This window comes from Prescottella sp. GW823-FHT02E09, assembly GCF_058797375.1.
In genome coordinates this window covers 403,700-459,879 of the sequence record NZ_JBXAJP010000004.1, presented here as the reverse complement: position 1 = coordinate 459,879, position 56,180 = coordinate 403,700, and the positions used below count along the sequence as shown (strand labels likewise).

The 56,180-nt window shown below is 68.2% G+C and carries 56 protein-coding genes and 1 pseudogene (2 of these 57 running past the window's edge); 26 read left to right on the top strand and 31 right to left on the bottom strand.

From position 1 onward, the window contains the following. From AC1RIF_RS12780 to AC1RIF_RS12760, 5 genes are all read right to left on the bottom strand, one after another. Positions 1-685: the 5' end (the start) of an alkaline phosphatase D family protein gene (locus tag AC1RIF_RS12780; protein WP_492601724.1), read on the bottom strand. Its footprint begins 1,025 nt before the window's first position; 685 of the gene's 1,710 nt are visible here — the first part of the coding sequence; its start codon is at positions 683-685; its stop codon lies beyond the left edge, outside the window. An 89-nt stretch (positions 686-774) separates the two neighbouring features. Next, a complete protein-coding gene (locus tag AC1RIF_RS12775; RefSeq protein WP_492601723.1) occupies positions 775-1,536 on the bottom strand; it encodes an ABC transporter permease in 762 nt (253 codons plus the stop codon). A gap of 28 nt (positions 1,537-1,564) precedes the next feature. Then, complete coding sequence (locus AC1RIF_RS12770; RefSeq protein ID WP_492601722.1) at positions 1,565-2,866, bottom strand: MFS transporter; 1,302 nt, start codon at positions 2,864-2,866, stop codon at positions 1,565-1,567. Between the two features lie 27 nt (positions 2,867-2,893). Further along, positions 2,894-3,922: an iron-siderophore ABC transporter substrate-binding protein gene (locus AC1RIF_RS12765; RefSeq protein ID WP_492601721.1), complete on the bottom strand. Its 1,029-nt coding sequence runs from the start codon at positions 3,920-3,922 to the stop codon at positions 2,894-2,896. A gap of 91 nt (positions 3,923-4,013) precedes the next feature. Beyond that, complete coding sequence (locus tag AC1RIF_RS12760) at positions 4,014-4,475, bottom strand: hypothetical protein (protein WP_492601720.1); 462 nt, start codon at positions 4,473-4,475, stop codon at positions 4,014-4,016. Between the two features lie 189 nt (positions 4,476-4,664). Here AC1RIF_RS12760 and AC1RIF_RS12755 point away from each other — a divergent pair, with 189 nt between their 5' ends. Both AC1RIF_RS12755 and AC1RIF_RS12750 read left to right on the top strand, forming a co-directional pair. Beyond that, positions 4,665-5,087, top strand: a complete 423-nt coding sequence (locus AC1RIF_RS12755; RefSeq protein ID WP_492601719.1) for a hypothetical protein — start codon at positions 4,665-4,667, stop codon at positions 5,085-5,087. A 96-nt stretch (positions 5,088-5,183) separates the two neighbouring features. Further along, the gene (locus AC1RIF_RS12750; protein WP_492601718.1) at positions 5,184-5,591 is read left to right on the top strand and encodes a DNA-binding protein; all 408 of its coding nucleotides are present in this window, start codon (positions 5,184-5,186) and stop codon (positions 5,589-5,591) included. Positions 5,592-5,672: 81 nt separating this feature from the next. Here AC1RIF_RS12750 and AC1RIF_RS12745 read toward each other — a convergent pair whose 3' ends face one another. Then, on the bottom strand, positions 5,673-5,804 hold the full coding sequence (locus AC1RIF_RS12745; RefSeq protein WP_492601717.1) for a hypothetical protein: 132 nt from the start codon (positions 5,802-5,804) through the stop codon (positions 5,673-5,675). A gap of 164 nt (positions 5,805-5,968) precedes the next feature. After that, positions 5,969-8,467, bottom strand: a complete 2,499-nt coding sequence (gene pepN, locus AC1RIF_RS12740; protein ID WP_492601716.1) for an aminopeptidase N — start codon at positions 8,465-8,467, stop codon at positions 5,969-5,971. A gap of 70 nt (positions 8,468-8,537) precedes the next feature. Here pepN and AC1RIF_RS12735 point away from each other — a divergent pair, with 70 nt between their 5' ends. The 3 genes from AC1RIF_RS12735 to mihF all read left to right on the top strand — a co-directional run bounded on the left by AC1RIF_RS12735 (position 8,538) and on the right by mihF (position 10,275). Continuing rightward, positions 8,538-8,978 (top strand): SRPBCC family protein, encoded by a 441-nt coding sequence (locus AC1RIF_RS12735; protein WP_492601715.1) that lies wholly within the window; start codon positions 8,538-8,540, stop codon positions 8,976-8,978. Positions 8,979-9,099: 121 nt separating this feature from the next. After that, on the top strand, positions 9,100-9,855 hold the full coding sequence (locus AC1RIF_RS12730; protein ID WP_492601890.1) for an enoyl-CoA hydratase: 756 nt from the start codon (positions 9,100-9,102) through the stop codon (positions 9,853-9,855). A 108-nt stretch (positions 9,856-9,963) separates the two neighbouring features. Then, complete coding sequence (gene mihF, locus AC1RIF_RS12725; RefSeq protein ID WP_114724527.1) at positions 9,964-10,275, top strand: integration host factor, actinobacterial type; 312 nt, start codon at positions 9,964-9,966, stop codon at positions 10,273-10,275. Positions 10,276-10,351: 76 nt separating this feature from the next. Here the strand turns inward: mihF and AC1RIF_RS12720 are convergent, their stop codons facing one another. Continuing rightward, positions 10,352-11,236: an aminoglycoside phosphotransferase family protein gene (locus tag AC1RIF_RS12720; protein ID WP_492601714.1), complete on the bottom strand. Its 885-nt coding sequence runs from the start codon at positions 11,234-11,236 to the stop codon at positions 10,352-10,354. 47 nt (positions 11,237-11,283) lie between these two features. After that, positions 11,284-11,631, bottom strand: a complete 348-nt coding sequence (locus tag AC1RIF_RS12715; protein WP_492601713.1) for a UBP-type zinc finger domain-containing protein — start codon at positions 11,629-11,631, stop codon at positions 11,284-11,286. Between the two features lie 170 nt (positions 11,632-11,801). Here AC1RIF_RS12715 and AC1RIF_RS12710 point away from each other — a divergent pair, with 170 nt between their 5' ends. Beyond that, positions 11,802-13,322: a flavin-containing monooxygenase gene (locus AC1RIF_RS12710; RefSeq protein ID WP_492601712.1), complete on the top strand. Its 1,521-nt coding sequence runs from the start codon at positions 11,802-11,804 to the stop codon at positions 13,320-13,322. 9 nt (positions 13,323-13,331) lie between these two features. Here AC1RIF_RS12710 and AC1RIF_RS12705 read toward each other — a convergent pair whose 3' ends face one another. Then, a complete protein-coding gene (locus tag AC1RIF_RS12705) occupies positions 13,332-14,027 on the bottom strand; it encodes a TIGR00266 family protein (RefSeq protein ID WP_492601711.1) in 696 nt (231 codons plus the stop codon). Positions 14,028-14,792: 765 nt separating this feature from the next. Between AC1RIF_RS12705 and AC1RIF_RS12700 the strand changes: the two genes are divergently transcribed. The 8 genes from AC1RIF_RS12700 to AC1RIF_RS12665 all read left to right on the top strand — a co-directional run bounded on the left by AC1RIF_RS12700 (position 14,793) and on the right by AC1RIF_RS12665 (position 22,916). Further along, on the top strand, positions 14,793-15,617 hold the full coding sequence (locus AC1RIF_RS12700) for an SDR family NAD(P)-dependent oxidoreductase (protein WP_492601710.1): 825 nt from the start codon (positions 14,793-14,795) through the stop codon (positions 15,615-15,617). After that, on the top strand, positions 15,614-16,651 hold the full coding sequence (locus AC1RIF_RS12695; protein WP_492601709.1) for a GAF domain-containing protein: 1,038 nt from the start codon (positions 15,614-15,616) through the stop codon (positions 16,649-16,651). Before AC1RIF_RS12700 ends, AC1RIF_RS12695 begins: the two co-directional genes overlap by 4 nt. A 114-nt stretch (positions 16,652-16,765) precedes the next feature. Further along, positions 16,766-18,211, top strand: a complete 1,446-nt coding sequence (locus AC1RIF_RS12690) for an aldehyde dehydrogenase family protein (RefSeq protein ID WP_492601889.1) — start codon at positions 16,766-16,768, stop codon at positions 18,209-18,211. Positions 18,212-18,236: 25 nt separating this feature from the next. After that, the gene (locus AC1RIF_RS12685) at positions 18,237-19,346 is read left to right on the top strand and encodes an NAD(P)-dependent alcohol dehydrogenase (RefSeq protein WP_492601708.1); all 1,110 of its coding nucleotides are present in this window, start codon (positions 18,237-18,239) and stop codon (positions 19,344-19,346) included. Between the two features lie 102 nt (positions 19,347-19,448). Further along, positions 19,449-20,105: a SanA/YdcF family protein gene (locus AC1RIF_RS12680; protein WP_492601707.1), complete on the top strand. Its 657-nt coding sequence runs from the start codon at positions 19,449-19,451 to the stop codon at positions 20,103-20,105. Positions 20,106-20,192: 87 nt separating this feature from the next. Next, a complete protein-coding gene (trpB, locus tag AC1RIF_RS12675) occupies positions 20,193-21,386 on the top strand; it encodes a tryptophan synthase subunit beta (RefSeq protein WP_492601706.1) in 1,194 nt (397 codons plus the stop codon). Then, on the top strand, positions 21,373-22,152 hold the full coding sequence (trpA, locus tag AC1RIF_RS12670; protein ID WP_492601705.1) for a tryptophan synthase subunit alpha: 780 nt from the start codon (positions 21,373-21,375) through the stop codon (positions 22,150-22,152). Before trpB ends, trpA begins: the two co-directional genes overlap by 14 nt. After that, the gene (locus AC1RIF_RS12665) at positions 22,149-22,916 is read left to right on the top strand and encodes a GntR family transcriptional regulator (RefSeq protein WP_492601704.1); all 768 of its coding nucleotides are present in this window, start codon (positions 22,149-22,151) and stop codon (positions 22,914-22,916) included. Before trpA ends, AC1RIF_RS12665 begins: the two co-directional genes overlap by 4 nt. A 17-nt stretch (positions 22,917-22,933) precedes the next feature. Here the strand turns inward: AC1RIF_RS12665 and AC1RIF_RS12660 are convergent, their stop codons facing one another. After that, positions 22,934-24,619 (bottom strand): cutinase family protein, encoded by a 1,686-nt coding sequence (locus tag AC1RIF_RS12660; protein ID WP_492601703.1) that lies wholly within the window; start codon positions 24,617-24,619, stop codon positions 22,934-22,936. A gap of 231 nt (positions 24,620-24,850) precedes the next feature. Between AC1RIF_RS12660 and AC1RIF_RS12655 the strand changes: the two genes are divergently transcribed. Next, positions 24,851-26,152 carry a glycosyltransferase 87 family protein gene (locus AC1RIF_RS12655; RefSeq protein ID WP_492601702.1) on the top strand — a complete coding sequence of 434 codons (1,302 nt, stop codon included), beginning with the start codon at positions 24,851-24,853 and terminating at the stop codon, positions 26,150-26,152. 18 nt (positions 26,153-26,170) lie between these two features. On the opposite strand, the gene AC1RIF_RS12650 is transcribed toward AC1RIF_RS12655, so the two are convergent. The 10 genes from AC1RIF_RS12650 to AC1RIF_RS12605 form a co-directional block, all read right to left on the bottom strand. Next, entirely contained in the window at positions 26,171-27,466 is a 1,296-nt protein-coding gene (locus AC1RIF_RS12650) for an RNA polymerase sigma factor (protein WP_492601701.1), read from the bottom strand. Positions 27,467-27,470: 4 nt separating this feature from the next. After that, positions 27,471-27,893: a YciI family protein gene (locus tag AC1RIF_RS12645; RefSeq protein ID WP_031936810.1), complete on the bottom strand. Its 423-nt coding sequence runs from the start codon at positions 27,891-27,893 to the stop codon at positions 27,471-27,473. Positions 27,894-27,980: 87 nt separating this feature from the next. After that, entirely contained in the window at positions 27,981-28,286 is a 306-nt protein-coding gene (locus AC1RIF_RS12640) for a hypothetical protein (RefSeq protein WP_492601700.1), read from the bottom strand. Between the two features lie 50 nt (positions 28,287-28,336). Then, positions 28,337-28,765, bottom strand: a complete 429-nt coding sequence (locus AC1RIF_RS12635; RefSeq protein ID WP_492601699.1) for a hypothetical protein — start codon at positions 28,763-28,765, stop codon at positions 28,337-28,339. Positions 28,766-28,845: 80 nt separating this feature from the next. Then, a complete protein-coding gene (locus tag AC1RIF_RS12630; protein WP_492601888.1) occupies positions 28,846-29,481 on the bottom strand; it encodes a formylglycine-generating enzyme family protein in 636 nt (211 codons plus the stop codon). Between the two features lie 67 nt (positions 29,482-29,548). Next, positions 29,549-29,911: a hypothetical protein gene (locus AC1RIF_RS12625; protein WP_492601698.1), complete on the bottom strand. Its 363-nt coding sequence runs from the start codon at positions 29,909-29,911 to the stop codon at positions 29,549-29,551. Between the two features lie 411 nt (positions 29,912-30,322). Beyond that, a complete protein-coding gene (locus tag AC1RIF_RS12620; protein ID WP_492601697.1) occupies positions 30,323-32,713 on the bottom strand; it encodes an ATP-binding cassette domain-containing protein in 2,391 nt (796 codons plus the stop codon). Positions 32,714-32,784: 71 nt separating this feature from the next. After that, positions 32,785-33,414, bottom strand: coding sequence for a VOC family protein (locus AC1RIF_RS12615; RefSeq protein ID WP_492601696.1), 630 nt, complete (start codon positions 33,412-33,414; stop codon positions 32,785-32,787). Between the two features lies 1 nt (position 33,415). Continuing rightward, positions 33,416-33,826, bottom strand: coding sequence for a VOC family protein (locus tag AC1RIF_RS12610; protein ID WP_492601695.1), 411 nt, complete (start codon positions 33,824-33,826; stop codon positions 33,416-33,418). Positions 33,827-33,971: 145 nt separating this feature from the next. Next, a complete protein-coding gene (locus tag AC1RIF_RS12605; RefSeq protein ID WP_492601694.1) occupies positions 33,972-35,141 on the bottom strand; it encodes a winged helix DNA-binding domain-containing protein in 1,170 nt (389 codons plus the stop codon). A 137-nt stretch (positions 35,142-35,278) separates the two neighbouring features. Between AC1RIF_RS12605 and AC1RIF_RS12600 the strand changes: the two genes are divergently transcribed. Both AC1RIF_RS12600 and AC1RIF_RS12595 read left to right on the top strand, forming a co-directional pair. Further along, positions 35,279-35,851: a carboxymuconolactone decarboxylase family protein gene (locus AC1RIF_RS12600; protein ID WP_492601693.1), complete on the top strand. Its 573-nt coding sequence runs from the start codon at positions 35,279-35,281 to the stop codon at positions 35,849-35,851. Then, the gene (locus AC1RIF_RS12595; protein WP_492601692.1) at positions 35,848-36,711 is read left to right on the top strand and encodes an RNA polymerase sigma-70 factor; all 864 of its coding nucleotides are present in this window, start codon (positions 35,848-35,850) and stop codon (positions 36,709-36,711) included. Before AC1RIF_RS12600 ends, AC1RIF_RS12595 begins: the two co-directional genes overlap by 4 nt. A gap of 88 nt (positions 36,712-36,799) precedes the next feature. Here the strand turns inward: AC1RIF_RS12595 and AC1RIF_RS12590 are convergent, their stop codons facing one another. Continuing rightward, positions 36,800-37,507, bottom strand: coding sequence for a hypothetical protein (locus AC1RIF_RS12590; RefSeq protein ID WP_492601691.1), 708 nt, complete (start codon positions 37,505-37,507; stop codon positions 36,800-36,802). Positions 37,508-37,815: 308 nt separating this feature from the next. On the opposite strand from AC1RIF_RS12590, the pseudogene AC1RIF_RS12585 reads away from it, so the two are divergent. Beyond that, a pseudogene (locus tag AC1RIF_RS12585) lies at positions 37,816-38,433 on the top strand (alpha/beta hydrolase fold domain-containing protein); the annotation flags it as partial. Positions 38,434-38,435: 2 nt separating this feature from the next. On the opposite strand, the gene AC1RIF_RS12580 reads toward AC1RIF_RS12585, so the two are convergent. Then, entirely contained in the window at positions 38,436-38,903 is a 468-nt protein-coding gene (locus AC1RIF_RS12580; protein ID WP_492601690.1) for a hypothetical protein, read from the bottom strand. Positions 38,904-39,125: 222 nt separating this feature from the next. Here AC1RIF_RS12580 and AC1RIF_RS12575 point away from each other — a divergent pair, with 222 nt between their 5' ends. Beyond that, positions 39,126-40,784 carry an NAD(P)/FAD-dependent oxidoreductase gene (locus tag AC1RIF_RS12575; protein WP_492601689.1) on the top strand — a complete coding sequence of 553 codons (1,659 nt, stop codon included), beginning with the start codon at positions 39,126-39,128 and terminating at the stop codon, positions 40,782-40,784. Further along, entirely contained in the window at positions 40,781-42,214 is a 1,434-nt protein-coding gene (locus tag AC1RIF_RS12570) for an ATP-binding protein (RefSeq protein WP_492601688.1), read from the top strand. The genes AC1RIF_RS12575 and AC1RIF_RS12570 overlap by 4 nt, the downstream gene beginning before the upstream one ends. Before the next feature lie 18 nt (positions 42,215-42,232). Here the strand turns inward: AC1RIF_RS12570 and AC1RIF_RS12565 are convergent, their stop codons facing one another. Continuing rightward, positions 42,233-42,562 (bottom strand): UBP-type zinc finger domain-containing protein, encoded by a 330-nt coding sequence (locus AC1RIF_RS12565; RefSeq protein WP_492601687.1) that lies wholly within the window; start codon positions 42,560-42,562, stop codon positions 42,233-42,235. Between the two features lie 65 nt (positions 42,563-42,627). Between AC1RIF_RS12565 and AC1RIF_RS12560 the strand changes: the two genes are divergently transcribed. Then, entirely contained in the window at positions 42,628-44,226 is a 1,599-nt protein-coding gene (locus AC1RIF_RS12560; protein ID WP_492601686.1) for a Na+/H+ antiporter, read from the top strand. Between the two features lie 19 nt (positions 44,227-44,245). On the opposite strand, the gene AC1RIF_RS12555 is transcribed toward AC1RIF_RS12560, so the two are convergent. From AC1RIF_RS12555 to AC1RIF_RS12545, 3 genes are all read right to left on the bottom strand, one after another. Next, positions 44,246-44,872 carry a class I SAM-dependent methyltransferase gene (locus tag AC1RIF_RS12555; protein ID WP_492601887.1) on the bottom strand — a complete coding sequence of 209 codons (627 nt, stop codon included), beginning with the start codon at positions 44,870-44,872 and terminating at the stop codon, positions 44,246-44,248. Between the two features lie 49 nt (positions 44,873-44,921). After that, the gene (locus AC1RIF_RS12550; protein WP_492601685.1) at positions 44,922-45,914 is read right to left on the bottom strand and encodes an NYN domain-containing protein; all 993 of its coding nucleotides are present in this window, start codon (positions 45,912-45,914) and stop codon (positions 44,922-44,924) included. A gap of 636 nt (positions 45,915-46,550) precedes the next feature. Continuing rightward, positions 46,551-47,054, bottom strand: a complete 504-nt coding sequence (locus AC1RIF_RS12545) for a hypothetical protein (protein ID WP_492601684.1) — start codon at positions 47,052-47,054, stop codon at positions 46,551-46,553. A 179-nt stretch (positions 47,055-47,233) separates the two neighbouring features. Between AC1RIF_RS12545 and AC1RIF_RS12540 the strand changes: the two genes are divergently transcribed. Further along, positions 47,234-47,701 (top strand): hypothetical protein, encoded by a 468-nt coding sequence (locus tag AC1RIF_RS12540; protein ID WP_492601683.1) that lies wholly within the window; start codon positions 47,234-47,236, stop codon positions 47,699-47,701. Between the two features lie 60 nt (positions 47,702-47,761). On the opposite strand, the gene AC1RIF_RS12535 is transcribed toward AC1RIF_RS12540, so the two are convergent. Next, positions 47,762-48,442 carry a TetR/AcrR family transcriptional regulator gene (locus AC1RIF_RS12535; protein ID WP_492601682.1) on the bottom strand — a complete coding sequence of 227 codons (681 nt, stop codon included), beginning with the start codon at positions 48,440-48,442 and terminating at the stop codon, positions 47,762-47,764. A 198-nt stretch (positions 48,443-48,640) separates the two neighbouring features. Between AC1RIF_RS12535 and AC1RIF_RS12530 the strand changes: the two genes are divergently transcribed. From AC1RIF_RS12530 to AC1RIF_RS12515, 4 genes are read left to right on the top strand one after another with little or no spacing between them, the layout of a single operon-like run. Then, on the top strand, positions 48,641-49,432 hold the full coding sequence (locus AC1RIF_RS12530; protein WP_492601681.1) for a cyclase family protein: 792 nt from the start codon (positions 48,641-48,643) through the stop codon (positions 49,430-49,432). A 45-nt stretch (positions 49,433-49,477) separates the two neighbouring features. Beyond that, positions 49,478-50,410, top strand: a complete 933-nt coding sequence (locus AC1RIF_RS12525; RefSeq protein WP_492601680.1) for a fumarylacetoacetate hydrolase family protein — start codon at positions 49,478-49,480, stop codon at positions 50,408-50,410. Then, entirely contained in the window at positions 50,407-51,648 is a 1,242-nt protein-coding gene (locus AC1RIF_RS12520) for a thiolase family protein (RefSeq protein ID WP_492601679.1), read from the top strand. The genes AC1RIF_RS12525 and AC1RIF_RS12520 overlap by 4 nt, the downstream gene beginning before the upstream one ends. Then, entirely contained in the window at positions 51,645-53,186 is a 1,542-nt protein-coding gene (locus AC1RIF_RS12515) for an AMP-binding protein (protein ID WP_492601678.1), read from the top strand. Before AC1RIF_RS12520 ends, AC1RIF_RS12515 begins: the two co-directional genes overlap by 4 nt. Before the next feature lie 94 nt (positions 53,187-53,280). Here AC1RIF_RS12515 and AC1RIF_RS12510 read toward each other — a convergent pair whose 3' ends face one another. The 3 genes in view from AC1RIF_RS12510 to AC1RIF_RS12500 are tightly spaced (at most 7 nt apart) and all read right to left on the bottom strand, a layout consistent with a single transcriptional unit that may run on beyond the window. Further along, positions 53,281-54,093: an SDR family NAD(P)-dependent oxidoreductase gene (locus tag AC1RIF_RS12510; RefSeq protein ID WP_492601886.1), complete on the bottom strand. Its 813-nt coding sequence runs from the start codon at positions 54,091-54,093 to the stop codon at positions 53,281-53,283. Positions 54,094-54,100: 7 nt separating this feature from the next. Next, the gene (locus tag AC1RIF_RS12505; protein WP_492601677.1) at positions 54,101-55,654 is read right to left on the bottom strand and encodes a class I adenylate-forming enzyme family protein; all 1,554 of its coding nucleotides are present in this window, start codon (positions 55,652-55,654) and stop codon (positions 54,101-54,103) included. Further along, positions 55,651-56,180, bottom strand: the end of a protein-coding gene (locus tag AC1RIF_RS12500) for a thiolase family protein (RefSeq protein WP_492601676.1). Its footprint extends 718 nt past the window's final position; only the last 530 of its 1,248 coding nucleotides appear in the window; its start codon lies beyond the right edge, outside the window — the gene reads right to left on this strand; the stop codon is at positions 55,651-55,653. The genes AC1RIF_RS12505 and AC1RIF_RS12500 overlap by 4 nt, the downstream gene beginning before the upstream one ends.

The following is a 56,180-nucleotide window of genomic DNA, read 5'->3' as shown; positions in this document are numbered from 1 at the left end:
GGGAGACGATCTCGTGCTCCGGGTCGTGCAGGCGGACCGAACCGTTGCGGGCGCCGTACTCGCCGCGGCCGTACTCGTAGATGTAGTCGCCGAGGTGCAGGATCGCGTCGAGATCGTCACGCTCGGCGAGCAGGCGATACGACGCGAAGTACCCGGCCTCCCAGTTGGAGCACGACACCACACCGAAACGCAGGCGATCGAGGTCGGCGTCGGTGGCCGGCGCGGTACGGGTCCGTCCCACGGGCGAGAACTGCCCCACCGCGGCAAAGCGATAGTAGTACGTGGCGCCGGGCCGCAGCCCGGCGACGTCGACCTTCACCGTGTGGTCGCTCTCGGGGCCGGCGGTGACGGTCCCGCTGCGCACCACGGCGCCGAAGCCCGCATCGGCCGCGACCTCCCAGGTCACCGAAACCCTCTCGCCCACACCCGAACCGGGCTGTGCAGCCTCTGACGGTGTGACTCGGGTCCAGATGACGACACCGTCGGGCAGCGGATCACCGGACGCCACGCCGTGGACGAATCCCGCGGATCCTGCCGACACCGGCACGCCGGCGACGGCGCGTCCCGCCGCCGCGACGGTCAGGCCGGCACCCGCCAGCACCGCCGAGCCGCGCAGCAGACCACGCCGGCTCACGCCGCTCCGAATGTCGCTCTTGTCGCCCTCCGGCACCCGATTCTCGAACACGACAGGATCACAACGAAATTCGGACGGATGTTCAACTCGGATCGACCGAATCTCCGAGTGTTCACCCAGTGTTCGCCGGGCTCGCCCCGTCAGAACACCTGCCGGGCTCCGGGCCGGTGGACCACGCCGCGGGCAACCAACTCGATCGCGACCGCCACAGCACAGGTCTGTGCGAGGAGCAGCCCGACGAGAACGAGGATCTGCACGGCGCCGGCCTGGACCGCGGATCCGCTCGCCAGCAGCACGCCGACGAAAGCGCCCGGCAGTGTCACCAGGCCGACCGTGCGGGTCTGGTCGAGCCCCGGCAGCAGGGCATCGGACGCCGCCGGACCGACCACCTCCATGCGCGCGTCCCGCACGCTCAATCCCAGGCTCAATCCGGCTTCGACCTCACCCCACCGCTGGTCGATCGCGTCCAGGCCCCGTTTGGCGGCTAGGGCGGTAGCGGTCATCGCGTTCCCGAGCACGATGCCCCCGATCGGCACCAATGCGACGCCCTCGAGCGGCACCACTCCGCTGATCAGCATCAGCGGAATCACCACACCGACCCCCGAGGCGAGCGCCACCGACAGCCATGCCGCCGACCGCCCCGCCCTCGAACGGCGGGCCGCCGTCACCGCGGCCGCCACGAACATCACGACGAGGACGAGCAACGACGACCACAGATGTGCCAGTGCCGCGGCCAGGATCAGGGAGACGGCGGCGAGTTGCAGCGCGCCGCGGACTGCGGCCCGGGGAGCCGTCAGGGGATCGCCCAGACCCGCGAATCGGTACACCACCGCGGCGCCCGCAACCATGACCGCGCACAGCACGACGAGCGCGAGGCCGGGGTTCGCCAGCGCGGTACTCACGGTTGTCACCTTCCCACCAAGACCGTGCTCAGCGGAACGCCGGACGCGCGATCCGGGTCCGAGCGCTCCACGACCACAGCCCCGCCGCCGCGACCGCGACGGCGACCGCGAGCACCCACCACGGGGCCGCAAGGGCGATATCGCCGACGTCGACGACGTCGAACAGCTGCCCGACTCCGATGGAACCGACCAGGGTCAGCAACCCACCGAGGGTGTTCAGCATCCCGAAGTGGGCGCCGAGGAAACGCTCGCCGGCGAGGATGCCGATGGTGTCCCGCATGGGCGGGACCATCAGCATCTGACCGATATGCAGCAGTGCGACCCACACCACGAGGCCGGTCAACTGCGCCGCCGCGGAGTCCGGCGCAACCATCGAGACGATCGCGGGCGCGAGGAACGACGCCGCCATGACCGTCATCCCGCCGACGATCGACGCACGGTGCCCGATCCGGTTCGCCACCGCGACGACGGGCGACTGCCCGAAGATGACGAGCACCGCGGCACCGGTGAAGAACCAGCCGAGGGCGGCCTGCGATCCGAGGCTGCGCTCGAGCTGCTCGGGCAGCATCAGATACAGCTGGTTGTAGGCGGCCAGCTGCGCGCCGCACAGCCCCGCGAACACCAGGAACCCGCGGTTGGTCAGGACAGCCCGCCACACGCTGCGCAGGCCGGGCGAGGCGGCCGCCGGCCCGGTGTCCTGCGACGTGGTGACGTCGGCGGGCAGCCACACGGCGAACGCGATCAGCAGCCCGGTGAAGAGCACCGCCGCCGACGTCGCGGTCCACAGGAACGGCACGACCAGCAGCAACGCGCCGAGCGCGGGGCCGACGACGGTGCCGAGGCGACTGCACATCTGCTCGAGCGCGAAGAGCTCGGTCCGACGGATCACGCCGTCGCGCTCGAGCCGGTGCCCGTAAGCGGCGTTCGCGGCCTCGACGGCCGGTGCGAACAGCGCCGCCGCGAACCCGACCAGCAGCACACCGACGATCATCTGGACCAGGTTCGATGCCAATCCCAGTGCCAGGAAGCCGATCACTCGCAATGCGATGCCGAGGAGCACCAGCGGCCGGACACCGAAACGATCGGCGAGGCTGCCGCCGAGGAAGAACAGGCCCTGCTGGCTGAACGTGCGCAGCCCCAGGACCAGTCCGATCGCCCAGCCCGCCAGACCCAGGTCGTCGGACATGTGGACCGCGAGGAACGGAACCACAAGGTAGAAGCCCACATTGAAGAGGACCATCGACACGAGGATCAGACGCACCGGCGCCGGTACGACACGCGCGACCCGGATCGAACGAGCGAACGAGTTCAGGGGGCGGGCACGCAACACAGGCACGACCCTAGAGGGCCGCTGCCGCTACCGCGCCGCCTGCTTCTCGTTGATCGTCGCGACGAACTCGTCGAGCACGAACGGGATCGTGAGCGGGTTCGGCATCGAGACGGCATCGCTGACGATCGGATCCAGGGCGATCAGGCCACCGGACTTGACGACGTTCAGATTGGTGAACGCCGGAGTCGACTCCAGGTCCGCACGGAACTTCTCGTAGTTGTCGAACAGCATCAGATCCGCATCGAGCAGGTTGTAGTTCTCGGCGGAAACCTCGAAGTTGAGCTTGCCGTCGAATCGCTCCTCGAGCGCCGGCGGCGCCTCGAAGCCCAGCTGGGTCAGCAGCTGTGCCCGGGCCGAGTCCGGTGCGAACGCGCGCAGCTTGCCGTCGTTGCGGGCCACCACGAGCACCGCCGTCTTCCCGCGGAACTGGGGATTCTCGTCGCGGGTGCGGGCGATGAGGTCCTGGACGTCGCGCACTTCCTGCTGCGCCTGCGCCGGGAGGCCCACGGCCGCACCGATCCGGGTGGTGACCTCTTCCCACGGCAGCACCCAGTCGGTCTGGTCCGCGGCATGCAGGACGGTGGGCGCGATCGCGCTGAGCTGCTTGTACGTGTCCTCGTCGATCGCGTTGTTCACGGCGATGATGAGGTCGGGGGCGGCCGTCACGATGGTTTCGATGTCGAACTCGGTGGTGGCGTTGGCCAGGGCCTTCGGATCGTCGCCGTGGACGCTGGGCTCGGCCCACACCCCGATGCCGTCGTCGGTGGAGCCGGTCCACACCGGCACCAGCACGGGAGTCAGTCCCAGTGCGAGCAGCACGTCGGCGTCGCCGATACCGACCGCAGCGATGCGGCGCGGAGCCTGCGTGATGGTGGTCGACCCGTACTTGTGGTCGATCGTCACCGGGAAGGCGCCCGGCTCGGCGTGGTCCGCCCCGCCGCCGGAGGCGTCACCCTGCGAGGAGTCGTCGCTGCTGCTGCAACCCGCCACGGCCAGCCCCGCGATCGTCGCGAAGGTCATCGACAGCACGGCGCGTCGGCTCAGCACAGGGTTCATGTCAGGGGACCTTTCAGGCTTTGGTTACCCTTACCATAGGTGACGGTCCACACGCCCGCGACGGAGGCCCGGAACAGGAGCCGCCCGGAGGTCACGGGACCTCCGTGGCCCCGGACAGATCCTCGATGCCTGCCGGCTCCGTCCCGACGAAGCGCACGCCGATGCCGAACTCCTCGCCCATTTCGAGGCCGCACTCGGCGAAACGAATCATCCACGATCCGTCTGACCAGACAATCGCCTCGGGCAGGCCGAACGGCGCCTCCGGCCCGTCGAGCCGGGCACGGTCTACCGCGTCGAGTTCCCACACCGGATCGGTGAGCTCGGCGACGAGATAGCGCGACGCCGCGGCGGTGAAGGCGTCGAACCCGGCGATGGCCTGCGCCGCCGAGTCGACGGCGGCGTCCGATGGAGGCCCCGCCGGTTCGATGAGAATGCTGATCGTGCGCGGTTCGTCGCCGGGCAGATCGGCTGCCCAGCAGACGAACTCCTCCGCTAGGCCGATGCGGTCCAGGACCGTGCCCCGCACCTCGATCTTCTCGGGAAGGTCGTTCATGCGCCCAGTCAACCAAACCCCGCTCCGCCCCTCTGGGACGAGGATGGTCGGCGCTGGGCGTGGTGCGTGGGTCCGGTGGGGCCAGGATCCCCTGGACGCTCGACGCGCGGAAGCAGATCCCCTGCGGCGACTGCGCTCCGGGTGGAGGATGGGCAGCACGCCCGTCCCGGACTGCAGGAGGTCACCGAAATGAATCTCGTTCGCCGACTCGCCTTCTCCGCAGCCGTCGCCGCCGGTTCGGTTCTGGCCCCGGTCGCCGTGGCCTCGGCAGCGGTGACCGTTCCGTTCCAGATCGACCCCGCGCCGTACGGGAACCCGAACGGCAGCTTCGACGTGCCCCCGATCCGCTGTGCGGCCGTGGTCGGCGAACAGCCCGGCACGGTGACGATCACCGGCGGCAAGGAGGACCGGTGGGGTTGCCTGCTCTCGTCCGAGGTGCACTGGCTGAATCTGTCGACCGGGACATTCGGCTCCGCCCGGCTGTCGGACGGCCTCCACGGAATCCCGGCCGGAGCAACCCTGCAGACCGGCACGGGGCAGGTCGCTGTCACCGTCGTATCCGCAGTGGGCGGGTTGACCACGCCGGGCCTCGCAACCTTCCACGTCCCGTAGGTGACTACCCCGCCGCACGTCCAGCGAAACCAGATGTGAACAATCTGTTGTCAATATTTCGTTGGCAGCAGATCGGATCGAGGGGACGCTCGAAGCATGACCTCCGACGCCTTCACCCCACCCAACCCCAGCCGCGAGCGGGCCCACCGCGAGTACGCCGCCCTGTTCCGCATCGCCGAACGGCACGGTTCCACACCCGAGCAGCGGGCGCGGCAGTCGCACCCCGAGATGCTCGAACCCCTCGGCGCCATCCGTGTGGTCGCGGCACTGGCCGGCGGCGTCCACACTCCCGAGCCGGGGGAGCCCGACATCGACGACGCCGACATCACCGCCGCACTCGGCCTGTTCCCCAAGGCCCGCGCGGAGATGGACCAGCTCGAGGCCCTGTTCCTCGGCATCGCGCGGCAGCGCGGAATGACCTGGCAGGAAATCGCTTTCGGCCTCGGCCTGGGAAGCACACAGGCCGCGCGCCAACGCTACGACCGGTTGGTGAAGCGCACCTGACCCCGGACACGCCTCGGGCCCGGAGCCGACGAACGGCTCCGGGCCCGAACCGGAATGGTTGCTGGACGACGACCTTGCGGACTACACCAGCAGTGCGGCGAAGGCGCCCACCGCCGCGATGAGAGCGGCGAATGCGCCGAACGCCTCCGCACCCGCGACCACCTGATCGAAATCGACCGAGCCGATGAGCGTACCGATCTCCTCAGAACCCATTTCTTTCCCCTTTGTTCCTGTGAAGCGGGTGCTTCGCCTTGCCGCCGTTCTCGGCGCCACTGCATGTGTAGCCGACCGGACGAGCCGATTCCAAGCCGCGAAAGCCTTGAATCGCAATCTATTACAGAATGGAAACGCCCACGCACCCAGGCGTAAAAATCACGTCACGTGGCGTTAACACCGAGCGCCCGCACCCGCAGATCGCGGGCCAGGTGATCGCGCTGTTCGATCACCAGTCGGCGCAGCGCACCCGGCGCATCCGCGTTGACGCCCAGCCACGTGTCGACGGGGCCGAGCGAGTCGGACGCCGGAAAGAGGCCGAGCACGAGGCGACGGGCGATCTCGATGCTCCGCTCGCCCCACACGTCCCGGATCGCGGCGAAGTACGCGTCGTCGTACCGCTCGACCAGGTCACGGCGCTCACCGGCCCGGAAGCCGCCGATGACGGCATCGAGGTGGTCGTTGGTCAGGGTCGTGTCCTCGAGCGCCGACGCCCATGCCCGCGCCTTCACTGCGGCGTCGGGTCGGGCCGCCAGGGCGCGTAGGTGGGCGGTGCGCCCCGACGCGGTGTCGTCGCGCCCCAGTTCGCCGTCCAGATCGCCCTGGTTCGCGTGTCCGGTCGCACTCAGCGCGGTCCACAGGGACCACCGCAGATCGGGGTCCAGCGCCAGACCGTCGGGTGTCGGGCGCTCACCGCCCAGCATCTCCCGGATGTCCGCCGACCGCCGGTCGTCGACGACGGCAGCCGATGCGACGGCGCGGGCCCACGCCAGCTGGGCGCCGGATCCCGGTTGCGCGTCGTGCATTGCAGCCCAGCACGCCTCGAGCCAGCGCTCACGCCACCCGTCACGGTCCGCATCGGGCAGATAGTGTCCGATCGCGAACGCGGCGTTCGCGAGGACCGCGGTGAGCAGCGCCATGTTGGTCTCGGCCGGCGCGAACGCGCGCGCCATCGCCAGATAGCGCCGGGGATCGAGCTCCCCGTCGCGGGTCGCGTTCCACAGCGCCGACCAGATCAGCCCGCGCGCCAACGGATCCGTGACACGGTCCAGTGAACGCTCCACCGTCTCGAGAGAACCGGCGTCCAGGCGCGCCTTCGCGTACGTGAGGTCGCCGTCGTTGAGCAACCGGAGCGGCGCGGACGACAGGTCGAGCGGCGTCCGCTCGGCGACCACGTCCAGCTCCACGCGGCCGCGCCGCACCAGGTCGCCGGCACCGTCGAAGTCGTAGAGTCCGACGGCCAGGCGGTGCGGGCGCGGATCGCTCTGCACGATCTCGTACCCACCGTCGCCGCCCTCCAGGGTCAAGGTGGAGACGCCGGTGGTCTGCAGCCACGCCCGCGCCCACTCCGCGAGGTCCCGGCCCGAGGACGCCGACAACTCCGCCAACAGGTCGGCCAGCGTGGTGTTGCCGAAGGCATGCTCGCGGAAGTACCGCCGGGAGCCCTCGAAGAACGCGTCCCGGCCCACGTAGGCCACCAACTGCTTGAGGACGCTGGCACCCTTCGCGTACGTGATGCCGTCGAAGTTCAACTTCGCCGCCTCCAGATCGACGATGTCGGCGACGATGGGATGCGTGGTGGGCAGCTGGTCCTGCGAGTACGCCCACGCCTTCCGCCGGTTCGCGAACGCGACCCAGGCGTCGGTCCACTCGGTGGCCTCCACGCTCGCGAGGGCACCCATGAAGTCGGCGAACGATTCCTTGAGCCACAGATCGTCCCACCACATCATCGTCACCAGGTCGCCGAACCACATGTGCGCCATCTCGTGCAGGATCGTGTTGGCGCGGCCCTCGTACTGTGCGGCCGTGGCCGCGCCGCGGAAGACGTACGCCTCCGTGAACGTCACGCAGCCGGGATTCTCCATCGCCCCCAGGTTGTACTCGGGCACGAACACCTGGTCGTACTTGCCCCACGGGTACGGGTAGTCGAAGTGTTCGGCGAAGAAGTCCATGCCCTGCTTCGTCACCTCGACGATCGTGTCGGCGTCGAGGTACTGCGCAAGCGACGCGCGGCACAGCACACCGAGCGGCACCGTGAGATCGTTTCGGCTCCAGACGGATTCGACCCGATGATACGGTCCGGCGGCAATCGCTGTGATGTACGTGGAGATGGGCAGCGTGGGGGAGAACTCGACGACCTGACGGGTGTCGTCGACGTGGTGGAGCGCCACCGGACGGTTCGACACCACCTCCCAGCCGGCGGGCGCCGTGACGACGAACGTGAACGGCGCCTTCATGTCCGGCTGCTCGAAGCACGCGAACACACGGCGCGCATCCGACGGCTCGTACTGTGTGTAGAGATACGTCGCACCGTCGACGGGGTCGTGGAATCGGTGCAGCCCCTCCCCGGAACGGCTGTAGGCGCCGACCGCGCGGATCACCACGGTGTTCGACCCGCGCAATCCACGCAGAGCGACACGGGCACCGTCGAACTCGACGTCGGCGGCTTCGCCGTTGACGGTCACCGAACGGACCTCCGGACCGAGGAAGTCGAGCCACGTCTCGGGCGTCTCGGCGTCGAACTCGACGGTCGTCGACGTCGCGAAGCCCGGCTCGGAACTGTCCGGCGCACCGGATATGTCGAGTTCGACGCGATAGGAACGGACGGTCACGGCTGCCGATCGTGCGGCGGTCTCGGCACGGGTCAAGTTCGCAGTACTCACCCCCCGATCCTGCCAGCCACGAGTAGAGTCCGATGCATCTCCGGGTAACCGCACCGAACGGGGTTCCGACATGTCAGGGCGTTTCGAAGCCACAACCGTGATCGACCGTCCCATCGACGAGGTGTTCCAGTTCCTCGCAGCCGGCGTCAATGATCCGATGTTCAGCCCGCGGGTCCAGAGCATCGTCCAGAAGACCGACGGTCCACCGGGCCTCGGAACGGTCTTCGCCAGCACGGTCAAGGATGCGGGGATGACCACCGAGCGCGAGTTCGAGCTGACCGAGTTCGAACCGCCGCGACGGCTGCGCTGGGCGGAACGGTCGACGAATTCCGTCACCGCGGTGGAGGGCGGATACGACCTGGAGCCGGACGGGACCGGGACGAAGCTGACGGTCTTCAACGTGCTGGAGGGCCACGGGATCGGGAAGATCATCGCCCCCCTCGCACTGCGGATGGCACGAAAGGACGCTCCCGACTTCGCCTTACGGATCAAGTCCGCGATCGAAGGCTGAGTCGCGGACCCGCACCGGCACCGGGCCTCGGGGCCTGCCTCGTCCGGCCGTTCCGGGTAGCATCGGGCACTGCTACCGGATGTGACGGAGAGGCGCGATGAACGACGTCGTCAGAATCGAGATGGACCCGGAAACCGGCATCGGCACCATTGTGCTGAATCAGCCGGGCCAACGGAATCCACTGTCCACCAATATGATGCGCCAGGTCACCGCGGCGCTGCGGGAGATGGCCGACGACGAGGCCGTACGGGCGGTCGTGCTGAGCGCGGCCGGCCCGGCCTTCTCGGCCGGACACGACCTGTCCGAGATGATCGACCGCACCCTCGAGGACGAGCGGGAGGTCTTCGAGGTGTGTACCGCGATGATGGACACCGTGCAGGGGATTCCGCAGCCGGTGATCGCCGCGGTGCAGGGCCCGGCGATCGCCGCCGGCTGCCAGCTGGCCGCGTCGTGCGACCTGGTGGTGGCGTCGTCGAACGCGGTGTTCGGAACCCCGGGTGTGCGCATCGGGCTGTTCTGCTCCACCCCCATGGTCGCCCTGAGCCGATCGGTGGGCCGCAAGCGGGCGATGCAGATGCTGCTCACCGGAGAGACGATCGACGCCGACACCGCCGCCGACTGGGGCCTGGTCAACCTCGTGGTCGCGCCCGACGAACTGCGGCCACGGGTACGGGATCTGGCGTCGAAGATCGCCGAATCCAGCCCGTTGACCCTGGCCATCGGCAAGCAGGCGTTCTACCGGCAGATCGACCTGCCGCAGGACGAGGCATACGAACTGATGGCCGAGACGATGGCCACCAACGCGGTCACCTGCGACGCGCAGGAAGGAATGAGCGCGTTTCTCGAGAAGCGAAAGCCGTTGTGGAAGGGCAAATGAGACGAATAGCCACGGCTTTTCGACACGCGGGGCCCAGTTGACGCGCGCGATGGCGATTCCCGTTCTAGCCTGAAGCCCATCCGGGTTCCGTGAGAGAGAGGCACATCAATGGCATTGCCCACCTTGACCCCCGAACAGCGCGCTGCGGCACTGGAGAAGGCCGCAGCGTCCCGCAAGGCGCGGTCCGAACTGAGAGAAGATCTCAAGTCGGGCAAGCTCACCCTGGTGGAAGTTCTCGACAAGGCGGATACCGACGAACTGGTCGGTAAGACGAAGGTGCTCTACCTGCTCGAATCCCTGCCCAAGGTGGGGAAGATCAAGGCCCGCGACATCGCGGAGTCCGTCGGCATCGCCGAGACCCGGCGCGTCTCCGGCCTGGGCGCCCGCCAGCGCGCCGACCTGATCGCCAAGCTCAGCTGACACAGCTCCTCACGTCGGCCCGTCACCTTCCGGTGCGGGCCGACGCAGCTGCGACAGGACTGAGCACGGACAGCGCTCAGCGCGCCAACAGCATTCGCGCAATCGCGACCTGTTCGTCCGCCAATCGGCTTTCGCCGTCCTCGATGCCCCACAGTCCGTTCTGCAGAATCCGGCCGAGCGTCCACGCCCGCGAACGCTCCCGATCGAGGTCGAGCACGTCGGTCATCAAATCGAACCGCCACCCCGTCTCCGCTGGGTCGTAGCGGTTGGTGAGCGCGGGCAGCAGCTCGAAACCGGGATCACCGGCGAGCGGTTTCGGGTCGATCGCAATCCACGGTTCACGCTCCGCCGCAAGAACATTGTCGTAGTGCAGATCCCAGTGCAACAGCCGGCGCCCGGGCTCGTCGACGACGTCACGCAGTGCCGCAGCGCAGTCGGTCAGCAGCGTGCGGTCGCCGGCGTCCGCGAGCCGGGTCACCGCCTCGGGCGCCGCCTCGAGCATCGCGACTGCGATGTCTCCCAGAGCGCGCATGCCGTCGGGGGCCGGCCGAGACGTCAGTCGGGCCAGCAGATCCGCAATGATCCGCACCGCTTCCCTCGAGTCCGCCAGACCCGACAGGTGCCGCGACGTATCCAGCCGCTCCAGGAGCATCGCGCCGGTACCGGGATCGTCCGCCAGCAGGCGCACTGCACCGTCGCCGTCCCACGCGCGCAACGCATCGGGTTCGCCGACACTCTCGTCGTCCACAGCCTGCAGCTTGAGCACCGCCTCGCCGCCGTCCCGATCCCGCACGGGCAGCACCAGCGCGGTCCATCCATGCATTGCCGGACCACTGAGCCGCAGATCCCAACGCTCCAGAACCTCGTCCGCCAGCCGCGGCAGCGCCGCCACGAACGCCCGCCCGGCCGCGCCGCCGTGCTTGTACTGCGCCGCGACCAGCGCGTCGGGAATCTCGATCACCCCGCCGATTCTACGAACGTCGCGAACCGGATGGACTCGGCCCGAGCTCAGTGCAGGCGATCCGCCCAGTCCTGCGGGACGCGCTCGCGTGGGCCCGGAACCGTTTGATCGATCGGATGGCTCTGCGGCGGAGCCAGTTCCGGCCCCTCGGCGAACCCCTGGGTCCGATAGTCCCAGAACCAGTCCTCGCCGGGCTCGAAGCTCCGAATGATCGGGTGCCCGGATGCCGTCGCATGCGCGCTCGCGTGCTGTGCGGGTGAGGAATCGCAGCACCCGATGTGACCACAGGCGGCGCACCGGCGCAGGTGGAACCACCACCCGCCCGACGCGTCGCACTCGGCGCAGCCCGTCCCGCCGGGGGTGGCAGCGGGGTCGATCTCCGGTGTCTCGCTCATCTGTCGTGCCTCCTCGGCAGGGCGTCGGTGTGGTCGACGTGGGCACCATTGTTCGCCGCACCGGGCATCGCGTCGAGTGGACCGGCCCAGAATTGCTCGCACACAGCGCGACGATCGGGCTACGGTGCATTACAGACGTGGTTTCGTCAGCGCCGGCATCCGGAGGACCCATGACGCCCGAACACCCCACCGAGCCCGAGCACGTCGACGTCCTCATAATCGGTGCCGGGCTGTCGGGAATCGGTGTCGCCAGCCGACTCCGTCGGACACATCCGGGTCGCACCTTCACGCTCCTCGAGGCCCGCGCCGTCTCCGGCGGCACGTGGGACCTGTTCCGGTACCCGGGCATCCGCTCCGACTCCGACGTCCAGACATACGGATACGATTTCAAGCCGTGGCGGGGACGCAAGACGCTCGCGCCCGCCGCGGACATCCTCGCCTACATCCGCGACACCGCCCGCGAGCACGACGTGGAGCGGCGTATTCGCTATCACCACAAGGTGATCCGCGCCGACTGGTCCTCCACGGACGCCCGCTGGACGGTCACGGCGCGGCGCGGCGACACCGGCGAGACGGTGACGATCACAGCCGACTGGTTGTTCTGCGCCAGTGGCTACTACAACTACGACAAGGGCTACACACCGGAGTTTCCCGGTGCCGAGCGCTTCGGCGGCCGGATCGTGCATCCCCAGGCCTGGCCCGAGGACCTCGACTACACCGGCAAACGGGTGGTGGTGATCGGCTCCGGCGCCACCGCGGTGACGCTGATCCCGGCAATGGCCGATGCCACCGCGCACGTCACGATGCTGCAGCGTTCGCCGTCCTATGTCATCCCGCTGCCCGCCGAGGACGCGCTGTCCGGCGTGTTCCGCCGGGTGCTGGGAGCCGAACGGGGCTACCGCCTCACCCGCAAGAAGAACATCATGCAGAACGTCTGGATCTACCGGCTGTCCCGACGCTTCCCCACACAGGTGCGCGCCGTCATCCGGTGGCTCGACACCCGGCTGCTACCGACCGGTTTCGATGTCGATACCCACTTCAATCCGCGATACGACCCGTGGGATCAGCGCCTGTGCGTCGTCCCGGGCGGAGACCTGTTCAAGACGATCTCCAGGGGCAAGGCTTCGGTGGTCACCGACACCATCGAGTCGTTCACCGAGACCGGCATCGCGCTGGCGTCCGGGAGGCATCTCGATGCCGACATCATCATCACCGCGACCGGCCTCGACCTGCTCGCGCTCGGTGGCGTCGAGCTCCGCCTCGACGGCGCACCCGTCGACATCACCGAACGCCTCGCGTTCAAGGGCACCATGCTGTCCGACATTCCGAACTTCTCGTTCGCCGTCGGCTACGTGAACGCCCCGTGGACTCTCAAGGTCGACCTCGTCGCCGACTACCTGTGCCGGGTGCTGGACGAGATGGATCGCCGCGGCTGCGACATCGTCGTCCCGGAGAACCACCAGCAGGGCATGGAGACACGGCCCCTACTCGATTTCGCGGCCGGCTACATCCAGCGATCGATGGATCTGTGGCCGCAGGCAGGGACGAAGGACCCGTGGAACCTGCCGATGGACTACTACAAGGACGTCGTGGTCCTGCGGGAGACGCCCGTCGACGACGGCACCCTGACGTTCACGAGGGCCGAGTCGACGACGACGCGATCGGACGGCGACTTCGTCAGCCCCGACTGACCGTGGCGCTCAGTCGCTGCTACTGCTGCTACTGCTGGTACTCGACGGCATCCTCGCCCGAAGCCAATCCACCAGGTCCGCTGCATTTCGGGTCTGCATCCACACCCGACCGGGCCCGGTGAACTCCGTGACGATGCCCTCGCCACCGAGAATCATCGACTTCCACCCGCCCGCCTTGCGGATGCGGTACTGGACCGTCTCGTCGAACGCGACGACGTGACCGGAATCGAGCGTCATCGTCTCACCGTCCGCGAGCGTCATCGACCGGATCGCGCCGTAGCTGGACAGCAGGATCTCGCCGCTTCCACTGCACCGCAACAGAACGAGCCCTGCACCGCTGAAGAATCCTTTGCCGCCGCCCCATTTGGAGTCGACCTCGACGGTCGCGTCGGATGCCAGCCAGCACCCGGACTGGACGAGCAGCGCCGTCCCCTCGTCGACGGTGGTTTCGACCAGATCGCCCGGAAGCGCGCCGGCGACGCCCACGACGCCACCGTGATCGCTGCTGAAGTCGTTGACGAAGAAGCTCGAGCCGCCGAGGGAACGGCGGAGCCCCTTCAGGAAGCCGCCGCGGGTCGAGGTGGTGATCGAGATGTCGCCCCGCATCATCGCCATCGCACCGGCCTCGACGCGGACCGATCCACCAGCGGGAACACTGATCTCGGCGAACGCGAACGCGGGCCCGCAACTGATCTCGGTCTTCATCGCTTCCCTCCCCCGAAGAGTCGAACATTCGAGCATCGGACAGAACCGTCACAGTACCGGGGTTCGGCGGCCGGAGCCCGCTTGCGGCCACCCGCCGAACTCGCGTCCCCCGACGCAGGCCGGGACGGCTCCGGGGCAGCCCCCGTGGGGGACCCACCCACCACGGGGCAAATCCCCCTACACCGTCGAACGGACCGGCACTAGCGTTCGAGTTGTCGCCCGGCTGGCCCGGGCGGCGACCGTGGTCCCCCGGACCCCCGACCTGGCGGACCACGGCCGGACGGTGGCGTCGGATCCATCCCGATGCCACCGTCCGGGCCCGGAATCCGGGTCTCCGACACGCCAGCTCGAGGTTGCATCCCCGTCACCGACTGGCTTACAGTGCACCTGCGCGCCCCTCACGAGGCTTCCTGCGACTCTGTCGATTTCGGGTCTGCTTGTAGCGCTGTCACATTGACGCATGCTCATGTGGCGATCGTTGCTCCCGTTCGGGACTCGACGACGCCCGGTCCCGACGGCACGAGCCGGCGTCTTTCCACGAACTCGACTCGGCCGATCTCCGTCCGCTTGACGGCGGGTACGCCGCGTCGCAGCGACCACCGGGTTGGCGGTCCGAACCCCGACTCGGGCCGGCCCGCCCGGTGGTCGCATATCTCGTGCAACCCCACGCGTTACCGAGCGCAGCCGGACCGCCTCGAGATGCCGGCTACGCGCCGTTCTGGTAGAGAACTGGGAGCGCCGGTTCAGCAGACAGAGGGGAATTCGTTGGGGTACTTCGAACGTCGCGTCGTGGCCGTGACGGGGGCAGGTTCGGGCATCGGTCGCGAACTGTCGACAAGGTTGGCCGGATCGGGTGCAGTGCTGGCCCTGTCCGGGGACGCCGAAGGTCCGCTGAAGGAGACGGCGGACCTGTGCGAACGGGCCGGGGCCCAGGTATCCGCCACGGTTGTCGACGTCACCGACCGTCCCGCGGTCCATGCCTTCGCCGCCGAGACCGCGAGCCGCTTCGGGGGTGTCGACATCGTGATCAACAATGCCGGAATCCTCTACACCGGTGCTGTTCTGGACTCCGGCTACGCCGACATCGAACGCGTGATGGATGTCGACTTCTGGGGTGTCGTGAACGGCACCAAGGAATTTCTCCCGTACGTGGTGAAGTCGGACCGCGGTCACGTGGTGAATCTGTCCTCCGCGTTCGGGTTGATGGCGGCACCCGGCTACTCCGCGTACAACGCCGCGAAGTTCGCAGTCCGCGGATTCACGGAATCGCTGCGTCAGGAAATGGAACTCGGCGGCCACTCGGTGAAGGTGACGTGCGTGTATCCGGGTGGCGTCCGGACCGGCATCGCCCGGACCGCGAGCGCCGCCGCCGGGGTGGACGCCGACGAGGTCGCCGACTCGTTCGATCAGCGCATCGCTCGTACCGACCCCGCCGAGGCCGCCCGCGCGATCCTGCGGGGTGTCGAGCAGGGTCGAGCGCGGGTGCTCGTCGGTCCGGACGCGAAGGTGGTGGACGCGGTGACCCGGCTCCTGGGTCCGGCGTACCAGCGGTTACTGCCGGCCGCGAAGCGTCGGGGGCTGCGAAAATGACCACGGAATGGCTGCTGATCAGCACGTTCGGCGGCCAGGAGCCGTCGCTGATCGGAGTGGGGTCGTCCCCGAAACCCTTTGTACCGCTGAACCGACATTTCAAGGGCCGGCGAGGGCAATCGAACAGAGTCCTCGACGAGGTCCAGAACGCACTGCTCGAGATCATGGCCGACCCCGGACATCGACGGATCGACCGGCTGTCGGAGGACGGCCGCAAACGCATCCTCGCGGAGCCGCTGCTCAATTCCGAGGACCGCCTCCACGGCGTGTACTTCTGGCGCGGAAACGCCGACGAGGCGCCGCCTCCGCGCGATCCGGCGGGCGCGTGGCACTTCAACCTGACGGCAGGCAAGGCGAGCGGCAGCGACGACCTCTTCGACCTGTACGGCGTCGCCCCCGAGGACCGTCGCAGCGAGGCGGCGATGGCGGGCGCGTTCACCCGGCTGGTGACCAACCGCGACGAAGGTGAGGCGCTGGCCAAGATCGTGCAGTCGGAGCCGGGCACGGAGCACCAGGCGGTGTGGAAGGTACGCCGTGACGACGGCGAGGAACGTGCGGCGCACTTCTCGTGCCGGATGCTCGAGGAGAAGCCGGATCCGGCCGGGGACCGGCGCGAGGTCATCCTCCGGGGAATCACCCACGACATCGGCCCCGCCGGCGAGGTTCCGGCCGCGCCGCCACCGGTGATCCTCGAGCATCGGGTGCTCGACGCCGTGATGGCGCCCGGCGAATACCTCGCCTACGTCGACCTGAAACGCCTCGCGCTCATCAAGTGGCGCAGCGAACCGATGCCCGGGGTGGCCTGGGAGCACGCGGTCGGCGAGCCGGCGCCCGCGATGCATCCCTCCGATGTGCCGCTCGCACGGAAGATGGCGAAGGATCTCGCCTTCCGGAAGGTCGAAGGCGTCCTGCGGTTCCGCGGGCTCGACGGCGACTGGAAACCCCTCCACCTGGCGGTCGCGCTGATGGCATTCGACGAGTCCACACACGGTGGACTGGTCACCGTCACCGAGGCGGCCACCACCCGGGACTGAAAAATGTCTTTCACTGAGTGAAAGACCATCTGTGGTCGGCGACGCGGCCCGGCACCGTGGAAAAGGATCCATGTGCTGCGACTGCGAGGAGCGACCGTGACGAGTCTGTTGAACATGCCAGTGTGGGAATCCCGAATCTTCACCGGTGAATGGGTGGCCGGCGGTGGCGAGGACCGTGTCGTGGTCGAACCCGCGACCGGCAAGCAACTCACCACCGTCGGAACGGCCACCCCCGACGACGTCGCGGCGGCCGCCGCCGGCGCCACCGCTGCGCAGAAGGCGTGGGCCGCGCAGCCGTACACCGAGCGCGCTGCGGTGCTCCGCCGAGCCGGGCAGTTGTTCGAGCAGTACGCCGACGAGATCGGCGAGTGGATCGTCCGCGAGGCCGGCAGCATCCGGGCCAAGGCCGGAACCGAGACGCACACCGCCGCCGAGGAGTGCTACAACGCGGCCGCCCTGGCCGCGCATCCCGTCGGCGAGGTGCTGCGCTCCGAGCAGCCGCGACTGAGCTTCTCGCGCCGCGTCCCGGTGGGCACGGTCGGCGTCATCGCCCCGTTCAACTTCCCGCTCATCCTGTCGATCCGCGCCGTCGCGCCGGCGCTCGCGCTGGGCAACGCCGTGATCGTCAAACCGGACCCGCGTACCGCGATCTGCGGTGGCGTCGTCCTGGCCCGAATCTTCGAGGAGGCCGGGCTCCCGGCCGGCGTCCTCAGTGTGCTGCCCGGAGGCGCCGACGCCGGCGAGGCCGTGGTGGTCCACCCGAGCGTGCGCGTCATCGCGTTCACCGGCTCGACGCGGGCCGGACGCGCGGTCGGCGAACTCGCGGGTCGCCACCTCAAGCGTGCCCACCTGGAACTCGGCGGCAACAACGCCCTCATCGTCATGGACGACGTCGACCTGGAGAAGGCCGTCTCGGTGGGCGCGTTCGGCTCGTACATGCACCAGGGACAGATCTGCATGGCGACGGGCCGTCAGCTGGTGCACGAGAGCATCGTCGGCGACTACACCGCGCTGCTCGCCGAGCACGCCGAGCGGCTGCCCGTCGGAGATCCGTTCACCGCCGAGGTGGCGATGGGACCGATCATCGATGCGCGGCAACGGGATCAGATCCACACGCTCGTGTCGGACAGCGTCGCCGCCGGGGCCCGTCTGGCCGCCGGCGGCACCTACGAGGACCTCTTCTACCGCCCGACGGTCCTCGCCGACACCCCGCTGACGGCGCCCGCCTTCGTCAACGAGGTCTTCGGCCCCGTCGCCCCCGTCACCTCCTTCGCGACCGTCGACGAAGCCGTGCAGATCGCGAACGACTCGGAATACGCACTGTCCCTGGGAATCCTGACCGGTGATGCGATGCGGGGCCTCGAGATCGCCCAGCAGATCCCCACCGGCCTGGTCCACATCAACGACCAGACGGTCGGCGACGAGGCCGTCGTCCCGTTCGGCGGACTCGCAGCCTCCGGCAACGGCGGCCGTGTCGGCGGCATCGGCGCCAACCTCGACGCGTTCACCGAGACGCAGTGGGTGACGGCGCAGAGCGCACTACCGATCTACCCCTTCTGATCACGGAAATCCCCAGGAGCACACCATGGTCAACACAGCTCGCGCCGCCGTCGTCGATGGCATCGGTGAACCCTTCACGATCGGTGAGGTCACCCTCGACGCACCCCGGGCCGACGAGGTCCTGGTCCGGATCGTCGCCGCCGGGGTCTGCGGCACCGACCTGGGCGTCCAGGCCGGACACATCCCCTTCCCGCTCCCCGGAGTGCTGGGGCACGAAGGCGCCGGGATCGTCGAGGAGGTGGGCAGCGCGGTCACCAGCGTCGAGCCGGGCGACAAGGTGCTGCTGTCGTTCACCAGCTGCGGCGAATGCCGCAACTGCCGCACCGCACACCCCGCGTACTGCCAGGAGTTCCTGCCCCGCAACCTCGTCGGCGGACGGCGCACGGACAGCAGCACCACGGTCCGACGCGGCGACCAGGAGATCAACGGGCACTTTTTCGCCCAATCCTCCTTCTCCACCTACGCGTTGGCCGACGAGCGCGGTGTCACCAAGGTGTCCGCCTCGGCGGACCTGGGTCTGCTGGCACCGCTGGGCTGCGGGATCCAGACCGGCGCCGGTGCCGTACTCAACATCCTCACACCCGAACCCGGCTCCACCCTGGCCGTCTTCGGGGTGGGCGCGGTGGGAATGGCCGCCGTCATGGCTGCGGCCCTCACCGGCGCCGAGCGGATCGTCGCCGTCGACATCGTGCCGTCACGACTCGAGCTGGCCCGGGAACTGGGTGCGACGGACGTGATCAACTCGAAGGAGGTGGATCCGGCCGCCGAACTCGACCGGATCAGCGGGGGACTGGGCATCGACTACGCGATCGACGCCACCGGCAACGTGCGGGTGCTCGAGACCGCGATCAACTGCCTCGCACCCCTGGGCACGGTAGCGGCCATCGGCGCCCCCGCGGCCGGCGCGACAGTCCCCGTCGACGTCAACTACCTGCTCAACGGCCGGCGTTTCATCGGTGTCACCGAAGGCGATTCGGTGCCGCAGGTGTTCCTCCCCGCCCTGGTGAAGTTGATCGAGCAGGGGCGCTTCCCACTGGAGAGGCTCGTCCAGCACTACCGGTTCGAGGACATCAACGACGCCGCGCAGGGGATCAGGGACGGAAGCGTGCTCAAGCCGGTGCTCCTGTTCGACTGAGCGTCGCGCGGGCGTGTCTGCCCGGGAAGGTGCTGCCTCCTCGAGAGGATCGTCGGGGGGCCGACGGCAGTGTGCCGCGGCCGGGGACTCGGAGGATGCAGCATGCGGCGGATCGTCGGACGAATCATCGGTTGGTCGGCGGTGCCGGTCGCGATGGCAGTCGCGATCGTGCTGGGGTCCGCGGGATGGGTCGCAGCCACCGCTGCCGGGCACCTGTACGACGTCGGTGACGCACCGGACGCGCCCGTCGTGATCGTGCTCGGCTCACAGGTCCGCGACGGGAAGCCGATGAAGTTCCTGGCCGGAAGACTGGATGCCGCAGTGCAACTGGTGGAGGACGGTCGGGCCCGGGCCGTGCTGGTGTCCGGTGACGCGAACGGCCGCTCCGGCAACGAGATCGCTGCCATGACCGAATACCTCGTGGCCGCCGGTGTCGACCCCGGACGGATCGTGGGCGACGGCTACGGCCTCGACACCTACGACACCTGCGCGCGGGCCGCCCAGACGTACGGCGTGACGAAGGCACTCATCGTCAGCCAGGGCCTGCACGTCTCCCGCGCGGTGGCGCTGTGCCGCGACGCCGGAATCGACGTCGACGGGGTGGAGGCCGAGTGCGAATGCAACCGACTCGCCGTCGTGCGGAACTACGCACGCGAATGGCTGGCGCGCCCCAAGGCGGTGCTCGATCTGCTGTCGGGCCGGGACCCCGCCGTCGTGTCGCCGCCGGACGGTTCCCTCGCCACCGTCGTGGATCGGTGACCGCCCACGGTGTCCGGTCGCTTCGGGAGTCGACGGTCCACTCCGTGCTAAATTGTTCTAGAACACTAGAACGATATGGAATCGGAGGTGGGTACGACGGCTACGACACTGATGGGGGACCCCGGACCGTCCGGACGATTCGGGCGCTTCGGTGGGCGCTACGTCCCCGAGGCGCTCGTGCCTGCGTGCCGAGCAGTCGAAGCAGGCTTCCGGGACGCGTGGGCCGACCCGGAGTTCCGGGCGGAGCTCGGCTCCCTGCTGGCCGAGTACTGCGGACGGCCGACGCCGGTCACGCGGGCACGCCGACTGTCCGAGGAGCTCGGCGTCCGCGTCCTGCTCAAGCGCGAGGATCTCAATCACACCGGCAGCCACAAGCTGAACAATGCGCTGGGCCAGGCACTGCTCGCCCGTCGGATGGGCCGTCGAGAACTCGTGGCGGAGACCGGAGCCGGTCAGCACGGAGTCGCGACCGCCACGGCGGCAGCACTGTTCGGCATGAAGTGCACCGTGTACATGGGCGAGGTCGACATGACCCGACAGGAGCTCAACGTCTACCGGATGGAAACGTTGGGCGCGCACGTGATTCCGGTTCGATCCGGTGCCAGGACATTGAAAGATGCCACCAGCGAAGCCTTTCGGCACTGGGTGACTCAGGCGGACGAGAGCCACTACTGCCTGGGCTCGGTACTGGGACCGCACCCCTACCCGTGGATCGTCCGCGAGTTCCAGTCCGTGATCGGGATCGAGGCCGCGGCGCAGTGCGCGCAGTTGCTCGACGGTGGGACCCCCGACGTCGTCGTGGCCTGCGTCGGTGGCGGATCCAACGCCGCGGGCACCTTCGCCGGCTTCACGTCGTCGGACGCGCGACTGGTCGGCGTCGAAGGTGCGGGCGGTGCCGGCGCCACCGACGGCACCTTGGGCGTGCTGCACGGCTCGATGTCGCTGTATCTGCAGGACGATGCCGGCCAGGTACTCGAAGCGCATTCCGTCGCGGCGGGTCTCGACTACCCGGGGCTCGGGCCCGAACACGCCCACCTCGCCGAACTCGGTCGCGCGGACTACGTGACGGTCACCGACAAGCAGGTCCTCGACGCCGCCGGGCAGCTCGCGCGGCTCGAAGGGATCTTCCCCGCACTGGAATCCGCGCACGCGCTCGCCTGGGTGGCACAGGCCGCCCGCGACCGACAGCTCGCCCCGGACACCACCGTGCTGGTCACCGTCTCCGGTCGTGGCGACAAGGATGCCGAACAAGTCAGGAGACTCGACCGTGAGCGTGCTTGAGACGACCCTCCGCCAGGTCCGCGACAGGGGCTCGAAGTGCCTCATCGGCTATGTCATGGGCGGGATCCGGACGGACTGGGCCGATCTCGTGCGGGCCATGATCGACGGGGGAGCCGACGCCGTCGAGATCGGGCTGCCGTTCTCGGACCCGATGCTGGACGGTTCGGTGATCCAGCGCGCATCCGTGGCCGCACTGGAGCAGGGCGCCCGGGTGGAGCGCATTCTCGACGACCTTCCCGACGTGGCCGCACCGCTGATCACGATGACCTACAGCAACCACCTGGTGTCCCGCGGACTCACACAGTACGTGGGCACGATCGCGGCGGCCGGCGTCAGTGGATCCATCGTCGCCGATCTGCCGTTCGAGGAATCGGCGGACTATCTCGCGGCGGCCGAGGCGGCCGGCGTCTCCCCGGTGCTCATGTCGGCTCCGTCCACGCCGACGGAAACGGCACACCGAATCGCCGGAGCCGGTGGTGGATTCGTCTATGCGATGGGCGCAATGGCGCCGACAGGAGCGCATCGGACCGCAGGCGAGGACGGGTGGGCTTTCGCGCAACGCCTCCGCTCGGCCGACGGCCTCCCGGTCGTGATCGGGTTCGGCATCGACTCGCCGGCACGGGCCGCCCGGGCGGCTCGGCAGTCCGACGGGGTGGTGGTCGCCTCGGCACTGATGGACCCGGTTCTCGCGGGCGCGAGCGCGGCGTCGATCATGGGAACCGTCCAAGCGTTCCGCCAACGACTCGACGAGGCAGCAATTCCGTGACCAGGCACTCCCGACTGCCCAAGTATCTGGCCATCTACGACGACCTGCGCGCCAGGATCGACACCGGGGAATGGGAGGCGGACGACGCGCTGCCCCCGCAACGCGAGCTCGCGGCCTCCTACGGGGTGACGATCATGACCCTGCGACAGGCGCTGCAACTGTTGGAGAACGACGGGCTGATCGAATCGCGTCCCGGGGCGGGTACCTTCCCGGCGAGCAGGCGGTACACCTACAACCTGCTCCACCTGTCGGGATTCGCCGACGATCTCCGGTCGCAGGGCGCCAAGGTCGAGACGCACATCCTCGGGTCGTCGCGGGAGATTCCACCATCCGATGTCGCGAGGTCCCTGCACCTCGGGCCGACCGAGCAGGTTCTCGTCGTCACGCGTCACCGCGTGATCGACACGCACCCCTCCGTGCTGCAGCGGTCCTACATCCCGTGGGGCATGGGGATCTCCCCGGACGAACTGGTCGACGCGTCGCTCTATCAGGTTCTCGCACAACACGGTTATCCGGTCTCGTCGGCCGACGAGTCGATCACCGTCACCACGCTCGGTGCCGCAGAAGCCGAACTTCTGGCCCGCCCGGTGCAGAGCCCGGCCATGCTCAGTCACCGGACGAACGTCACCGATGACGGCACCCCGGTCCTGCACGACACCGCGCTGATCCCGTCCGATATCGCCGAACTCCACATCGACCGCGGTCCCCAACAGGTCCGGGTGACGTACCGGATCAACGATCGGGGCGGCCGCACCGCTCGGTGAGCGGTGCGGATCGCGCCCTACCCGGCGGGGTTGGGTGCCGGGGTGGTGGTCGTCGGCTTGACCGTCGTCGTGGTGGTGGACACGGTCGGCGTCGTCCCGGCTGCCGTCTCCGTCGCGGCAGTCGAAGGCGACGTCGGCGTCGTCACCACCGTGGTCGGGGAGGCCTCGGCCGGCGTCGTTGCGGGGGCCGAGGTCTGCGGGGTGGCCGGCACGGCGGACTCGGCGGGAACCGCGGACTCCGACGGGGAAGCGCCCGGAGTCTGCGGCGCCGCCGAACCCGTCGGCTCGGCCGACGGCTGGGTGGTGGTGGCCACCAACTCGGTCAGGGCCTCGGACAGTTCGGCCTGGGTCGGCTTCGCCGCCGGGTCGACGGGCTTGCCGGCCTGCGCCTGCTTGGCCAGGTACGTCAGCCAGGCGGCGGCGTACTCGGCGGACGTCAACGGCTTACCGTTCGCGGCGTCGGCGTCGCGCCAGTAGTCGAAGTGGTGACCGATGTCCGGGGCCAGGGTCATCTGGTACGGATCGCTGAGGATCACGGGGATGGTGTTCTGGTTCGTCACGATCAGCCCGACGATCTCCTTGAACACCTTCTGCGGCAGGTACGCCAGCGGCGACATCTCGTCGGTGGAGATCGAGCTCACATCCTTCGGATCCGTTGCCGGCGGCTCACCCGGCACGTAGTCGGGATCCGAGACCTTCAACAGCACGTCCAGGAACGTCTCGTCGCTCCGCATCCAGTCGGGCTGCGACTGGATGTCGAGGAAGGCCTCGTATCCGATGCGTCCCAGGACGACTGCGATGTCCTGACCGGTGGCCGGAGTGAGACCCTCACCTTCGAGCCGGTCGACATTGATCTGCCTGCCCACGTTGACGACCAGCTGCAGCAGCGAGATGTTCTGGGGTGCAGCGCAAGTGAAATCACCGTCGGAACAGAAGGACGCGACCTTGCCGCCCAGCGCGCCGAAGTCGTCGTCGCCGGTGTTCGGGAGGATGCCCTGACCCGGCACCGGGTTCTTTCCGTTCTGGTACTTCGTATCGAAGTTGTCCGGGTTACCGAACGGGTTCGTCGCACCGGGGAACGGGCCCTGCGCCGCCCCACGGCCGGCATCGGCGAAGATGACGACGCCGACGACGTTGTCCGGGTCGACGATCCCGTAGCCCTGCTCGGCCTCGGGATCCTGGTGCCCGATGTTCATCGCGACACGGCGAGCGACATCCGCGCCCTCGCTGTATCCGACGATGGAGAACTTGGTGTCGGGGCACGACACGCGGATGGCCTTCATCACCGATTCGGTGTTCGCCACACCGGCGGCGACGGCGTCGTCGTAGCTGGCCATGTTCGCGGGGTAGGCGATGTACAGCGCGGCGTACGCATCGGGGTCCACGACACCGTTCGGTGCGTTGATGACCTGGTCGATGCGCTCGCTGGTGTAGTCGTCCGACAGGGCCGCGGGCAGCGCATTGCCGTTCTCGTCGACGAGCATCTTCGTGGTGCCCGCCACCGGGGTGTCGCTGCGGCCGGCGATCGCGAGGGTCACCATTTCACGGCACTCCGTCGTCGACGCCGTGAGCTGGGTGTCCACCGTGCCGGGCGGGGACGACAACGCCCATCCGAGGGCGACTACCACCGCCACACCCAACGCCGCCGGCGTCGTCACCCGCGCAGCCAATCGATGTCGCGCGAAGAATCCGCGAATTGTCATGTCAACTCCCCAATCCCGACCGTACGAAGACACATGCAGGCCGCCCCCCGAACCGCACGTCACGTCATGACAAACGTCGGCATCCGGACCGGGGGCGTTACATCGCGCGCCGGTCGACACGCGGATCATCCGGTCAGCGGGAGTGGATTTACTGCAATTAGGTCGGTTGACTACCTTTGTCTCGATCGTCTCTGCAATGAGCCGAGGCGCGTCCGGGGGAGGGACACAGCCATGGAAGACGCAGCCGAGGAACCGAGCACCGATCGAGTGTTCCCGGGAGGGCGCCCGACGACGGTCGTCCTCGCACTTCTCGCCGCCGCGGCGGCGGTGCTGCTGTTCACCCTGGTCGACCCGCGGTGGCCGCGTGTCGGCATGTTGGTCGGCGGCGCCGATCTGGACGTCTACCGCGACGGTGCCCGGCACGTGATGGAGGATCTGCCGCTCTACACCGAACCGGTGATCCACGGCCTGCTCTACACGTACACCCCGTTCTCGACGCTGATGTTCATCCCGTTCGGACTGCTCCCGGGCGGCATCGACAAGTACCTGTGGATGGGGTTCAACGTCCTGCTGCTGGTCGCGATCGTCGCGCTGTGCTGGCGGATGCTCGGCTACCGGATCACGCCCCACCTGGTGGGCGTCTCGGCGCTGACGGCGGTGGCGTGCACGTTCCTCGAACCGGTCCGCACCACCCTGTTCTACGGCCAGATCAACCTGGTCCTCATGGCGCTGGTGCTGTGGGACGTCTCGCGGGACGACCGCAGCAAGCTCAAGGGTGTCGGTGTCGGGATCGCGGCCGGGATCAAGCTGACACCGGCGTACTTCGTCCTCTACTACCTGGTGTTGCGCCGGTGGCGCGCCGCAGCCGCCGCGACCGCCACCTTCGTCGCGACGGTCGTCGGTAGCTGGGCCCTGCTCCCGCACGATTCGTGGCGGTACTGGACGCAGACGTTCTTCGACTCCACCCGCATCGCGGACGACTCGCACCCCGCGAACCAGTCACTGCGCGGCGCGCTCACCCGCCTGGCCGGGGAACCCGTGCCGACGTGGATGTGGCTGCTGGTCGCCGCGGCCGTCGTCACGCTCAGCATGTGGGTGGTGGTCCGGCTCCATCGCGGCGGCGAGCGTCTCCTCGCGGTCACCGTCGCCGGACTCACCGCCGCGGTGGTCTCCCCGTTCACCTGGAGCCATCACTGGGTGTGGTTGGTGCCGCTGACGGTCTACCTCGTGCACCGGGCGCTGACGAACGCGTGGTGGTGGGCGGGCGTGATCGCGCTGTTCTGCATCGCCGGATCCTGGGCCTACCGATTCCCCGACGACACCGTGGTCGTCGGGCTGTACCTGTTCCCGCCCCACTGGGTCGCGTGGGACATCGTCGTGAACATGTACGTGCTGCTGTACGCGGCCGTCCTGATCGGTGCCGCGATCGGCACGTTCCGCAGCAGGACCCCGAACCAGCCGGGTCGCACGCTCCGCGAGACGGTGGCACCGGACATCGAGGCGAACCCCGTGGATCCCGATCGGGTCTCGTAGGCTCCCGGCCACCGCCCCTCAACCGTCGGGAAGCGCGGCAGCCCTGTCCAGCAGCACCTTCCGCTCGCGCTCGTTGCCGGTCAGCTCGGCGGCCGCCTCGAACTCGATGCGCGCCTCCCGGTTCCGGCCCAGCCGGGCGAGGAGTTCACCGCGCGTCGCGGGCAGCAGCCGATAGCCGGCGAGCCGACCACCGTCGACGAGGTCGTCGATGATCCGCAGTGCGGCATCGGGTCCCGATGCCATCGCGACCGCCGCCGCCCGGTTGAGGTCCACCACCGGCGACGGGGCCAGCCGGCCCAGCGCCTCGTAGAGGAGCACGATCCGGTCCCAGTCGGTGTCGTCGACGGACGGTGCGACCGCATGACACTCCGCGATCGCCGCCTGCAACGCGTAGGCGCCGCGGCCGCGGCCGAGGGCGTCGGCTCTGGCGAGCGCGGCACGTCCCCGGGTGATGGCGCCACGGTCCCACCGGAGACGATCCTGGTCGGCGAGCAGCACCGGGTCGCCGTTCGTGTCGAGCCGCGCCGGGAACCGTGCGGCCGTCAGCTCCATGAGCGCCACCAGCCCGTGCACGTCCGGTTCTTCCGGCAGGAGCTCGGCGAGAACACGTCCGAGCCGGACGGCCTCGCGGCTGAGCTCCGGACGCATCCACTCGTCTCCCGCGCTGGACGCGTGCCCCTCGTTGAACACGAGATACAGCACCCCGAGGACCGCACCCAGGCGGGCTCCGAACTCGGACCGCGGCGGCACCTCGAACGGCACCTTCGCGGCGGCGAGGGTCTTCTTCGCGCGCACGATCCGCTGCTGCACGGCGGCGGTCGACGCGAGGAACGCGCGCGCGATCTCCTCGCTCGACAGTCCGCCGACAACCTTGAGGGTCAACGCGACCTGGGCCTCGCGCGACAGCACCGGATGGCACGACACGAACACCAGCCGGAGCACGTCGTCGTCGATCCGGTCCGGATCCCAGGGCAGCTCGTCCGACGCGGCGGCCGCCTCCGCGGACTCGAGGTCGCGCGCGATGGCGGCCACCCGCTCGTCGTAGCGCTCCTGCCGACGCCAACCGTCGATGGCCTTGCGTTTCGCGACGGCGGTGAGCCACGCCCCCGGATTCGCCGGGACACCGCTCTGCGGCCACTGCGCGAGCGCGTCGACGAGGGCCTCCTGGGCGAGATCCTCCGCCAGGCCGAAATCGCCCACCGTTCGGATGAGCGTGGCGACGATGCGGGCCGACTCGATGCGCCACACGGCCGCGACGGAGCGCCGCGCGGACTCGATCGGGTCCGGTCGGTGCTCCGTCGGCGTGCCGGGCATGCGGCTACGCGTTGCGGTTCTCGAGCTCCTCGCGCCAGCCCTCTTCCTTCTGGATCCACTCGTTGTCCTGCGGGAAGTCCTCGGGTCCGGTCACCCGGCGCACCTCGATCTTCGCCCCCGGGCCCAGCGGCACCCGCTTGGCCCACTCCGCCGCCTCCTCCTTGGACGCGACCTCGAGGATCCAGAACCCGTTGAACAGCTCCTTGGTCTCCCCGTAAGGCCCGTCCGTGACGAGCGGGGTGTCGCCGGAGAAGTCGACGACGAACCCCTCCTCCGCGTCGGACAGCCCCTCGCCGGCCAGCAGCACGCCCGCCTTCATCAGGGCCTCGTTGAACTTGCCCATCTGCTCGATGACCTGCTCGAACGGGACGTCCTTGTAAGCCTCGACGGCCTCGTCGGTGGCGCGCATGATCAGCATGTACTTCATCTGTTCGCTCCTTCGTCGTGGGTCGCGATTCGACCCTCTCATCCAGGACGTCGAACGGGAAGACGCCGGATCGACACGGTCCGAGAATTAATTTTCGGGGGCCGGTCCGGCCAGCGTCACGTACATCAGTTCGGTACGCGCGACCGCACGGTCACGTTCGTCGGCGAGGGCGAGGCGACGTGGATCCGCCAGGTACCCGTCCATCGCCTCCTGCGACGCGAAGCCGAACATCTGGATCTCGAGCGGCCGATCGTCGGCGCCGTCGGTACGAGCGCGCTGGAGCACCCGGCCGTCGTGCTCGGCGACCAGTGCCAGCACCTTGTCCTCGTACGCGATCAACGCTTCCTCCCGACCCGGACGGGCCCACAGCAGGACGCAGAGGGAGATAGCCATGCCGGGCAGGGTAACTCGACATCGCCGACGATGCGACGGAGCGGACGGGGTCAGGTCGGCGCGAACCCACCCACGTCGATCGAAATCCAGATCATCGCCAGGATTCCACCAGCTCCCGCGAAGGACACGGCCAGCGACACCGCGAACGGCCTGGCGAGCCGCCACACGCACAGGCCCACCGTGCACGCGAACACCAGGAACGGCGGCACGAGCCACGTCACCCAGTACATCGCGGTCGGCCCGGGCACCCCCGGACCTCGTTCGTCCATCGGTACCGGCGACAGTTCCGGGACGTCGAAAGCGTGCTGGAGCGCGACGACCGCAGGCCCCAGGCAGAAGAAGCCCAGACCCGCCCCGGCCAGCAGACCCAGTGGGACACCGATCCCGAACGCAAGATCCCAGGGGGTGCCCGGCCCGGCATGCTCGCCGTCAGCGCCGGCGTCGGGGCCGGCACCGGGTTGCTCACGCCCATCGGACATACCGGGAAGTGTTCCACTTCCGATCGGGGTTCGTTACCGATTCGAACGATACCGCGCCCTGTAGGGCGCCTGTCGATTTCCTAGCCGCGCGCGACACGGAATCCGACGTCGTCGATGCGGTACGTGGGGTGGCTGCGCCGACGCACCGACGCCCGGCAACTCCAATGCTCATCCGCCCATCCGCCACCGCGCAGCACCCGGTAGCTGCCGTACACCGCGGGGTCGTAGACGTCCCAGCACCATTCCCAGACGTTGCCGATCATGTCGTACAGGCCCCACTCGTTCGGCTGCAGTCCGCGGCCGTCGTGCGGCCGGCCGCCGGAATTGGCTCGGTGCCAGGCAATCTCGTCCAGCACCCCGTAGCGCGGCCCGCTCGTTCCGGCCCGGCAGGCGCGCTCCCATTCGGCCTCGGTCGGCAGCCGGTAACCGTCGGACGCGGGGTCCCACGCGACGTCGTCACCGGCGACGTCGTAGGCGGCGGTGCGGCCGGCGCGCGCGGAGAGCTTGTTGCAGAACAGGATCGCGTCGAACCACGACACGCCCTCCACGGGACGCCGGGCATTGCGCGACGCACCCGGCCACTCGCCGGTGATGTCGGCGTACTCGGCCTGCGTCACGGCACCGACCCCGATCGCGAAGCCGCCCACCTCGACACACCAGCTGCTGCGCGTCCGCCGATCCGACAACGTCACCTGGCCCGCCGGGATGGCGGCCAGCTCGGGAAAAGCTAACGGCTCCATGGTTGATACACACTACCGACCGCTGTACGCCGATCCATGTGGATCACGTCGGTGGCAGGCTGACGACGAAGTCGTGGGCTTCGCGCGCGGCGTGACGCCACATGGTCAGAGTGCCGTCGAGGTCGTCGTCATCGACCGGGAAGGCCACCCATTCCGTCAAGGTTCGATTACCCATCGTGACTTCCTGAGCGGCCGCCGCGCGGAGGACCTCCTCGACGCGGGAGCGCGGGAGCTTGACGATCAGGCGATGGTCGCGGCCGAGGAACGCGAAGATCTTGCCGTCAACTCGCAGGCCCGGGCTGCGGAACATCGTGCCGAACTCGACGGCAGGCTCGCGGAGGAAGTCGGCAGCAAGCTCGTCGAGCAGTGCGCGTGCCGGATCGCCCTGATCGTTCTCTCCACGCATGCCGCTCTCCTACAAGGTAATTCGGAAACAGATCGGTTGCCGGCGACGGCGGACCGGTCCGCCCGATGTGGATCTGTCTCAGCTGCCGCTGCCGAAGCCCCCGGGAGGCGGATCGACCGGGTAGGCCGCGACCTCCATGATCACCGAGCCCTCGCACGGACCACTCTCGATATGGGTGCGCCACGAACCGCGCAGGGTGCCGTCCGAGCAGCTCGTCTCGAACGTGTGGGTATCGGCGAAATCGGGTTCCCACTGCCCGCCGCACCTGCAGACGAGGCGACTGCAGGTGCGGCCCCGGCGACCAGCCAGGCGGCGATGAACGCGACGGCCGGTAGTGCTTTTCGCATGGGCGAATTGAAGCACGCCGACCGGCCGGGCCGTCGACGATCACCGAATCGTCCGGTACCGCGGTCAGGCGCCGATGTACTCCGCGAGGTGCTTGCCGGTGAGGGTGGACCGGTCGGCGACGAGGTCGGCCGGGGTGCCCTCGAAGACGATGCGACCACCGTCGTGCCCGGCGCCGGGGCCGAGGTCGATGATCCAGTCGGCGTGCGCCATCACCGCCTGGTGGTGCTCGATCACGATGACGGACTTGCCGGAGTCGACGAGGCGATCGAGCAGACCGAGCAGGTTCTCGACGTCGGCGAGGTGCAGACCGGTAGTCGGCTCGTCGAGGATGTAGACGTCCCCCTTCTCGCCCATGTGGGTGGCGAGCTTGAGGCGCTGCCGTTCACCGCCGGAAAGCGTGGTGAGGGGCTGCCCGATCTTGATGTACCCGAGGCCGACGTCAACCAGACGCGCCAGGATCTTGTGTGCAGCAGGCAGTTTCGCGTCACCCGCGGAGAAGAACTCCTCGGCCTGGGCCACCGACATCCCGAGCACCTCGCTGATGTCCTTGCCGCCGAACGTGTAGTCGAGCACCTCGGCCTGGAACCGCTTGCCCTCACATACCTCGCAGGGCGTCGCGACGCCGGCCATCATCGCGAGGTCGGAGTAGACCACGCCGGCACCGTTGCAGTTGGGGCACGCGCCCTCGGAGTTCGCGCTGAACAGGCCGGGCTTGACTCCGTTGGCCTTCGCGAACGCCTTGCGGATCGGCTCGAGCAGACCGGTGTAGGTGGCGGGGTTGCTGCGCCGGGAACCCTTGATCGCGCCCTGGTCGATCGCGACGACGCCGTCCCGCTTCGACACAGACCCGTGGATCAGCGAGCTCTTACCGGAGCCGGCGACGCCGGTCACCACCACGAGCACACCGAGCGGAATGTCCACGTCGACATCGAGCAGGTTGTGGGTCGAGGCGCCGCGCACCTCGAGCACCCCCGAGGACGTCCGCACCGACGGCTTCACCGACGCACGGTCGTCGAGGTGCTTGCCGGTGAGCGTGCCGCTCGCACGCAGTTCGTCCACGGTGCCCTCGAACACGATCTCGCCGCCCTCGGTGCCGGCGCGCGGGCCGAGATCGACGACATGGTCGGCGATCGCGATCGCCTCCGGCTTGTGCTCGACGACCAGCACGGTGTTGCCCTTGTCGCGCAACTGCAACAGCAGCTCGTTCATCCGCGCGATGTCGTGGGGGTGCAGGCCGATGGTGGGCTCGTCGAACACGTACGTGACGTCGGTGAGCGACGAACCGAGATGACGGATCAGCTTGGTGCGCTGCGCTTCTCCACCCGACAGCGTGCCCGCCGGACGGTCGAGGCCGAGGTAGCCCAACCCGATCTCGACGAACGAGTCGAGCGTCTCGCCCAACGACTTCAGCAGCGGCGCCACAGACGGCTCGTCCAACCCGCGCACCCATTCGGCGAGATCGCTGATCTGCATCGCGCAGGCGTCGGCGATGCTGACCCCGTCGATCTTCGACGATCGCGCCTCGGCGCTGAGCCGTGTGCCCTCGCAGTCGGGGCACGTCTGGAACGTGATCGCCCGGTCGACGAACGCCCGGATGTGTGGCTGCATCGCCTCCCGGTCCTTCGACAGGAACGACTTCTGGATCTTCGGGATCAGGCCCTCGTACGTGACGTTGACGCCCTCGACCTTGACCTTGGTCGGCTCCTTGTAGAGCAGATCGTCGAGCTGCTTCTTGGTGAACTTGGCGATCGGCTTGTCGGGGTCGAAGAATCCGCAGCCGCGGAAGATGCGGCCGTACCAACCGTCCATGCTGTAGCCGGGGATCGTCAGCGCGCCGTCGTTGAGCGACTTGTCGGCGTCGTACAGCGCGGTCAGGTCGAAATCGGAGACGTTGCCCCGGCCCTCACAGCGCATGCACATGCCGCCGGTGACGCTGAACGCGCGGCGCTCCTTGACCGTCCGCCCGCCCTTCTCCACCGTGACCGCCCCGGCGCCGCTGATGGAGGCGACGTTGAACGAGAACGCCTGCTGCGAACCGATGTGCGGCTTCCCGAGCCGACTGAACAGGATTCGCAGCATCGCGTTCGCGTCGGTCGCGGTCCCGACCGTGGAACGTGGGTTGGCGCCCATCCGCTCCTGGTCGACGATGATCGCCGTCGTCAGGCCGTCGAGCACGTCGACGTCCGGCCGCGCCAGCGTCGGCATGAAGCCCTGCACGAAGGCGCTGTAGGTCTCGTTGATCATCCGCTGCGACTCGGCGGCGATCGTGGAGAACACCAGCGAACTCTTGCCGGAGCCGGAGACGCCGGTGAACACCGTGAGCCGCCGCTTCGGCAACTCGACGCTGACGTCCTTGAGGTTGTTCTCGCGCGCGCCGTGCACGCGGATCAGATCGTGGCTGTCGGCGGCGTGCAACTCAGGCGACTGCTGGTCCGTCGTCGTGGCCGTGCTCATCGTCTCTCCCTCTGTGTCGGGCCGCCGTCGCGGCTCCCGGGCCTGCGTCTGACCGATCGCGGCATCGAGCATCAAGCGGACGCGGCCTCCCACACGAACCCGTCCGGGTCGGTGAAGGGTGCGGCATCGCTACCGACGACGATACGGTGCGATCCGGTCCCGTCCGGGGCGACGCCGGCGTCCTTCGCGAGCGCCCGGCGCCCGTAGAGCGCCAGCTTGACCGGCGAGTCCGGTGCCGCGAACTCGACGTACTTGCGGCCGAAGCTCTTCGCCACCTCCAGCCCGTGGTCGACGTAGAACTGTCTGCTCGCCTTGACGTCCTCGACACCGAGCAGCAGCACGATGTCGTCGATCCGGCGGGTGGCCGGGCCGGTGTCCTTCTTCGACGACGTCGCCATCTTCCAGATCGCGCCGTCCGGGGCCTGCACGACGCCGCCGTACCCCCACAAGCTCTTCTTGGCCGGCTTCAGCGTGGTGGCGCCGCCGTCGAGGGCGGCCCCGACGAAGGCGTCGACGATGCTCGGCTGCGACACGACGAGCGAGAGGGTGTACCCGCGGAAGCCGGTCGTCGGCGTCTCGGTGGCGCGCACCGCCACGTGATCGCCGACGCCGAACGCGGCGTAGAAGGCGGCCGCGGCCGTCGGGTCGGATACCTCGAGGGTGACGGACTCGATGGTGGTCGGTGAGGTGGAGGTGGTCATGTCAGCGCACCTCGTTGATCCGGAGCAGATTGCCCGCGGGATCACGGACGGCACAGTCGCGGATGCCGTACGGCTGGTCCACCGGCTCCTGGACGATGTCCGCGCCGGCGGCCTCGAGCTTGCCGAAGGTCGCGTCGAGGTCGGGGGTGGCCAGCGTGAGGATCGCGAACGTGCCCTTGGCCATCATCTCGGTGACGGTGCGGCGCTCGTCCTCGGTGATGCCGGGGTCGGCCGCAGGCGGATGCAGCACCAGGGAAACGTCGGGCTGATCCGGGTGGCCGACGGTGATCCAGTACATCCCGTTGTAGCCGACCTCCTTGCGGACCTCGAAACCGAGGAGGTCGCGGTAGAAGGCCAGAGAGGCCTCGTGGTCGGTGTGGGGCAGGAAGGCGGAGTGCAGGGTGATGTCCATGGCGATCACGCTAAGTGCGGTGCGCGGGTCGGCGCTTCTCGATTTCTGATCGGTCCGGTCACCTGTGCGACCGCCCCGCGTCGAATCCGAGGTGTCCCGCGCTGCGACCGTTCCACCGCGCTCCATGGTCCGTTTCGACGACGTCTCAGGTCGCGGCGGCAGCCTTCATGGCCGGCGATTTGTATCCCGTGGCCACGAGTTCCCCGGCGAGCCAGCCCGTGAGGCGCTCCGCCTCGTCGTCGAGGGCCTGCCGCTCGGATCGGGACACCTGCTCGAGCAGGTGCACCCGCACGGCACCGACCTGGTCCTGCACCCAGCAGCCGACGATGCGCCCGTCGACCCATGCCGTCGTTCCCGCATTGCCGCGCCCGTCGAACAGCCGGTCGCCGTACCCACCGAGGTAGAAGTCGCGGCCCTGCCAACCCATGACGGTGGGATCGAGGACGGGCAGCAGCGCCACCCACGGACCGGGGTCCGGAATCTCGTCGAGATCCTCGGGCAGGAGCCACCCGGTGCCGCCACCGTCGAGCGATACGGAGACGGCACCGAGTTCGGCGAGCGCGGTGCGCACGATCGACTTGGTGGCGCCGAGCCACCAGAGGAGATCCGCCTCGGTGCCCGGCCCGAAGGTGTGCAACCAGCGGCGCACCATCTCGCGATACCCGTCCGCGGCGTCGAGCTGGGGCAGGTCTTCGCCGAGCCAGTGTCGTGGCAGCGTCCAACGAGGGCGGGAAGTGCGCCAGTGTCCGGTGTTCGCGGCGCGCATGATGTCGCCGGCTGCGCCGAGCTGGATGAGCACCCGCGGCGCCCCCCATGCCTCCCCGCCGGGCGGCTCGACCTTCACATCGATCATCGAAACCGCCCGGCGGAGTTCCTGCGCGGTGCGCCCCTCCGGCTCGTTCTCCAGCAGCGCCAGAACCTCCTCACGCGCGTGGTCGAGCCAGTCGCTGCCGTTGTCCGCAAGGCCCACCGTGACAACGTCTTTCACCATTCGGGAACGCACTGCGCCTGCAACGCGCGCGGAAGCGCTCGGGACGGCGGCGGGTAGTAGGTCACGAGGGAAGACGAACAGCGTTCGACGCATCGACAACTGCTTGACGATGCTCCGATCACGGTAGAGCGCACGGTCGATATCGGCAACGGTGACCGAGTGCACCCGCGCCCAGCAGGACAGGTAGACCGTCGCCGGTTCCGTGGCGTGCAGGACGGTCATCGCCTGCGTGGCGGCTTCCGGCGACCCGACTCGCGCGGCCCGGGTGAGCGCATGGCGCACTGCGAGCCGTGCGCGGCGCTCGTCGTCGGTCACATGGCGCATCGGGCGATCCTCTCACTCGCAAAGCGGTGCCGCCGGGCCACCCCGCTCCTCGAATCCACGACTTTCCGGCTCCGGTGTCACACCCGAGCCACGCCCGGTGTCTTCATGCCGAGAGCACACAACCGCAAGGAGGAATCATGGCTACCCGAATCCCGAAAGCAGAGCTGACCGGTGTCTACGGCGCGGTGGTCAAGCGAATGTCCCGCAGGATGCTCGGCGAGGTGGCCGAACCGGTCGAGGTGACGTGGCACAACCGGAAGGTGCTGAACTTCAGCTTCACCGTCGGCCGCAAGGCGCAGAAATGGGACCGGTGTGACGAGAACCTGAAGTCGTTCGCCCACATGGCGGTGGCCAGCCTCGTCGGCTGTAGCTTCTGCCTGGACTTCGGCTACTTCCACGCCCACAACGAGGGACTCGATCTGACCAAGGCACGCGAGGTGCCGCGCTGGCGCGAATCGGACGTGTTCACGCCGCTCGAACGCGACGTCATGGAATACGCCGAGGCGATGACCCTGACCCCGCCCACCGTGACCGACGAGCTGTCGGCGCGGCTGCTCGAGCAGCTCGGTGCACCCGCGCTGGTGGAGCTGACCGCGTTCATCGCGGTGGCGAACCTGATGACCCGCACCAACACCGCCTTCGGCATCGAGTCGCAGGGCTTCTCGGCGTCGTGTGGCCTGAAGCCGCTCGCCGTACGCTCGACGACATGACCGACGACCCGTTCGTCACCCACCGCAGCCTGCTCTTCACCGTCGCCTACGAGATGCTCGGCTCCGCGGCCGACGCCGAGGACGTCGTGCAGGAGACGTGGCTGCGGTGGGCGGAGGTCGACCGCGCCGAGGTGCACGACCCGCGCGCCTACCTGGTCCGGATCGTCACCCGGCAGGCGCTGAACCGGCTCCGGTCGGTGTCGCGGCGCCGGGAGGACTACGTCGGCGAATGGCTGCCCGAACCGCTGCTCACCTCGCCCGACGTGGCCGACGACGTCGAGCTGGCCGAAAGCGTCTCGATCGCGATGCTCACCGTGCTGGAGACCCTGGGTCCCGTCGAGCGGGCGGTGTTCGTGCTGCACGAGGTGTTCGAGACGCCCTACCGGGAGATCGCCGAGGTGGTGGGTAAGACCCCGGCCACGGTCAGGCAGATCGGGCACCGCGCCCGCGAGCACGTCGGGGCGCGGCGCCCGCGGATGCAGGTCGACCGGGACCAGCAGCAGGCGGCGGTCGAGCGGTTCCTGGCCGCCGTGACCACCGGCGACGTGCAGGGACTGATGGAGGTGCTCGCGCCCGACGTGGTGGTCGTCGCCGACGGCGGCGGCATCGCGACGGCCGCGCGGAAGCCGATCGTCGGGGCCCTGCGGGTGGCGACCTTCCTGGCCCGCGCCGCGAAGATCCCGGACTTCACGACCACACCGACCTTCTACAACGGCATGCCGGGAGTCCGGATCGACGTCGGTGGCGAGGCCACCGCGGTCAGTGTGGTGGTCGAGGACAGCCGGATCACCCGGGTCTACGCAATCCGCAACCCGCACAAGCTGGGATGGCTCGACAAACTGGCCGAGCTGCGGCGGTGAGTGTCGGCCGGGTCTCGCGGCGGGCGCCGGTTCGTCAGGAGAAGCCGCGGTGGACGCCGTCGGACCCGGCGGGCCGACGGCGGCGCACTCACGCCCGGTCGTGGACCGGCGAGGGAAACTTGTTGGCGCGGTATGCGTCTCCACTCGTGGTGGGGCGCCAAAGACGCCAGTGCTTCGCGGACAGCCGAAACGGGAGATGGTCCTGCAGATGGCGAGCACCGGGGGACAGCCGGTCGTCGGCGGGCAGGTTCAGCCACAAGGACAGTGAGGATGTCGCGGTGCCGAGTGTGGCGCGTACGCCCGATGCGCCGAGAAGCCGGCCGTACCCGTCCACGGCGAAGCGACCGAACTCGTCGGGGGTGATGTCCGGATACGGGGCGCCGGTGTCCGGGTCGACGAGTCGCACCGGCGTACTGCAGGTCAGCGCGGCCAGGGACCGGCCATGGGTCGTGACCGCGCCGGAACCGGCCGCGACGAGGGCACCGAGCGCGCTGTCCACGGCGTCGCACGGCACGTTCCATTCGGTGTGGGTTCGTGCCCGGTGGCGGGGCCCGCCGAAGCGCTCCGTCGCGAGCGCCACCAACTGTTCGGTCGACGCTGCCGGCCCGCCCGCGTAGATCTCGAACACCCACGATGCCGACGACACCGGTTCGGTACAGGCGTCGAGGAAACCCTGCACGCGCTGGTATGCCTGGTCGGGGCGCTTGGCGCGCAACGAGTGCGCTCCACCCGCAGATCCGGGCAGGCCGTCGTAGGTCACCACCCGAGAGGCCGTGGGGCCGTGCGTCCGCGCCATGCGCCCATCGTAGGGGCCCGAGAAGAGTCACCGCCGACCCTCGACGGTGAACTCGAGGTGGAACAATCGTCACTCGACGAGCACACGGAAGGCATAGTCCCGATGGAACCGATCGACCGATTCAGGGAGACGACCTCATGGACCACCTGAGTTCCACCGACGACTGCTGACCGGGCTGGTCGAGAACTGGACTCGCCGATGCACTTTCACGGCTATCGGGTGAGACCCCCGAACGGGGGGAGAGGTTGTGCGGTTCGTGTTGGACGCCGTGTCGGCTGCCGTGCCGGCGGAGCACGTCGACGAAGCTCGACGGGCGTAATCGTGAGCTCGCGGACGCTCTCCACATCGCCGTCGTCAGCGTCGACTACCGGCTGGCACCCGAGCACCCGTGGCCGGCCGCGCCCGACGACTGCGAGGCGGCGGCGCTCTGGCTCGTCGCACACGCTCTCGATCGCTTCGGATCGTCCCGGCTGGCGATCTCGGGGCGATCGGCGGGGGCGACACTCGCGCTGGCAACGCTGCTCCGACTGAGAAATCGGGGCAATGTCGACGGGTTCACAGGCGCTGCACTGCAATTCGGCACCTACGACCTGAGTGCGCAGACGCCGGCCGGACGTCGGATCGCGGACGAGTACTTCCTCCAGGCCTACGTCGGCCACGTGGAGGACCGCACCGTTCCGGACATCTCTCCCGTCTACGGCGACGTCCACGGCCTCCCGCCGACTTTGCTGGTCGTCGGAAGCAAAGACGCACTGCTGGAAGACAACCTCGCGATGGCAGGCCGGCTTTCCGCGGCCGGCAACGACGTCGAACTCCGGATCTACCCCGAGTCACCGCACGGGTTCACGGGCCACCCCACGGCGATCGCCCGGACCGCTCTCGGCGGCGTCCGTTCATGGCTGCACGAGCGGATCACGCAACCATAGGCTCAGGGTGTGTCGTTCTCGCTCGTGCCACCGTTGCGAGCCTCGATGGCCTCGACGGACTTCTTCAACTGCTTTCCCAGGACGCGGGTGCCGAAAGCGCCGAGCACGCCCGCGAGAAGCCGTCCCCGGAGGTTCTTGCCGTCGCGGACCACGACCACGTCCACGTCGGTCCCACCGGTGGGCTCCTGCGTCAGGGTGTAGACGTGGCCCGAGGCGCCGCCCCACAGGTTGGAGTCCGTCGTCGTCATCACGACACGATGGGGGTCGGCCCAGTCGTAGTGCAGGCGTTCCCAGATCCCGCTCGAACCCTCGGTGACATCGGCATCGTGTGGGCCCTGGTGATGCACCTCGAGGTAGTTGTCGGCGCTGTTTCCGAACAGTTCCCCGCGACCGGGCCCGAAGTCGGTGAGACCGGCAAGGAACTGCTCGGGCGTCGCGGTGGTCGTCTGGTGAAGGTGAATCGTGGTCATGGCGTCTTCCTGAACACTCGGATGATCCGCTCCGGTCCCGGAGGGCCGGGTCGGTGACATGTCCAGCACACCACTCGCGCGGACGTCACGGAAGGGGGCCGATCGGAACCCCTGCGCCCGACCACGAATCCGACGCTCTCGCCGGCAAGGACCGGGCACCGATCCCGCATCTGCGGCATACTCGAAACCGGCGGCTGAACGGCGGCCGCAAATGGGAGAACGATGGCACAGCCGGCAATTCTCAGCGTCGACGATGATCCGAGTGTCTCCCGCGCCATCGTCAGGGACCTGCGCCGCCGCTACGGCGAGAAGTACCGGATCATTCGGGCAGAGTCCGGCGACGAGGCCCTGGCTGCGCTCGAGGAGATCAAGCTGCGCGGTGACCCGGTCGCGATCCTGCTCGCCGACTACCGGATGCCCGGTATGAGCGGCATCGAATTCCTCGAACAGGGCATGGACCTGCATCCGGCGGCGAGGCGGGTGCTGCTCACCGCCTATGCCGACACCGAGGCGGCGATCGACGCGATCAACGTCGTCGATCTCGACCATTACCTGCTCAAGCCGTGGGATCCACCCGAGGAGAAGCTGTATCCGGTGCTCGACGCCCTGCTCGACGCCTGGGTGACATCCGACCGCAGGCCGGTGACCGAGACCAAGGTGATCGGGCATCGGTGGTCGGCGCGGTCCTCCGAGGTGCGCGAGTTCCTGGCCCGCAACCAGCTGCCCTACCGGTGGTACTTGTCCGACGAACCGGAGGGGCTGCGGCTCCTGCAGGCCGCGGGCGCCGACGGTATGCGGCTGCCGGTGGTGATCACCTCCGACGGGGAGGTGCTGGTGGAGCCGACCGATTCGGAACTGGCACACCACGTCGGACTCGCCACCGATCCGGCGTCGGACTTCTACGACCTCGTCGTCATCGGTGGCGGGCCGGCCGGGCTCGGCGCGGCGGTGTACGGGGCGTCGGAGGGCCTACGCACCGTCTTGATCGAGCGCACCGCCACCGGAGGGCAGGCCGGACAGAGTTCCCGGATCGAGAACTACCTCGGCTTCCCGGACGGGCTGTCCGGCGCCCAACTCGCCGACCGGGCGCGCAGGCAGGCCGCCAAGTTCGGCGCCGAGGTGATCACCACCCGTGACGTCGTCGCCCTGGAGGTGAACGGGTCTGCACGCACCGTTCGGTTCGCCGACGGGGCCACGCTGGACGCGCACACCGTCATCCTCGCGACGGGAGTGTCGTACCGGCAGCTGTCGGCACCCGGGTTGAACGAATTCACCGGCCGTGGCGTGTATTACGGTTCGGCGGTGACGGAGGCGGCACGCTGCAGCGACCAGGACGTGTACGTGGTCGGCGGGGCGAACTCCGCAGGGCAGGCGGCGGTCTACCTCGCCAGGAGCGCCCGGTCGGTGACCATCGTGGTGCGGTCCGGCTCGCTGGACGACTCCATGTCGCACTACCTGATTCAACAGATCCGACAGAATCCGAGGATCACGGTCCGGACGTGCACGGAAGTGATCGACGGGGACGGCGACGACCACCTCGAACGGATCACCCTGCGCGACAACACCACTGCCCGTACCGAATCCGTCGATGCGCAGTGGCTCTTCCTGTTCATCGGGGCCGCGCCGCGCACGGACTGGCTCGACGGCGTCGTGGCGCGCGACGACAACGGATACGTCGTCTCCGGACCCGACTTGGTGGTCGACGGAAAACGGCCGCGCGGCTGGGAACTCGAGCGCCTGCCGCATCAGTTGGAGACCAACGTGCCCGGGGTCTTCGCGGCCGGGGACGTGCGCTCCGACTCCGCGAAACGGGTGGCGTCGGCCGTGGGAGAGGGCGCGATGGCAGTCATGCTCGTCCACCGTTACCTGGCGAAACCATGAACGCCGGGCCGGTCTGCACGCCGGAGGAGCTGCGGACGCTCTTCCTCTTCGAGCGGCTCGACGACGATCAACTCGCACAGCTGTGCCGCGCGGGGCGCCTGGAGGTGATCGAGCCGGGCCCGGTGTACCGCGAGGGCGCCCCGGCGACGTGCTTCTACGTGCTGGTCGAGGGGTCGGTGGTGCTCACGAAGCAGTCGGGGGACCAGGATGTGGAGATGGTGCGCACGTCGCACCGCGGCTCGTATTCGGGCGCCTGGACCGCCTACATGGGCGACCGGGTGCCGCAGGTCTACGGCACGTCGATGACCGTGCCCGAGCGCTCCACCTTCTTCGTCCTGGACGCCGACGATTTCGCCCGTTTCATGGCGGAGTGGTTCCCGATGGCACTGCACCTGCTCGAGGGGCTGTTCTTCGGCAACCAGAGCTCCCGCGAGATCCTCGCCCAGCGCGAGCGGCTGCTCGCCCTCGGCTCGCTGTCCGCCGGGCTGACGCACGAGCTGAACAACCCGGCAGCGGCCGCGGTCCGGGCGACGGCGTCGCTGCGGGACCGGGTCGCCGGCATGCGACACAAGCTGGGCATGATCGCCACCGGGGCCTACGAGCCCGCGGCCCTCCGGGCTCTGATCCGGATCCAGGAAGAGGCCGTGGAACTGGTCGCGAAGGCTCCGACGCTGAGCCCACTGGAGGCGTCGGACCGGGAGGACACCCTCGGCGAGTGGCTCGAGGACCACGACATCGCGGGCAGCTGGAACATCGCACCGACCTTCGTGCAGGCCGGGCTCGACGTCGACTGGCTCGAGCGGGTCGCGGCCACGACCTCGCCGCCGATCCTCGCCGGTGCGGTCGCCTGGCTCAACTACACCATCGAGACCGAACTGCTGATGAACGAGATCTCGGACTCCACCAACCGGGTCAGCTCGCTGGTCGGCGCCGCCAAGCAGTACTCACAGATGGACCGGGCCCCGTTCCAGGTCTCGGACGTGCACGAGTTGCTCGACAGCACGTTGGTGATGCTCAGCCGGAAAATCGGCGGCGGCATCGACGTGGTCAAGGACTACGACCGCGACCTGCCACCTGTTCCCGCGTACGCTGCCGAACTCAACCAGGTGTGGACCAACCTCATCGACAACGCCGTTGCCGCCATGGACGGCCGGGGCACCCTCACCATCCGCACCTGTCGGGACGGCGACTGCGTGGCCGTGGCAATCGAAGACACCGGGCCGGGCATACCCGAGGAGATCCGCGGCCGCATCTTCGAGCCGTTCTTCACCACGAAACCGGTCGGTGAGGGCACCGGGCTCGGACTCGACATCTCGTGGCGGATCGTCGACAAACACCGGGGCGACATTCGTGTGGAATCACAGCCGGGGCATACCGAATTCGTGGTCCGCCTTCCGCTCGCCGGTCCGGAGGGAGATCACGCCGACTGAGATCGAGGGCGTTCGGGGTCATCCCATCTCGGCGTGCCGATAGCACCAACGCCACGTCTCGCCGGGCTCGTGCGATCGCATGACGGGGTGTCCGGTCTGCTCGAAATGTGCGGTCGCGTGCCGGTGCGGGCTCGAGTCGCAGCATCCGACGTGTCCGCAGCTGAGGCAGAGGCGCAGGTGCGCCCAGTTCTGCTCGCCCAGCGCCGCGCATTCCTCGCAGCGGCCGGGGGTCCGCGGCCCGGGGTCCGGTCCGGTGGCCGCCGCGAGTTCGTCGCAGCGCTCGACCGCGGTCGGATCCGGGGATTCGACTCGGATGCGGTCGGCTGCACGTCGGAGCGCTCTCTTCATCACCTCCCATCCTGCATGCTTCAGGGAGCGATATCCACACACCGGAACGTCGGACGGAGACCGCCGTGAACGTGGCCCTGCTCGCCGTCGCGGTGGCGGCGTTGCTCACCGCCGCCCTCGCGCGACACCTGAACTGGTCGGCGCCGCTGCTGCTGGTCCTGGTCGGACTGGTCGGTTCGCAGATCCCCGGACTCCCCGACACCGCCCTCGATCCGGATCTCGTGTTGTTCGCGGTACTGCCGCCGCTGCTCTACTCGGCCGCGCTCGACAGTTCGTCGCTCGCGATGCGGCGGAATGCGCGCGCCATCGGGCTACTCGCAGTCGGCTTGCCGCTGGCCACCACCGCGGTTGTCGGGGTGGTCGCATACCTCACCATTCCCCAGTTCCCCCTCGCCGCCGCACTGGTGCTGGGAGCGGTCGTGGCTCCGCCGGATGCGGTGTCCGCCACCGCGATCGGACGACGTCTCGGCCTACCGCGACGGATCATGACACTGCTCGGCGGCGAGAGCCTGCTCAACGACGCGACCGCGCTCACCGCGTACCGGGTCGCACTCGCCGTGGCGGTCGGGACCGGGGTGACCCTCATGGAGGGGGTGCGCACCTTCCTCGGCGCCGCGATCGGCGGCACGCTCATCGGCATCGGGGTCGGGATCGCCGTCGCCGCATTACGTTCGCGGCTCTCGGATCCGTTGATGGAGAGCGCGATCGGGCTCCTCGTCCCCTTCGTCGCCTACCTGGCGGCCGAGGAGGTGCACAGTTCCGGGGTGATCGCGGTCGTCGTCGCCGGCCTGTATCTGGGCCAGCGGTCGACCCGCGCCGGATACGCGACCCGCCTGCAGGACACCGCGGTGTGGAAGGCCGTCGACATAGTTCTCGAGTCGTTCGTCTTCCTGCTGATCGGGCTGCAATTGCCAAGCGTCGTACAGGGTCTCCACGGCCGCAGTGTGGCCGAAGTCGTCGGCGCCTCCGCTGCCGTGCTCGCCGCCGTCATCGCAGTCCGACTGCTGTGGGTCTACCCTGCGGCCTTCCTCCCACGTCTGGTGTCCGCGCGGATCCGCGACCGGGAGCCGGCGCCGAGTCTCCGGTCGGTGTTCGTCCTCGCCTGGTCCGGAATGCGCGGCGTCGTCTCCCTGGCCGCCGCCTTCGCGATTCCGCTCACCGTCGATTCGGGCGCCCCGTTCCCCGGGCGCGACATGATCCTGTTCATCACCTTCGCGGTCGTGGTCGGCACGCTCCTCCTGCACGGGCTGACCCTGCCGTGGCTGATCACCCGACTGGGCGTCGACAACGAGGACGAACTCCGCAAGGACGCAATAGCGCTGGCGGCCGCGCAGGACAAGGCCGCACGGGCCGCGACGGAGGTACTCGATGCCCTGATCGCGAACGCCGACGGAGATCCCGCCGCCGTCCGTCAGCGGGCCGGGGAGATCCTGCGCACCTGGAGCGAGCACCGCGCCCACGCGGCCTGGGAGCGGCTCGGGCGCAGCGACGCCGAACTGGGCGAGAGCCCGTCCGCCGCCTTCCGCGCGCTGCGCCTGCAGATGCTCGATACCGAACGCGCCGTCTTCATCGCGGAGCGGGACAACGGGCGGATAGACGACGAAGTCCTCCGCCAGGTGCTGCGCGAACTGGACCTCGAGGAGGCCACGCTCAACCGGGAGTAGGACCGGACCCGGGCATCCCTCACGGGATGCTCCGTCGGCGTGCGGTGATTGCGCCGTGAGGCCTCGTCCCGCTGCCCGTTCGGGTATGTGTCTCGATCACCTCGAAGCCGGCGGTGACCAACTCCTGCCCGAGTTCCCCCACCGGCCACCGATAGGCGGTGGTTGCGGCGTGGTCGAAGGCCTCCACGGTCGCTCCTTCGAAGAAGCCCACCAACAATTCTCCACCCGGCCGAATCACGCGCGCGAACTCGGCGAGCGGCGTCCGGATGTCCTGCGGATGGTGGTGAATGAGCGAGTACCAGGACAGCACACCACCCAGCGATTCCGGCGCGACATCCAACGTCTCGAAGCCGCCGAGCTCGAACGCGAGCTCCGGATACTGCCGGCGTGCCCGCTCGACGAACTCGGGAACCAGATCGATCCCGCTCGCGGTCAGCCCGCAGCCGGCCAAGAAGTCCGTCCACTGCCCCGGGCCGCAGCCGGCGTCGAGCACGGGCCCGGTCAGGGTGTCGGCCCAGCTGCGCACCAGCGCCCGGTCGGACGGGTGTGCCGACGTCACGGAACCGAACAGATCCGTGTACTCCCGGGATTTGGCCGAGTACGACTCGCGGACGATGTCGCGTCGTCGGACGCTCGTGATCTCCATGCCTTCGATGATCGCCGAAGAGCTCACCGCCCGAGGACTCTTCGACGACTCAGCCCTCGTCGTACTTCTCCCAGAAGCGTGCACGCAACCGGTATCGGATCCCCTCGTCCAGGTCGTACTTCTGCATCACGTCGGACGCGTCGTGCAGCAGGGCACGGTCGATGTCGCGGGGGATCGACGGCCTCGCACGCTGGAGTTCCAGTTTGTCTTCCGACGTGGCGCTCTCCTGGAACGACGCGAGGACCCGCTTCACCACCTCGTCGACCAGCCGATCCTGTTCGTCGTCCTCGCCTTCGCCGTATCCCGGTAGCACCCGAGCGGAAGATCCGGTCGAGATGCTGTAGGCCAGCACGCTCGTCGGGCGCGGAGCCGCCGGACCGTGCGGCTTGGATGCCAGATCCAGGGGAGTCCGCACGACCGACCGCGGCGCGGCGACCACGGGACGGGTGGGTGCTGACGGCGGTTCCGGCGCGACCGGTTCGGGCACCGGTTGACGATCGACCTTCATCACGGCGGCGTCGACCGCCGCGCCGTCGATACTGTCGAGCTCGTCGGCGGCCCGGATCAGGTGCCGGCTCACCCCGTGCGGCTTGCCGTCGACGGTCGGCACGGCGAGCACCACCACCTGAACCCCGTGCACCTGAGCATCTTCGACCGCTTCGGTGAGATCGTCGTCGCCCGAGACGAGGAAGAACACGTCGGATGCCCCGTTCCGCGCGTGCGCCACGAGATCGAGGCCGATGCGGAGATCGACACCCTTCTGCTCGCCGTTGACGCCGAACCGCCCGAGCCGCAGCTTGACCTTCGAGAGCTCGCCGATGCGCTCCTGCTGTGCATCCGGGACACCGTTGCGGGCCGAGTCGTACCAGTGGACCCGCAGCACCGGCAAGCCCGACCGGGCTTCGGCAACGTCCACCAGTGAGCTGATCATCGTGGAGTAGTCGACGTGGATCCCTCCGCGTAGCGAGGTGCCGGTGACGCGAGTCGCGGCGGAGGCAAGCAGATACCCGGCATCGATGTAGAGGGAGCAAGTCGACCGCATCCGCACACTATGACATGCACGACCGTCACCTACGACGAACTTCTCGACCTTCTCGATCTGCCGTCCACACCCGGCGAGTCGGGCAGGGAGCCACGGGATCGTGAATGTGCTTCCTGCACTGCCGTATTGCCGATACACCACGCGCACGGGAACTGCGATCGACGGCCGTCTTCCCATACCGTGTGCGACGCCCGTACCCGGACGCCGGAACGCGACCCGCGCCGGACCACGTAGGCGGCGATCAAGGCGTACGCAACGGGAAGCGCGACCAGCCAGTAGATCGCGGTCGCGGTGGAGTACTGCAGCTGCCCGAGACCTGAAAGCCTTTCCAACGGTGAGGACTCCGTCCTCCACTCGTCGAACGGACGTTGGATGTACAGCGGCATCGCGGCACGACAACCAGAGCCAAACCGGCCAGTGGAACCCATTTGCGTGGACGAGCCGCCCGGGCTCGACGTCGAGCAGCCGCAACCACCGCCCGCAACTCGTTCGACTTCTCAGCCGAGGCGTCCATGACGATCCCCCGGATTCCATGTCGTTAGTGATGCAAACCCCCAGACGCAGGTTTGCATCACAAACCACGGAAGTCAATGGCGTGGACGCGGCACCCGGCGGGACCGATCCCGGTCGCCGGTCTCAACTTTCGTGGTGGACGGTGACGGTGTCGTTCCGATCCCACACGGCGACGAGCAGCTGGTCGGTGGGTTTGTCAGCGCCGATCGCGAAGTCGAGTGCGAGGACACGTTCCGTCGCCGTGGGACTGACCGCGATGCCGACGAGGACCAGATGGTCGAGGAAGACGTCGTCGGTGACAGCCTCACGGGTCTCCACGCCGAACAAGTTGCACACCATCTCTTCCGGAATCTCCTCGAGATGGAACCCGCGAAACGACGAAGCTGTCGACCGGGGATCGGTCATCTCGGCAGCGAAAGCGGCAAGAGCCGCAGCGACCAGAGTCCGCACATCGCCGAGAGCGGCTTCAGCCCTGTCGAGTTCGCGTTGGTTCAGACTCCCATCGCCGCGAATCCAGTACCAGGCGCCCGCGCCCACTCCGTCTATGCCGGCGGATAGCACGGCACCGGCCACCGGATCGTCGCCGAAATCGAGGCGCCCCGCGAACCTGCTGGTCAGTTGAGTCATGGTCCGATCGTGCCATCCACGACGGGATCTCACGCCGCCCGATCGATCCAGCGGCACGTTCCGTCCCGGAGAAGTCCCTCCACAGGCCGTGCCGTGCTCAGCGCAATGGCTGGCACCGCAGGGGATGCGTTCTACCGCGCTGGCCGCGTATGCCGACCAGCCCCAAACGAGGAGGTGCCGTGAGTGCTCGCGCCTCAATCCTCGGCGTCCCGGCCGGCGCCTACCTCGGCGCCGACGCCGGGTGGAACGCTGCGTTCTGGACTCTCGCCGCAGTCCGCTCTCTCGCAGCGGCGTGTCGGAACCGGGGAGTCCGGCGCGGACTCGCCATCACCGCCTTCGTCGGCATCGTCGGCATTGTCGGCATTGTCGGCAATTTCGTCGCCGGGTCGACCGCACCGAAGTCTCCGAGGAGCGTGGCCGCCATCCTCAGCGTGGGAATCGCCGCCACGCTCGCGCTGTTCCCTGTCCTGGCAACGACCGCGATGGCCGGCGCCTTGCTGATGGCCGTATGGGGTCTGTTCTACGGAGGCGTATCCGCGAGCACTCAGACATGGATCGCTCATGCGGCCCCGGCGCAGCGGGAAGCCGTATCCGCCCTCTGGGCACTGGCGCCGATCACACGCGCGTCGAGAGCGTTGCAGCCATAACCGACGTGGTGCACACCTGCTGCCCTGCATGGTTCGCCCCCTCCCGAGGGCGACATACCGTCAAACGGTGCGCTCATCGGTGTTCGTCAGCGCGCGGGTGCAGACCGTCTCGAGTGCGATCACCGCAGCTCGCCGATCCACACACTCTGGGTCGAGGCGGTGTTGAACATTGATGCCCAGAGTCGCGCCCAACAGCACCACGGCCACCGCGTCAGGATCGGTGACCGGCGCCGAAACAGAACGCAAGTAGTCGGTGTAGGAGCGGCGCAGGATTCGATACTGCTCGGCGTATGCGGCGCGAACCGGGGAATCCTCACCCACCGCTTCGAGGAGGATCGTCGCGAAGATCCGCGCCTCGGGCTGTGACATGACAGCGAAGTTGGCTTCGATGAGTGCCTCGACGCCTTGCTTCGGCGCAGCCGCAAGGTGGTCTCGCAGTTGGCTCATCGCCCAGTGGAAGGACTCTTCGACCACGGCACGAACCAGTCCGTCCTTCGATCCGAAGTGCCATGCGACCGAGCCGCGGCTGATGCCCGACAGTTCGGCGACGGCCTGGATGGACATGGCCGTGGCCCCCCGTTCGGCCGCGAGCTCGGTCGCGGCGGCGATGAGTCGCCGACGTGTTTCCTCGGAAATCTCCTGCTTGCGCGTCGATGCCATCGTGTCTTCTGCCTCGTTCTGGATCGCTGGGAGCGTGCATTGGATTGAGCCTGTGCGCGTGGCGGAGCTCCCGACCTGCACGGATATCTATGTTATCGGTCCAATGATCGGCCAGCCGTCCTGGTCACAATCCCCATGCCGCGACCTCGGACCGGTTCGCCGCAGAGGGACTGGTGGCGCATTGAAGTTCCGGGATTCTCCTGTCACCAAGCCTTGCCTATGCGAGTCGTCCAGTTCTATGCTGACCGTCCAATAACTAGTTGGAAGGTGTGAGTGATCGTGCAATTGATCGACTTGACGCGGACGCTGGACCCGGCGGATCGCGATCTCCTCCCGGAGCAGCTGCGGCCGCTGGCTGCAGTTGTCGCGCCGGCAGTGACCTATGCGCATCCATCCGGGAGCGGCCGGGACGAGTTCGCAGCGGCGATGCGGTGCTCGGTCGAAGATCTCCCCGGCGGCGAGGGGTGGGGCTCGGAGTTGGTGACGGAGTTCAGCTCACACCTCGGTACGCATGTCGACGCGCCGCTGCACTACGGCTCTACGTGCGAAGGCAAGCCGTCCCGCACGATCACCGATATCGCCCTTGATGAACTGTGGTGCGAGGCAATCGTTCTCGATCTCCGAGGTCGCTGCGCAGCGAACACCGCGATCTCGGTCGACGCGCTCGATGCAGCCCTGACGGCGAACGGCGCCCCGATCCCGGCCGGCGGAGCGGTCCTGCTACGCACCGGGCAGGAGCGATTCACCCTGACCGACCCGGAGTTCTTCCAGTACCCGGGAATGAGCCGCGAGGGCACCTTGTTCCTCGCCGAGCGTGGCGCCAAGGTCCTCGGTACCGACGCCGCCGGATGGGACCTGAGTTTCGCGGTGATGGCGCGCAAGTTCGAGGAGACCGGCGACAACTCGGTGCTGTGGGACGGACACCGAGCCGGTCGCGAGCGCGAGGTCTTCATCGTCCAGCAGATGACGAATCTCGCCGCGCTGCCACCGTCCGGGTTCCGGGTGGCGTTCTTCCCCATCAAGCTCGCCCGCGCCAGCGCGGCACCCGCTCGCGTCGTCGCCTTCGTATGAGCTCGCCACACGGTGACCCGACCAGATGAAAGGAATTGATCACCAATGAAATTGGCGACCATTGAGTACGAGGCATCCGAGCAGACCGCGCTCGTGCTGGAGGACGGCGGCAAGCTCCTGTTGCTCGGCCGCGCACACGCACTGATGACCGGCGAACAGGCCCCGGAACTGTCCACCATGCAGCTCATCATCGAAGGCGGCGCCCCCGTGCGAGCGATGCTCGACCGGATCGCCGCGGCATCCCCGGACGAGGCGGTCATCGAGGCGCACGAGGTTCGCTGGATGTCACCCTTGCCCCAGCCCATACAGATCCGAGACTTCGGGTGCTTCATGGACCACTTCCGCAATGCCAGGGCTCGGATTCAGGGCATCCCTGTCAGCGAGGTCGAGCTCCCCGCCATCCAGCTCGAGCGGCCGCTGTACTACGTCGCCAACCGGTTGTCGGTGACCGGTCACGGTGCCGAGGTGGCGTGGCCGGCCTATTCGACGATCAGAGACTACGAGCTGGAATTCGCCTGTGTACTCGGTCGTGGGGGAACGGACATCCCGCGTGAGCAGGCCCACGACCACATCTTCGGCTACACCATCTTCAACGACTTCAGCGCCCGGGACACCCAGCTCGAGGAGATCTCGACCGGACTCGGACTGAGCAAGAGCAAGGACTTCGCCGATTCCAACGTGCTGGGCCCGTGGATCGTCACGGCTGACGAGATGGACGACCCGTATCGGCTTCACATGGTCGCCAGGATCAACGGCGAGGAGGTGAGCCGCGGAACCAGTGCAGACATGCACCACACCTTCGCGGACATGATCGCGTTCGCCTCCAGCTCGACCCGGCTGCACGCCGGCGAGGTGTTGTGCTCGGGCACGGTGCCGACGGGCTGCGGAATCGAGCACGGTCGTTACCTCGAGCCCGGAGATGTGATCGAGCTGGAGGTCACCGGCCTCGGCGTCCTGCGCAACCGGGTGGTCGTATGAGCCGCGATGTGATGGTGCTGGGAGTCGGTGCAACCCCCTTCGGCCGACACACGGACAAGACCGCCTCCGACCTGTTGGGCGCCGCAGCGGCCGACGCGTTGACCGACGCGGGCCTCCGGCGATCCGCTGTGGGTGCGGTCTTCCACGCAACAGTCAGCCAGAAGGCCCTCGACCACCAGCACATGATCCCGGGCCAAGTTGCCCTGCGCCCACATGGATTCGTCGGAGTGCCGGTGGTGAACGTCGAGAACGCGTGCGCCGGCGGTGCGACTGCGCTCTGGTTGGCGATCGCTCACGTCCGGGCCGGGCTGTCCGAGGTCGCACTTGCCACCGGTGTCGACAAGCTCGTCTGCACTGACCCGGCGCGGGGACTGGCGGTCTTCGACGGTGCGCTCGACGTCGCGAACCGCGACGCAGTTCTCTCGACTCTGGGGGCGCTCGCCGCCCCGCTCCCCCCGCAGCTCGCCACCGCACCCGGGGACAGGTCGGTCTTCATGGAGGTCTATGCGGCGCTCGCCCGCGCACATATGGAGCGGTTCGGTACCACCGAGTCGCAACTGGCCGCCGTCGCCGCCAAGAACCATGCCCATTCGGTGCACAACCCTCGTGCTCAGTTCCGCAGGTCCTTCACAGCCGACGAGGTCCTGGCCGCACGGCGCGTCGCCTGGCCGCTGACCGTGCCGATGTGTTCACCCGTCAGCGACGGTGCTGCGGCAGTGGTCGTGGCGAGCGCCGAGTTCGCACGCCGGGCCGCCTCGAGTGACCGCGCGGTCGCGGTCCTCGGCAGTGCGCTGGTCTCGGGCACCGACCGAGCCGCAGAGGACGCACACAACCACATCGGACGTCGAGCCGCCCTCGCCGCCTATGAGGAAGCGGGGCTCGAGCCGGGCGACGTCGACGTCGCCGAAGTGCACGACGCGACGGCATTCGGCGAGATCCAGCAGGTCGAGAACCTCGGCTTCTGCCCGATCGGACACGGCGGACCGTGGTCGGCCTCGGGCGCCGGCGCCCTGGGGGGCGCGCTCCCCGTCAACCCGTCCGGTGGCCTCGAATCCCGAGGGCATCCGGTGTCCGCCACCGGTCTGGCGCAGGTGTTCGAGTTGGTAACCCAGCTTCGCGGCAGCGCAGGCGAACGCCAAGTGCCCGGGGCGCGAATCGCGATCGCCGAGAACGGCGGCGGCGTCTACGGCATCGAAGAGGCGGTAGCCGCCGTCACCATCCTCGGAGGCACACGATGAAACACTCTGCGGAAGAGTCGAATCCGAACATCGATCCGGGGTACGCGGAACTGATTCTGACCACGCTGCGACGGCAACCGGATCGTGTCGCGTTCCGCTTCACCGACGACCACGGTCAACGGCGAGTATGGACCTATCGCGACACTGCCGAGCGGATCGAGCGCACAGCGACGGTCTTCGGGCAACTCGGCCTGACCCCGGGACGCGGTGTCGCGCTGTTGTCCGGCCCTCGACCAGAAGCATTCACCGTCATGGTTGCCGCATGTCTTGCAGGCTTGCGATACGTGGCGCTGCACCCGCTGGGAACTGCGGAAGCGGACCGAGTCATCCTCAGGGACAGCGCCGCAGATCTCTTCGTCGTCGACGACTCCCAGTTCCCCACCCGAGCCGACCAGGCGGGCACGAAAGCCATCACGATGGCTGCACTGAACCGCCGCGTCGCCGAGGCACGGCCAGGCCCGCAGGACCCCCGAGGGCCGGCCCTGTACCTCTTCTACACGGGTGGGACAACAGGAGAACCGAAGGGCGTGATGCTGCGCGACCGGTCACTCGTCGCCAATGCGTTCGCCTGTTCCACCTGGGAGTGGCCACAGGACACCAACTTCCTGATCACCACACCGATGTCTCACGCGGCGGGCCTGTTCGTGGCTCCCGGTCTGCTCCGGGGTGCAAGCTTCGACGTGCACGCGTCCTTCGACCCGGACAAGGTCATCGACGCGATCGAATGTGACGCCGTCTCTGCATCGTTCCTCGTTCCGACGATGCTGTACGCGCTGCTCGACCATCCGCGTGCCGCCCATGCCGACCTGTCAGGGCTGCGCTGGCTCCTCTACGGGGCCGCACCCACCGACACCGCGCGTATCGCCCGAGCGCGTGAGCTGTTCGGACCGATCCTGAGCCAGCACTACGGACAGGCCGAGGCCCCGAACGCGCTGACGGTGCTCGACTCCGGCGAGCACCGCGACGATCCAGTTGTCCTCGGCAGCTGTGGACGTGCCATGCCGGGCGTCGAGATCGCCATACTCGATTCGTCCGGCGAGGAAGTTGCGCCGGGCTCCGCCGGGGAACTGTGCGCCCGAGGCCCGTTGGTGATGGACGGCTACTGGAACAAGCCCGAAGAGACCGCGGCGGCGCTGGCGGGTGGATGGCTCCACACCGGTGATGTCGCACGTCGTGACCACACCGGGCTGATCACGATCGTCGATCGCATGAAGGACACCATCATCACCGGCGGCTTCAACGTCTATCCACGCGAAGTCGAGGACGCCCTCGGTACCCACCCTGCAGTCGCGGCGTCCGCGGTCTACGGTCTACCGGATCCGCAATGGGGCGAGGCCGTCACAGCCGCGGTTGTCTTCCACGACGGCCACACCGCCAGCCCCCGGGAACTCGCCGAACACGTCCGCGCCACAAAGGGATCGGTCTGGACGCCCAAGCGCATCGACGTGTGCGACGCCCTACCGACAACAGCGCTGGGCAAGATCGACAAGAAGGCTCTCCGACACTCACATCCGGTGCAGGACGCCCCGGCGCAGTAACAACCTTGCCGGGTCGAATCATGATGGGGCTCTGGCCGGTCGCGCCTCAACCCGAGGCGGGCCGGCGCCTACGACGTCATGACGCGCAGAACTGCTAGTTTCCTTTCGCAGTAACGGTGGGCGCTCTACCGGGGTCGATGGCGCTCGTGAGTCCCGCATCGACTGGAAGAACGATTCCGGTGGTCCAGCGCGACTCCGGTCCTGCCAAGTATCGAACCGCTTCTGCCACATCCCATCCCGTACCCTCGGTTCGAAGCGGTGCAGCCTCGGCCCGGAGACGACGCACATGCGCGTCCAGCCCCTGTGCATCCATCAGCGGTGTGTGCACCAGGCCCGGCGCGACTGCATTGACCCGGATCCCGTCGGGACCGTGCATCGCGGCCATGGCTTGGGTGAGACTGAGCAGTGCACCCTTGCTGGCCGAGTACGCGACGGACGGGTGACCGCCGCGCAGCCCTGCGACCGAGGCCATGTTGACGATCGCTCCACTGCCGGCCATCGCAGGAATCAAGTATCTGGACAGCAGAAGCACCGAATCGATGTTGACGCGCAGGCACGTTCGCCAAGCATCCAGGTCGATATCGACCACGCTTCCCGCCGGGCCGGTGACACCCACGTTGTTGACCAGGATATCCACCCGGCCATGCTGCTCGAGCACGTCCGCGGCAAGGCTGCGGCAGGTCGAGTCATCAGCAACGTCTGCGACGACCGCCGAGGCGTTCACGCCGAGAGAGGCACACATCTGGACGGTTCCCTCGAGATTCGCCCCAACGTTGTCGACCAGAACGACATGGGCCCCGGACTGGGCGAGTCGGACAGCGCAGGCACGGCCGATTCCGATTCCAGGCCCACGCGATCCGGCGCCGCTGATGACTGCAACTCTGCCCGACAAACGGTCATCGAGCATGCCTGGTTCAGATTCGCTGTGCACTGTCACTCCAGTAGGATTCACGCACATCCTTCTTCAGTACCTTTCCGTTCGAGCTGCGTGGCAGCCGATCGACTACATCGATCCGCTTCGGGGCCTTGTAGCTGCCGAGCTTGTCCTTGCATCTGCGAATCAGTGCTTCACGATCGAGAGCGGCGCCCTCGTTGAGCTCGACGACTGCTACCACCTGCTCTCCCCAATCTTCGTGCGGCACACCAACTACTGCACAGTCCTGGATTGCAGGATCCGACCACAGGACTTGTTCCACCTCGCTCGGGTACACGTTGAGTCCGCCGGTGATGATCATGTCCTTCTTACGGTCAGTGATGTAGAGGTAGCCGGCATTGTCCAGGTGGCCGATGTCGCCGGTGTGAAGCCAGCCCTCGACGACCGTCTCGGCAGTCTTCGCAGGCTCGCGATAGTAGCCCTGCATGAGGAGGTCTCCGGCTACACAAACTTCGCCGCTGCGCCCCACCGGTAGTGGATTTCCGTCGTCGTCGCGGATTTCGACGTTCACGAACGGTCCTGGGCGGCCGCAGGAAGCGAGGATGCCGTCGCTGCGCAGGCGGCCGTCGACAAGATGCTCCTCAGGCCGAAGGAAAGATATGGCACCGAAGGCTTCGGTCTGGCCGTAGAACTCGATGAGGATCGGGCCGAAGACCTGGATCGCACGACGTAGCTTCTCTTCGGACATCGGTGCCGCACCGTAGATCAGATAGCGAAGTGACTCGAGACAGTAGTGCTCCTCCTCGACCATTTCGAGCAACCGGTAGATCACCGTCGGAGGCAGAAATACCTCTGTCACGGAGAACTTCTCGATCGCGGACAGCACCGCCCTCGGTTCCGCCCGTTCGATCACCACCACCGTTCCGCCACGAGCGGACACCGGGAGGCTGAGCATGCCCGCCGAATGCGTCAGCGGGGCGGCAGCGAGATTGACCACGGGTTCGTCAGCGTCGTATGTCAGGCCCAGCATGAAGTGAGCGAACGTGACACCGAAGGAGCGATGCGTGTTCACAACACCCTTCGGTCTTCCGGTGGTTCCTCCGGTTGCCGAGATGGAGACCACATCGTCGGGTCGAACATGCATGGGCGGTATCGTCTTCGGCTTCTCCGAGCACCAATCGATCAGCGAAGGTTCGTCTCCGAGCGGTGCATCGATACACACCACCAGACGAACCTTCCCCAATCCACGAATCCGGTCGACGATCGAGATCATGGTGCTGTGCACGAAGAGTACGGTGCAGTCGAAACTGTCGATGAGATCGACCAGAACGTCCTGCGAGCTGGACGGGTTCAAGGGAACCCAGACCATTCCGGCCCTCCACGTGCCCAGGACGGTGATCCAGGCCAGTGGGTCGTTCGGGGCGATGACCCCGATCTTGGCCTGGGCAGGCAGATCAGTGTCGAGCAGTGCATGAGCAATTCGGCAGGACAGTTCGCCCGCCTCGTCGAAGGTCCACGTTCCTCGCTCGCTGACATACGCGGTGCGGTGTCCACCCATACGCCAGCCGCGGTCGAACATGTCGATGACACTCACGAATCGATCCTTCCGAGAATGGTGACCGCGGCGACGGCCTCCTCGTACCCGAGGAATCCGCCTCCGTTCTCGGTCAAGCCGATCCGAGCATCGGTGACCTGCCGGGCTCCCGCTCGGCCACGCAACTGTTCGACGAGTTCGAAGATCTGACCGAGTCCGGTCGCGGCAAGAGGGTGTCCTTTCGATTCGAGCCCACCTGATGGATTGATGGGGATTCGCCCACCAATGGCGGTTGCGCCACTCGCCGCTTCCATTCCTCCGCCGCCGGGCTCACACAAACCCAACATCTCGCTCACCAGAATCTCTGCGAATGCGGTCGCATCGTGTACCTCTGCGACATCGACATCACCCGGACCCACACCGGCTTGTTCGTAGGCGGCACGCCCCGCAACACGGGTCACGTGTCGATTCCAGTCGCCGAGATCGCGATCCTGACCGGACACCACCACGCTGGCCATCACATCGACGGGGTCGGGGACGCCGAGTTTCCGGAGAGCCTCGGCGCTTCCCACCACAACCGCTGCAG

Bases quoted from the DNA above. Each gene is read 5' to 3' on its own strand.
- AC1RIF_RS12580 (WP_492601690.1), bottom strand. From the start codon at position 38,903: ATGACCACGATTCACCTTCACCAGACGACCACCGCGACGCCCGAGCAG.
- AC1RIF_RS12715 (WP_492601713.1), bottom strand. From the start codon at position 11,631: ATGAGCGAGACACCGGAGATCGACCCCGCTGCCACCCCCGGCGGGACG.
- AC1RIF_RS12615 (WP_492601696.1), bottom strand. From the start codon at position 33,414: ATGACCACCTCCACCTCACCGACCACCATCGAGTCCGTCACCCTCGAG.
- AC1RIF_RS12710 (WP_492601712.1), top strand. From the start codon at position 11,802: ATGACGCCCGAACACCCCACCGAGCCCGAGCACGTCGACGTCCTCATA.
- AC1RIF_RS12735 (WP_492601715.1), top strand. From the start codon at position 8,538: ATGTCAGGGCGTTTCGAAGCCACAACCGTGATCGACCGTCCCATCGAC.
- AC1RIF_RS12565 (WP_492601687.1), bottom strand. From the start codon at position 42,562: ATGAAGAGAGCGCTCCGACGTGCAGCCGACCGCATCCGAGTCGAATCC.
- AC1RIF_RS12760 (WP_492601720.1), bottom strand. From the start codon at position 4,475: ATGAACGACCTTCCCGAGAAGATCGAGGTGCGGGGCACGGTCCTGGAC.
- AC1RIF_RS12765 (WP_492601721.1), bottom strand. From the start codon at position 3,922: ATGAACCCTGTGCTGAGCCGACGCGCCGTGCTGTCGATGACCTTCGCG.
- AC1RIF_RS12730 (WP_492601890.1), top strand. From the start codon at position 9,100: ATGGACCCGGAAACCGGCATCGGCACCATTGTGCTGAATCAGCCGGGC.
- AC1RIF_RS12515 (WP_492601678.1), top strand. From the start codon at position 51,645: ATGAAACACTCTGCGGAAGAGTCGAATCCGAACATCGATCCGGGGTAC.
- AC1RIF_RS12695 (WP_492601709.1), top strand. From the start codon at position 15,614: ATGACCACGGAATGGCTGCTGATCAGCACGTTCGGCGGCCAGGAGCCG.
- AC1RIF_RS12595 (WP_492601692.1), top strand. From the start codon at position 35,848: ATGACCGACGACCCGTTCGTCACCCACCGCAGCCTGCTCTTCACCGTC.
- AC1RIF_RS12680 (WP_492601707.1), top strand. From the start codon at position 19,449: ATGCGGCGGATCGTCGGACGAATCATCGGTTGGTCGGCGGTGCCGGTC.
- AC1RIF_RS12545 (WP_492601684.1), bottom strand. From the start codon at position 47,054: ATGACTCAACTGACCAGCAGGTTCGCGGGGCGCCTCGATTTCGGCGAC.
- AC1RIF_RS12645 (WP_031936810.1), bottom strand. From the start codon at position 27,893: ATGAAGTACATGCTGATCATGCGCGCCACCGACGAGGCCGTCGAGGCT.
- AC1RIF_RS12690 (WP_492601889.1), top strand. From the start codon at position 16,766: ATGCCAGTGTGGGAATCCCGAATCTTCACCGGTGAATGGGTGGCCGGC.
- AC1RIF_RS12635 (WP_492601699.1), bottom strand. From the start codon at position 28,765: ATGTCCGATGGGCGTGAGCAACCCGGTGCCGGCCCCGACGCCGGCGCT.
- AC1RIF_RS12510 (WP_492601886.1), bottom strand. From the start codon at position 54,093: ATGCTCGATGACCGTTTGTCGGGCAGAGTTGCAGTCATCAGCGGCGCC.
- AC1RIF_RS12745 (WP_492601717.1), bottom strand. From the start codon at position 5,804: ATGGGTTCTGAGGAGATCGGTACGCTCATCGGCTCGGTCGATTTCGAT.
- AC1RIF_RS12655 (WP_492601702.1), top strand. From the start codon at position 24,851: ATGGAAGACGCAGCCGAGGAACCGAGCACCGATCGAGTGTTCCCGGGA.
- AC1RIF_RS12625 (WP_492601698.1), bottom strand. From the start codon at position 29,911: ATGCGTGGAGAGAACGATCAGGGCGATCCGGCACGCGCACTGCTCGAC.
- AC1RIF_RS12590 (WP_492601691.1), bottom strand. From the start codon at position 37,507: ATGGCGCGGACGCACGGCCCCACGGCCTCTCGGGTGGTGACCTACGAC.
- AC1RIF_RS12705 (WP_492601711.1), bottom strand. From the start codon at position 14,027: ATGAAGACCGAGATCAGTTGCGGGCCCGCGTTCGCGTTCGCCGAGATC.
- AC1RIF_RS12550 (WP_492601685.1), bottom strand. From the start codon at position 45,914: ATGCGGTCGACTTGCTCCCTCTACATCGATGCCGGGTATCTGCTTGCC.
- AC1RIF_RS12575 (WP_492601689.1), top strand. From the start codon at position 39,126: ATGGCACAGCCGGCAATTCTCAGCGTCGACGATGATCCGAGTGTCTCC.
- mihF (WP_114724527.1), top strand. From the start codon at position 9,964: ATGGCATTGCCCACCTTGACCCCCGAACAGCGCGCTGCGGCACTGGAG.
- AC1RIF_RS12660 (WP_492601703.1), bottom strand. From the start codon at position 24,619: ATGACAATTCGCGGATTCTTCGCGCGACATCGATTGGCTGCGCGGGTG.
- AC1RIF_RS12650 (WP_492601701.1), bottom strand. From the start codon at position 27,466: ATGCCCGGCACGCCGACGGAGCACCGACCGGACCCGATCGAGTCCGCG.
- AC1RIF_RS12640 (WP_492601700.1), bottom strand. From the start codon at position 28,286: ATGGCTATCTCCCTCTGCGTCCTGCTGTGGGCCCGTCCGGGTCGGGAG.
- AC1RIF_RS12685 (WP_492601708.1), top strand. From the start codon at position 18,237: ATGGTCAACACAGCTCGCGCCGCCGTCGTCGATGGCATCGGTGAACCC.
- AC1RIF_RS12750 (WP_492601718.1), top strand. From the start codon at position 5,184: ATGACCTCCGACGCCTTCACCCCACCCAACCCCAGCCGCGAGCGGGCC.
- AC1RIF_RS12570 (WP_492601688.1), top strand. From the start codon at position 40,781: ATGAACGCCGGGCCGGTCTGCACGCCGGAGGAGCTGCGGACGCTCTTC.
- AC1RIF_RS12555 (WP_492601887.1), bottom strand. From the start codon at position 44,872: ATGGAGATCACGAGCGTCCGACGACGCGACATCGTCCGCGAGTCGTAC.
- AC1RIF_RS12525 (WP_492601680.1), top strand. From the start codon at position 49,478: ATGAAATTGGCGACCATTGAGTACGAGGCATCCGAGCAGACCGCGCTC.
- AC1RIF_RS12610 (WP_492601695.1), bottom strand. From the start codon at position 33,826: ATGGACATCACCCTGCACTCCGCCTTCCTGCCCCACACCGACCACGAG.
- AC1RIF_RS12605 (WP_492601694.1), bottom strand. From the start codon at position 35,141: ATGCGCCATGTGACCGACGACGAGCGCCGCGCACGGCTCGCAGTGCGC.
- AC1RIF_RS12520 (WP_492601679.1), top strand. From the start codon at position 50,407: ATGAGCCGCGATGTGATGGTGCTGGGAGTCGGTGCAACCCCCTTCGGC.
- AC1RIF_RS12620 (WP_492601697.1), bottom strand. From the start codon at position 32,713: ATGAGCACGGCCACGACGACGGACCAGCAGTCGCCTGAGTTGCACGCC.
- AC1RIF_RS12755 (WP_492601719.1), top strand. From the start codon at position 4,665: ATGAATCTCGTTCGCCGACTCGCCTTCTCCGCAGCCGTCGCCGCCGGT.
- AC1RIF_RS12600 (WP_492601693.1), top strand. From the start codon at position 35,279: ATGGCTACCCGAATCCCGAAAGCAGAGCTGACCGGTGTCTACGGCGCG.